A 57,671-nucleotide genomic window follows, 5' to 3' on the forward strand; every position below is an offset into this window, starting at 1 on the left:
ATGGTCGAGCCGATGTCGCCGCGCTTGGCGTCCATCACGACCAGCGCGCCGGCCGCCCGCGCCTGCTCGACCGACTTCTCCAGGACGGCGATCCCGCGCGACCCGAAGCGCTCGAAGAAGGCGCTCTGCGGCTTGAGGACGGCGACCCGGTCGGCCAGCGCCTCGACGACGGTGCGGCTGAAGCGCTCCAGGCCCGCGATGTCGTCGTTCAGGCCCCAGTCGGTGAGCAGAGAGGCGTGCGGGTCGATGCCCACGCACAGGGGGCCCCGCTCGTCCATTACGCGGCGAAGACGTGCGCCAAAGGGTTCCAGGCTCATGCGGACTTCCTCACGTCGGCGCCGACCGCGTCGGCGAGGGTGGCGTACGGGCTGCTGCGAAGGCGCGCGGCGAGCCCCTTGTGGATGGCGCGACCCCAGAAGGGGCCCTCGTAGATGAAGGCGCTGTAGCCCTGCACCAGCGTGGCGCCGGCCAGGATGCGCTGCCAGGCGTCCTCGGCGTTCTCGATGCCGCCGACGCCCACGAGGGTGATCCGGTCGCCCACGCGCGCGTAGAGGCGGCGCAGCACCTCCAGGGAGCGTGCTTTGAGCGGCGCGCCGGAGAGTCCGCCGGTCTCCTTGACCAGAGAGGGCTGGGACTTCAAACCGAGTCCCTCGCGCGCGATGGTGGTGTTCGTGGCGATGATCCCGTCCAGGCCGAGCTCGACAGCCAGGTCGGCGACCGCGTCGATGTCCTCGTCCGCGAGGTCGGGCGCGATCTTGACGAGGAGTGGCACCCGCCGGTCGGTCACGGCTCGGTCGGCGGCTTCACGGACGGCGCTCAGCAGCGGCCGCAGCGACTCCGTGGCCTGGAGATTGCGCAGACCGGGCGTGTTCGGGGAGCTGACGTTGACCACGAGGTAGTCGGCATGCGCGGCCAGCCGCTCGGTCGACTTCACGTAGTCGGCGGCCGCCTCGGCCTCCGGTACGACCTTGGTCTTGCCGATGTTGACGCCCACGACGGTCCTGAAGACCGGCGTACGGGCCGCCAGGCGGGCCGCCACGGCCCGGGAGCCCTCATTGTTGAACCCCATGCGGTTGATCAGCGCGCGGTCCGGCACAAGGCGGAACAGGCGCTTCTTGGGGTTGCCCGGCTGCGGCTCCCCCGTGACCGTGCCGATCTCGATGTGGTCGAAGCCGAGCATCGACATCCCGTCGATGGCGACGGCGTTCTTGTCGAAGCCCGCCGCGAGCCCGAACGGGCCGTGCATCCGCAGCCCGAACGCCTCGGTGCGCAGCTCCTTGTAGCGGGGCGCGAGCGCGGCGGCGACAAAGGTGCGCAGGACAGGGACGCGGACGGCGAGCCGGATCCACCGGAAGGCGAGGTGGTGCGCCTGCTCGGGGTCCATCCGCTTGAAGACGAGGTTGAAGAAGAGCTTGTACATGGTCATGTCCTCAAAAGAGCCTCACGAAGGGGCTCACGAAGAGGGGGACACCGTTTCCGATGTCCCCCTCAGGGCTGCTAGTCGCGGGCCGCGGTCAGATGCTCGGCGTGTTCCTGGAGTGAGCGCACGCCCACGTCACCGTGGTTGAGCGCGTCGATGCCCTGGACGGCGGCGGCGAGCGCCTGGACCGTCGTCAGGCACGGCACGGACCGGGCCACGGCGGCCGTACGGATGTCGTAGCCGTCGAGGCGGCCACCGGTGCCGTACGGCGTGTTGACGATGAGGTCGACGTGGCCGTCGTGGATGAGCTGGACGATGGTCTTCTCGCCGTTCGGGCCCTCGCCCTCGCTCTGCTTGCGCACGACCGTGGCGTTGATGCCGTTGCGCTTGAGCACTTCGGCCGTGCCGGACGTGGCGAGCAACTCGAACCCGTGGGCGACGAGTTCGCGCGCCGGGAAGATCATCGAGCGCTTGTCGCGGTTGGCGACCGAGATGAAGGCACGGCCCTTGGTCGGCAGCGGACCGTACGCGCCCGCCTGCGACTTGGCGTACGCCGTCCCGAACACCGAGTCGATGCCCATGACTTCACCGGTGGAGCGCATCTCCGGGCCGAGGACGGTGTCCACGCCACGCCCGTGGATGTCGCGGAAGCGCGACCACGGCATGACGGCCTCCTTGACGGAGATCGGCGCGTCCAGAGGCAGTTCGCCGCCGTCTCCGACCGCCGGCAGCAGCCTCTCGGCGCGCAGTTCGGCGATGGTCGCGCCGAGCGAGATCCGGGCGGCGGCCTTCGCCAGCGGCACCGCGGTCGCCTTCGAGGTGAAGGGGACCGTGCGCGAGGCACGCGGGTTGGCTTCGAGGACGTACAGGATGTCCCCGGCCATCGCGAACTGGATGTTGATCAGTCCGCGCACGCCCACTCCGCGAGCGATGGCCTCCGTGGACGCCCGCAGCCGCTTGATGTCGAACCCGCCGAGCGTGATCGGCGGCAGCGCGCACGCCGAGTCGCCGGAGTGGATGCCGGCCTCCTCGATGTGCTCCATGACGCCGCCGAGGTAGAGCTCCTCGCCGTCGTACAGGGCGTCGACGTCGATCTCGATCGCGTCGTCGAGGAACCGGTCGACCAGGACGGGCCGGGAGGGGCTGATCTCGGTCGACTCGGCGATGTACGAGGACAGCCGCGTCTCGTCGTACACGATCTCCATTCCGCGCCCGCCGAGCACGTACGAGGGCCGTACGAGGACGGGGTAGCCGATCTCGTCGGCGATGGCCTTGGCCTCGGCGAAGGTGGTGGCGGTGCCGTGCTTGGGGGCAGGGAGACCGGCCTCCGCGAGGACCCGCCCGAAGGCGCCGCGGTCCTCGGCGGCGTGGATCGCCTCGGGGGACGTACCGACGACCGGCACGCCGTTGTCCTTGAGCGCCTGCGCCAGGCCCAGCGGGGTCTGCCCGCCGAGCTGCACGATGACACCCGCGATCGGACCGGCCAGCGACTCCGCGTGGACGATCTCCAGCACGTCTTCGAGCGTCAGCGGCTCGAAGTACAGGCGGTCGGAGGTGTCGTAGTCGGTGGAGACGGTCTCGGGGTTGCAGTTGACCATCACGGTCTCGTAGCCCGCGTCGCTGAGCGCGAAGGAGGCGTGGACGCAGGAGTAGTCGAACTCGATGCCCTGGCCGATCCGGTTCGGGCCGGAGCCCAGGATGATGACCGCGGGCTTCTCGCGGGGCGCGACCTCCGTCTCCTCGTCGTAGGAGGAGTAGAAGTACGGCGTCTTGGCCGCGAACTCGGCGGCGCACGTGTCGACCGTCTTGTACACCGGGCGCACGCCCAGCGCGTGCCGCACCTCGCGCACGACGTCCTCGCGCAGCCCGCGGATCTCGGCGATCTGCACGTCGGAGAAGCCGTGCCGCTTGGCCTCGGCCAGCAGCTCGGGGTCGAGCTTGTCGGCGGCGGCCAGTTCGTCCGCGATCTCCTTGATCAGGAACAGCTGGTCGACGAACCACGGGTCGATCTTCGTCGCCTCGAAGACCTCCTCGGGCGTGGCGCCCGCGCGGATGGCCTGCATGACGGAGTTGATGCGCCCGTCGGTCGGCCGTACGGCCTCCTCGAGGAGAAGCTTCTTCTCGCCGGGCTCGCCCACGAACGTGAACTGCGAGCCCTTCTTCTCCAGTGACCGCAGCGCCTTCTGCAGCGCCTCGGTGAAGTTGCGGCCGATCGCCATGGCCTCGCCGACCGACTTCATGGTGGTCGTCAGGGTCGAATCCGCCGACGGGAACTTCTCGAAGGCGAACCGCGGCGCCTTGACGACGACGTAGTCGAGCGTCGGCTCGAAGGACGCCGGAGTCTGCTCGGTGATGTCGTTCGGGATCTCGTCCAGCGTGTAGCCCACGGCGAGCTTCGCGGCGATCTTGGCGATCGGGAAGCCGGTCGCCTTGGAGGCGAGGGCCGAGGAGCGGGACACGCGCGGGTTCATCTCGATGACGATCACGCGACCGTCCTCGGGGTTCACCGCGAACTGGATGTTGCAGCCACCCGTGTCCACGCCGACCTCGCGGATGACCGCGATGCCGATGTCGCGCAGGATCTGGTACTCGCGGTCGGTCAGCGTCATCGCCGGGGCGACGGTGATCGAGTCACCGGTGTGCACACCCATCGGGTCGAAGTTCTCGATGGAGCAGACGACCACGACGTTGTCGTGCTTGTCGCGCATCAGCTCCAGCTCGTACTCCTTCCAGCCGAGGATGGACTCCTCCAGGAGCACCTCGGTGGTCGGCGACAGCGTCAGGCCCTGCCCGGCGATGCGGCGCAGCTCCTCCTCGTCGTGCGCGAAGCCGGATCCGGCGCCGCCCATGGTGAAGGAGGGGCGGACGACGACCGGGTAGCCGCCGAGCGTCTCGACGCCCCCCAGCACGTCGTCCATCGAGTGGCAGATGACCGAGCGTGCCGACTCGCCGTGGCCGATCTTCCGGCGGACGGCCTCGACGACATCCTTGAAGAGGTCGCGGTCCTCGCCCTTGTTGATCGCCTCGACGTTGGCGCCGATCAGCTCGACGCCGTACTTCTCGAGGGTCCCGGCCTCGTGCAGTGAGATGGCGGTGTTGAGCGCCGTCTGGCCACCCAGGGTGGGCAGGAGCGCGTCCGGGCGCTCCTTGGCGATGATCTTCTCGACGAACTCCGGGGTGATCGGCTCGACGTACGTCGCGTCGGCGATCTCCGGGTCGGTCATGATCGTCGCCGGGTTGGAGTTGACCAGGATGACCCTCAGGCCCTCGGCGCGCAGGATGCGGCACGCCTGGGTGCCGGAGTAGTCGAACTCGGCGGCCTGGCCGATGACGATCGGGCCGGAGCCGATGACCAGGACGGACTGGATATCGGTGCGCTTAGGCACGCTGGCCCTCCATCAGGGATACGAAGCGGTCGAACAGGTAGGCGGCGTCGTGCGGGCCCGCTGCCGCTTCGGGGTGGTACTGGACGCTGAAGGCCGGCTGGTCGAGCAGCTGGAGGCCCTCCACCACGTTGTCGTTGAGGCAGACGTGGGAGACCTCGGCGCGGCCGTAGGGGGTGTCGGACACCTTGTCGAGCGGGGCGTCGACGGCGAAGCCGTGGTTGTGCGCGGTGACCTCGACCTTGCCGGTCGTGCGGTCCTGCACGGGCTGGTTGATGCCGCGGTGGCCGTACTTCAGCTTGTACGTGCCGAAGCCGAGCGCGCGGCCCAGGATCTGGTTGCCGAAGCAGATGCCGAAGAGCGGCGTCTTGCGGGCGAGCACTTCCTGCATGACGGCCACCGGACCGTCGGCGGTCGCCGGGTCACCGGGACCGTTGGAGAAGAAGACGCCGTCGGGGTTCACGGCGTACACGTCCTCGACCGTGGCCGTCGCGGGCAGCACGTGCACCTCGATGCCGCGCTCGGCCATGCGGTGCGGGGTCATGCCCTTGATGCCCAGGTCGACGGCGGCGACGGTGAAGCGCTTCTCGCCGATCGCGGGGACGACGTACGTCTCCTTGGTGGCGACCTCTGCGGCGAGGTTCGCGCCCTTCATCTCGGGGGCCTGGCGCACCTCGGCGAGCATCGTGCCCTCGTCGGGCAGCGCGTTGCCGGAGAAGATGCCGACGCGCATGGCGCCGCGCTCGCGCAGATGGCGGGTCAGCGCACGCGTGTCGATGCCGCTGATGCCGACGACGCCCTGGTGCCGCAGCTCATCGTCGAGCGAGCGCCGGGAGCGCCAGTTGGAGGGCACGCGCGCGGGGTCGCGTACGACGTAACCGGAGACCCAGATCCGCTGCGACTCGGGGTCCTCGTCGTTGACGCCGGTGTTGCCGACGTGCGGGGCGGTCATCACGACGACCTGGCGGTGGTACGACGGGTCGGTGAGGGTCTCCTGGTAGCCGGTCATGCCGGTGGAGAACACCGCTTCGCCGAAGGTCTCCCCCACGGCCCCGTAGGCACGGCCACGGAACATCCGGCCGTCCTCCAGGACGAGTACGGCGGGAACCTTGGCGGCTCCCCTGGTGGAGGTCGTCATCGTGCGCCTTCCGTGTCGATGCTCTTGTTGATCATGCTGTTCAGGGTGTCGACCCACTCGTTGTGCTCGGCCGCGCGATCCGAGCGGAAACCGGAGTCGAGCAGTTTGTCGCCGTGCGCCCAGGTGACGACGAGGAGTCCGCCCTCGGTGAGGACCTTGCCGGCGATGCCCTTGTCGAGCCGGGCCTCTCGCAGGGCCGCGAGAGGCACGAAGAAGTCGGTCGCTCCCGGACGTACGACATCCAGGCCCGCCTCCGTCAGGGTCAGCTCGACCCGGCTGCGGGTGCCCAGGCCGTGCGCCACGATGCGGTCGAGCCACTGCCCGGCGGTGGTGGAGCCGTGGTAGCGGCCGCTCATGCTCAGTTTCACCGGGCCGAGGGCTTCTGGCGCGGTAGGCAGCTCGGGCAGGTCACCCTGGAGGGTGGCGCGCCACTTCCAGCCCTCGCGCATCAGCCAGTAGATGAGCGCGACGAACAGGATGAGCCCGACGAGCCAGCCGATCCGGCCGGCCCAGTCGGTCACGGGCGCCGACTTCTGTTCGGCGGCCATCGAGATGAGAGGTGTCACGCGAGCTTCCCGTCGACGAGGGTGGCCTTGCCCCGCAGCCAGGTGTGCGTGACCCGGCCCGGCAGCTCACGGCCCTCGTAGGGGGTGTTGCGGCTGCGCGAGGCGAAGCCCGCGGGGTCCACGGCCCCACGGTATGCCGTGTCGACCAGGGTGAGGTTCGCGGGCTCACCTGCCGAGACGGGACGGCCGTGGCCCTTCGCCCGACCGATCTGCGCGGGCTTGACCGACATGCGGTCCGCGACTCCGGCCCAGTCCAGCAGCCCGGTCTCGACCATCGTCTGCTGCACGACGGACAGCGCGGTCTCGAGCCCCACCATGCCCATGGCGGCCGCGGCCCATTCGCAGTCCTTGTCCTCGTGCGGGTGCGGCGCGTGGTCGGTGGCGACGATGTCGATCGTGCCGTCGGCGAGCGCCTCGCGCAGCGCCATGACATCGCGCTCGGTGCGCAGCGGCGGGTTGACCTTGTAGACCGGGTTGTACGTGCGCACCAGCTCGTCGGTGAGGAGCAGGTGGTGCGGGGTGACCTCGGCGGTGACGTCGATGCCGCGGGACTTGGCCCAGCGCACGATCTCGACCGAACCCGCCGTCGACAGGTGGCAGATGTGGACGCGCGAGCCGACGTGCTCGGCGAGCAGGACGTCCCGGGCGATGATCGATTCCTCGGCCACCGCCGGCCATCCCCCGAGCCCCAGCTCGGCGGAGACGACACCCTCGTTCATCTGGGCGCCCTCGGTGAGGCGGGGCTCCTGCGCGTGCTGCGCGACCACACCGCCGAAGGCCTTCACGTACTCGAGGGCGCGGCGCATGATCACCGCGTCGTCCACGCACTTGCCGTCGTCCGAGAAGACCGTGACGCCGGCCGCCGACTCGTGCATCGCGCCCAGCTCGGCGAGCTTCTTGCCCTCCAGGCCGACCGTGACGGCGCCGATGGGCTGCACGTCGCAGTAGCCGTGCTCCTGGCCGAGCCGGTAGACCTGCTCGACCACACCGGCGGTGTCGGCGACCGGGAAGGTGTTGGCCATGGCGAACACGGCGGTGTAGCCACCGACGGCCGCCGCCCGCGTACCGGTCAGCACGGTCTCGGAGTCCTCACGGCCCGGCTCACGCAGATGCGTGTGCAGGTCGACGAGTCCCGGAAGGAGCACCTTGCCGTCGGCCTCGACGACTTCGGCGCCCTCGGCGCTGAGACCGACACCCACCTCCGCGATCGTCCGACCGTCGATCAGGACGTCCTGCGGCTCGCCCCCGAGCACCTTCGCACCACGGATAAGGATCTTGCTCATGGTTCTTACTTCTCCTCGGTACGGGTGTGGGTGACGGCCGGCTCGTTGCCGCCAAGGAGCAGATACAGGACGGCCATCCGGATCGAGACGCCGTTGGCGACCTGCTCGACGACGGTGCAGCGCTCGGAGTCGGCGACCTCGGCGGTGATCTCCATACCGCGGACCATCGGGCCGGGGTGCATCACGATGGCGTGCTCGGGCATCTTCGCCATGCGGTCGCCGTCGAGGCCGTAGCGCCGTGAGTACTCGCGCTCGGTCGGGAAGAACGCCGCGTTCATCCGCTCGCGCTGCACGCGCAGCATCATCACCGCGTCGGACTTGGAGAGCGTGCTGTCGAGGTCGTACGAGATCTCGCAGGGCCAGGTCCCGACGCCGACGGGCACCAGGGTCGGCGGGGCGACGAGGGTGACCTCGGCGCCGAGGGTGTGCAGCAGATCGACGTTCGAGCGGGCGACCCGGCTGTGCAGGACGTCGCCGACGATCGTGATGCGCTTGCCGGACAGGTCCTGCCCGATCCCGGCGTCCCGGCCGACCAGGCGGCGGCGCATGGTGAAGGCGTCGAGCAGGGCCTGCGTGGGGTGCTGGTGGGTGCCGTCACCGGCGTTGATGACGGCGGCGTCGATCCAGCCGGAGGTGGCGAGCCGGTACGGGGCCCCGGAGGCGCCGTGCCGGATGACGACGGCGTCGACGCCCATGGCTTCGAGGGTCTGGGCGGTGTCCTTCAGGGACTCGCCCTTGGACACGCTCGATCCCTTGGCGGTGAAGTTGATGACGTCCGCGGAGAGGCGCTTCTCGGCGGCCTCGAAGGAGATCCGGGTGCGGGTCGAGTCCTCGAAGAAGAGGTTGACGACGGTGCGGCCGCGCAGGGTCGGCAGCTTTTTGATCGGCCGGTCGGCGACCCGGGCCATCTCCTCGGCGGTGTCGAGGATCAGGACGGCGTCGTCGCGGGTGAGGTCGGCGGCCGAGATGAGATGACGCTGCATCTGTCAGGCTCCGTAAGGCAGTTCAGTTCGGGAGGATTCGGGCACGCAAGGCGCACTCAGGGGCGTACGACAGCGGCGTACGCCGGAGGGCTACTGCTGTGCGTCCGAGGAGGTCCGCTTCGCACCGAGCAGCACGGTGTCTCGACCGTCCTCCTCGGCGAGCTGGACCTTGACCGTCTCCCGCAACGACGTGGGGAGGTTCTTGCCGACGTAGTCGGCGCGGATGGGCAGTTCGCGGTGCCCGCGGTCGACGAGGACCGCGAGCTGCACGGCGCGCGGGCGGCCGATGTCGTTCAGCGCGTCGAGCGCCGCGCGAATGGTGCGGCCGGAGAAGAGCACGTCGTCGACGAGGACGACCAGGCGGCCGTCGATGCCGTCACCGGGAATCTCGGTGCGGGCCAGCGCACGGGGCGGATGCATGCGCAGGTCGTCGCGGTACATGGTGATGTCGAGGGAGCCGACCGGGATCTTGCGATCGGTGATCTCTTCGAGCTTGTCGGCCAGCCTGCGGGCCAGGAAGACGCCTCGGGTCGGAATACCGAGGAGCACCACGTCGTCCGCGCCCTTGGCACGCTCGACGATCTCGTGGGCGATGCGGGTCAGCACCCGCGCGATGTCGGGGGCTTCGAGAACGGGCCGCGCATCGGCTTCGTACTGCTGCTTGTCCTGCTCTGTGTCCATACGAAACGGACCTCCTTCTCCGCCTCACGGGACGGATCATTAAAGGACGTCGGAATTGCGCCACCCACGTTACCAGTCCGGCAACGCCCCTGATCACCACCCTTCAAGCCACCGCCGGTGACTCCCACGGAAGGGTCGGTCCGGACCATTCGGCTTGACGGGGAAGAGTAACGCTGCGTAACCTCACTGTGAGTCACAAGAGTCACCAGCCGCGCGGCGGAGCCGCACGTTGATACAGCGTCCGGGGAGCTATATGTCCAGCGAATACGCCAAACAGCTCGGGGCCAAGCTCCGCGCCATCCGCACCCAGCAGGGCCTTTCCCTCCACGGCGTCGAGGAGAAGTCCCAGGGACGCTGGAAGGCGGTCGTGGTCGGTTCGTACGAGCGCGGCGACCGCGCCGTCACCGTTCAGCGCCTCGCGGAGCTGGCGGACTTCTACGGGGTTCCGGTGCAGGAGCTGCTGCCGGGCACCACGCCGGGCGGGGCCGCCGAGCCGCCGCCGAAGCTGGTCCTGGACCTGGAGCGGCTGGCCCACGTGCCGGCCGAGAAGGCGGGTCCCCTGCAGCGTTACGCGGCGACGATCCAGTCCCAGCGCGGTGACTACAACGGCAAGGTGCTGTCGATCCGCCAGGACGACCTGCGCACCCTCGCCGTCATCTACGACCAGTCGCCCTCGGTCCTCACCGAGCAGCTGATCAGCTGGGGCGTCCTGGACGCGGACGCGCGCCGCGCCGTCTCCCACGACGAGGGCTGACCCCTTCGGGCAGCTCAGCAGAAACGTGCCGCCGGGGTGGCCGGAACTTCATGGTTCCGGCCACCCCGGCGGCTTTCTGCGGGCCTGGGGAGCCTCGTGGGTACGGGAACGCCGGAGGGCCCGCAGCGTGAGCTGCGGGCCCTCCGTGACGGCTTCTGGGGCGGAGCAGGCGGTTCCCCTGTTCGTACCCCGCCCTCCCGGCGGAGCGCCTACGCCTCGTCCCGGCGGAGCGACGGCTTCAGGTCCTTCAGCCGGCCCAGCAGGCCGTTCACGAACGAGGGCGACTCGTCCGTCGAGAACTCCTTCGCCAGCTGCACCGCCTCGTCGAGCACCACGGCGTCCGGGGTCTCGTCGACCCAGATCAGCTCGTAGGCACCGAGGCGCAGAATGTTGCGGTCGACGACCGGCATCCTGTCCAGCGTCCAGCCGACGGCGTACTGCGCGAGCAGCTCGTCGATCCGGGCCGCCTTCTTCGCGTAGCCCTCGACCAGCTGCATCGTGTACTCGCTCACCGGCGGCTGCCGTGTGTCGGTCCGGGAGTGCCGGATCCAGTCCGCGAGGACTGTCAGGACGTCCACGCCGCGCTGGTCGCCCTCGAAGAGGATCTGGAAGGCGCGCTTGCGGGCCGTGTTGCGGGCAGCCACGGTTAGCTGTTCACCCGGCCGAGGTAGTCGCTGGTGCGGGTGTCGACCTTGATCTTCTCACCGGTGGTGATGAAGAGCGGGACGTTGATCTGGTGACCGGTCTCCAGGATGGCGGGCTTGGTGCCACCGGTGGAGCGGTCGCCCTGAACGCCGGGCTCGGTCTCCTGGACGACCAGCTCGACGGCGGCCGGCAGCTCGACGAAGAGCACCTCGCCCTCGTGCTGCGCGACCGTGGCGGTGAAGCCCTCGATCAGGAAGTTGGCGGCGTCGCCGACGGCCTTGCGGTCGACCATCAGCTGGTCGTAGGTCTCCATGTCCATGAAGACGAAGTACTCGCCGTCCATGTACGAGAACTGCATGTCGCGCTTGTCGACAGTGGCCGTCTCGACCTTGACACCGGCGTTGAACGTCTTGTCGACGACCTTGCCGGAGAGCACGTTCTTGAGCTTGGTGCGCACGAAGGCAGGGCCCTTGCCGGGCTTGACGTGCTGGAACTCGACGACGGACCAGAGCTGGCCGCCTTCGAGCTTGAGCACCAGGCCGTTCTTGAGGTCGTTCGTGGAAGCCACGGTTGCGGAATCTCCTGGACTGACGTGGACGACCCCGGCGCACGCGCGTAGCTCGAAAAGCTAGAGCGCGAGCAGCTCCTTGGTCGTGATGGTGAGTAGCTCGGGTCCGCCGTCCGCCTCAGGGCGTACGACGAGCGTGTCATCGATCCGGACACCGCCCCGGCCCGGGAGGTGGACCCCCGGTTCGACGGTGACCGGCACGCAAGCGTCCAGTTTACCCATGGCCGCGGGGGCCAGCTGCGGGTCCTCGTCGATTTCGAGCCCCACACCGTGCCCGGTCAGCGGTGGAAGACCTTCCGCATAGCCCGCGGAGTCCAGTACCTGGCGGGCCGCGCGGTCCACGTCACGGTAGGCGGCGCCGGGCGCCAGCGACTCCCGTCCGGCCCGCTGGGCGGCGAAGACGAGGTCGTACAACTCGATCTGCCAGTCCGCGGGCGAGGTGCCGATCACGAAGGTTCGGCCGATCTCGCAGCGGTAGCCGCGATAGGTGGCGCCCAGGCAGACGGAGAGGAAGTCGCCCTCCTCGACCCGCCGGTCGGTGGGCCGGTGACCGCGCCGTCCGGAGTTCGGGCCGGTTCCGACCGAGGTCGCGAAGGCCGGCCCGTCGGCGCCGTGGTCGACGAGGCGGCGCTCCAGCTCCAGGGCGAGATGGCGTTCGGTTCGCCCCACCAGGATGGATTCGAGGAGTTCGCCCAGGGCCTGGTCGGCGATCTCGGCGCCGATCCGCAGACAGGAGATCTCCTCCTCGTCCTTGATCACCCGAAGCTGTTCCACCGCGCCGCCCAGGTCGCCGAGACGCAGCCGTGGCGCCACCGAGCCGATGGCGCGGTGCCGGGTCACGGTCAGGTGGTGTTCCTCGACCGCGAGGGACTCGGCGCCCTGGGCCGCGGCGACATCGGCGGCGGCGACGGCCGGATCACCGCCGGCGCGTGGCAGCACCTGCACGCGCAGCGCCTCGTCGGGGCGGCCTTCGTCGGCCTCGCCGCTCGGCGGACTGCCGCACAGCAGCAGATCCTCGCCCCTGCCCAGCAGGAGCACGGCACCGCGCGGGGCCGCACCGGCGAGATACCTCACGTTGGCGGGGCGGGTGACGAGCGCCGTCGCGCTGCCGCCCGCCGTACAGCGCTCTCGGACCCGCTCTCTGCGGGCCGCGTACACCTCTGGCATGAACCGAGCCTACGAGCGGTGGCCGGATGTCGCCGGTTCAGAGGGGCCGGACGTGTGGGCGGAGGTATCGGTGCCGGCCGTTCACCACTGCGGCGGGCTGGCGATCGACCGGGCGAGCACGTCGTCCAGGACACGGGCCGTGGCCGGAACGTCGAGCTGCGAGTTGTCGATGATGGGCAGCCCGGAGCCGTACCAGCCGGCCATCCGGCCGTGGATGCGGGCGACTTCCTCGTCGGTGAGGCGGCGGTTTCCGGAGCGCTCGGCGTTGCGCTCCAGGACTATCTCCAGGCCCGGGAGCAGGACGACCGGCAGCAGGCCGGGACCGACGTGGCGCTTCCAGCCGCCGAGGCCGACGACCGGGCGGTCCGGGAAGACGGCGTCGTCGAGGATGCAGGAGATGCCGTTGGCCAGGAAGTTCCGCGCGGCGAAGCCGCAGGTGCGGCGGGCCAGGCGGTACTGCGCCTCCGAATGATCGTTCCACCCCGACTGCGGGTCCGCGAAACCCGAGCGCACCCATTCGCGTACGTCGTCGAGACTGATGTGCGCGGTGGGGACTCGGCGGTGGTCCGCCCAGTACTTGGCGACGCTGGTCTTTCCGGCTCCCGCGGGACCGATGAGCAGCACCGCCAGCGTGGTGGCGGTGGGGTCGGAGGCGCCCGTGGCGGGCGGCGGCGACGGCATGGCGACGGGGCCGCCCGGGGGCAGCTGCACATGCCCGGTCGTGTCCGGCGTGGGAGGCACGGGAGCGTGGTGTGCGGGCTGCGCGGGGGCGTGATGCGCAGGCTGCTGCGGAGCATGGTGCTGGGGCACGTGATGCGGGACCTGCGTGGGAGGGACCCCGGGAGGCACGGGCGCTCCGGTGAAACCGGGAGCGGGCACGGGACCCGGGTGTCCCGGGTGCTGTCCGGTCGGCGACCAGCCGGCGGCCGTTCCATGCCCCGGCTGGTGGGGCGGCGGCAGCGGAGCCCCCACTGCGTGCTGCATCCGGTGCCACTCCGTCTCGTGTCTTTTGGCTCGTTCGCCTCCGGGACGCCTCAGTCGGTCTTGAGAGGGCGATCGTGCTCGGCCCTTCGGGCCTTCGCGCGCTCACGCTCTCGACACCGACGCGTCCCTTCGGCTCACTCGCGTCAGGCAACTGGCGCTGGCGAACGGGGCCTGGGTCCCGCTCGCTACCGAACGGTACCTTCCCCGGCCGCCGTTGTGTGAACGGCCGGGGAACGTGCGAAGTGCCCGTGAGCGAGGGGCAAAACGGACCAAGTGTGGGCCCGTGGGTGTTACCCGCCCAGCTCGCCGGTGGGGGTCGTCACTCCCCGACTTCGCCGTACGCGGCGAGGAGCACGGCCGGGTCCGGGCCCTCCAGGACCGTCGGCTTGGCGAGGCCGTCGAGGACGATGAAGCGCAACAGGTTGCCGCGGGACTTCTTGTCGACCTTCATGGTCTCCAGGAGCTTGGGCCACTGGTCGTAGCGGTAGCTCAGCGGGAGACCCACGGATTCGAGAATCGTGCGGTGGCGGTCGGCGGTCGCGTCGTCCAACCGGCCCGCCAGACGGCCGAGTTCGGCGGCGAAGTGCATGCCGACGGAGACGGCCGCGCCGTGCCGCCACTTGTAGCGCTCGTTCTTCTCGATGGCGTGCGCGAGGGTGTGCCCGTAATTGAGGATCTCGCGCAGCCCGGACTCCTTGAGGTCGCCGGAGACGACCTCGGCCTTCACCTTGATGGAGCGCTCGATGAGCTCGGCGGTGTGCTGTCCTGCCGGGGTGCGGGCGGCCTGCGGGTCTTCCTCGATCAGCTCCAGGATCACCGGGTCGGCGATGAAACCGGCCTTGATGATCTCCGCGAGCCCGGAGACGAAGTCATTGACCGGCAGCGAGTCGAGCGCGGCCAGGTCGCAGAGCACGCCCGCGGGCGGGTGGAAGGAGCCCACCAGGTTCTTGCCCTCGGCGGTGTTGATGCCGGTCTTGCCGCCGACCGCCGCGTCCACCATGGCGAGCACGGTGGTGGGGACGGCGATCCAGCGCACCCCGCGCAGCCAGGTCGCCGCGACGAAACCGGCCAGGTCGGTGGTGGCGCCGCCGCCGACCCCGACGATGACGTCGGTACGGGTGAAGCCGGACTGGCCGAGCGCCTTCCAGCAGTAGGCGGCGACCTCCGCGGTCTTGGCCTCCTCCGCGTTCGGCACCTGGATGGCGACGGCTTCGAAGCCCTGTCCGGCCAGATCGGCACGGAGCGCCTCGCCGGTCTCGGCGAGCGCCTCGGGATGGATCAACGCGACGCGCTTGGCCTTGTCGCCGATCAACCCGCCCAGCTCGCCGAGGAGTTGACGGCCGACCAGGACCTCGTAGGGGTCGGTGCCCGCGGTACCGCCGACCTGGATACGGGTCACTGCCTCGCTCATGCTTCCTTCAACTCCAGTGCGTCGAGGACCGCTTGAGCGACCTCTTCGGGGGTACGGCCGTCGGTGGCCACGACGGCGCGGGCGACTTCGGTGTACAGGTGGCGGCGCGCCTCCATCAGGTCGCGCCACTGCCGGCGCGGGTTGACGGCGAGCAGCGGCCGGGCGGCGTTGAGGCCGGTGCGCTTGACCGCCTCCTCGACGTCCATCGAGAGGTAGACGACCCGGTGTCCGGCGAGCAGCCCGCGGGTGTCCTCGTCGAGGATCGCGCCGCCGCCGAGCGCCAGCACGCCGTCGTGCTCGGCGAGCGCCTTGTGCACGGCCTGCTTCTCGATCGCGCGGAAGACCGGCTCGCCCTCGTCGACGAAGATGTCGGCGATGGTGCGGCCCTGCTCGGCCACGATGTCGTCGTCCGTGTCCCGGTAGGCGCAGCCGAGCCGCTCGGCGACCAGCGCGCCCACGGTGGACTTGCCGACCCCCATCGGGCCGACGAGGACGACGCTCGGAGCGGTCACCGCACGACCAGGTTGTCGAGGTACGACTGGACGTTGCGACGGGTCTCCGGGACGCTGTCGCCGCCGAACTTCTCGGCCACCGCGTCCGCCAGGACGAGGGCGACCATGGCCTCGGCGACGATGCCCGCGGCCGGGACCGCGCACACGTCGGAGCGCTGGTGGTGCGCCTTGGCGGCCTCGCCGGTGGCGACGTCGATGGTGGCGAGCGCGCGCGGCACGGTCGCGATCGGCTTCATCGCGGCGCGGACGCGCAGCAGCTCACCGGTGGTCAGCCCGCCCTCGGTGCCGCCGGAGCGGCCGGAGGTGCGCCGGATGCCCTCGTCGGTGTGGACGATCTCGTCGTGCGCCTTGGAGCCCGGCACCCGCGCCAGCTCGAAGCCGTCGCCGACCTCGACACCCTTGATGGCCTGGATGCCCATGAGCGCGGCCGCGAGCCGGGCGTCGAGGCGCCGGTCCCAGTGCACGTGCGAGCCGAGGCCCACCGGCACGCCGTACGCCAGCACCTCGACCACGCCGCCGAGGGTGTCGCCGTCCTTGTGGGCCTGGTCGATCTCCGCGACCATCGCCTTCGACGCGTCGGCGTCCAGGCAGCGCACCGGGTCCGCGTCGAGCTTCTCGACGTCCGAGGGCTTCGGGTAGACGCCGTACGGCGCCTTCGCCGCGGCCAGCTCGACGACGTGCGAGACGATCTCGATCCCGGCCGTCTCCTTCAGGTACGAGCGGGCCACCGCGCCCAGCGCCACGCGGGCGGCGGTCTCACGGGCGGAGGCGCGCTCCAGGATCGGCCGGGCCTCGTCGAAGCCGTACTTCTGCATGCCCGCGAGGTCGGCGTGGCCGGGCCGGGGCCGGGTCAGGGGGGCGTTGCGGGCCACGTCGGCGAGAATCTCCGGGGCGACCGGGTCGGCCGCCATGACCTGCTCCCACTTGGGCCACTCGGTGTTGCCGACCATGACGGCCACCGGCGAGCCGAGGGTGAGGCCGTGCCGCACGCCGCCGAGGAAGGTGACCTCGTCGCGCTCGAACTTCATCCGCGCACCGCGTCCATAGCCCAGGCGCCGCCGGGCGAGGTGGTCCGCCACCATCTCCGTGGTGATCGGCACGCCGGCGGGAAGGCCCTCCAGCGTCGCGACAAGTGCGGGACCGTGGGACTCCCCCGCGGTCAGCCAGCGCAACCTGCTCAACGGTGCTCCTCATGCTCGCGCCCTGGTACTGCTGCTGCGTACGCGCGTCCTCGCGTACGACGACGGCGCGACCGGGTGCGCGGCCCTGGCCCGCCACCTCCGATCCTCCCACGTCTCGGTCCGGGATCCGGTCGCAGGTCCATCAGGCGGACGGCAGCCTCCAGGTAGCAGGGGCCCGTGCAGGCCGCCGCGCATCACTCCATCCGTGCCGCCGCGCTCTTGATCGCCTCGCGGATGCGGAAGTACGTGCCGCAGCGGCAGACGTTCGCGATCTCGTCGATGTCGGCGTCCGTGGGGTTCTTCGTACGCTTCAGCAGGGCGACGGCCGCCATGATCTGACCGGGCTGGCAGTAGCCGCACTGGGCCACGTCCTGCTCCAGCCAGGCCTCCTGGACGGGGTGCAGCCGGTCGCCGTCCGCGAGCCCCTCGATGGTCGTGACGTCACGGCCCGCGGCCTCGGCGACCGGAACCACGCAGGGCCGCACGGCCTCGCCGTCGAGATGGCTGGTGCAGGCCTTGCAGACGTCGATGCCGCAGCCGTACTTGGGGCCGCGGACGCCGAGCAGATCGCGCAGTGCCCAGAGCAGGGGCAGGTCGTCGGGGGCGTCGACGGTGACGGTCTTCCCGTTGACGGTGAAGGTGTGGGAGGGCATGGAAGCTCGTGCTCCTCAGGGCGAAGGGACGGCAGGACGAAGGTCGATGGGACGGCAAGAAGACAGCGGGGGCAGCGCGGGAAGAGCGGGGGTCAGCGCGGGAAGGGGGTGAAGTCGACGTCGAAGTTCACGGGGAAGCTGCGCGGCCTGGTGCCGGTGGCCCGCGCGTAGGCGTTGGCGATGGCGCCCACGGCTGCCGGAACACCCAGCTCACCCGCGCCGCCCGGCTCGTGGTCCGTCGGCAGGACGAAGATCCGTACGTCCTTCGGGGAGTCCTTCTGACGTGCGTAGTGGAACTGCGAGTAGCTCGCCTCCAGGGGGAGCCCCTTGTCGATGTGGAGCCCCGCCCGCAGCGTGGTGGAGATCGCGTCCGTGAGTCCCCCGAGCAGCTGTGCCTCCAGTCCGCGCGGATTGATCGGCCGCCCCACGTCCGCCGCGATGACCGCCCTCGTCACCCGCGGCTTCTTGGGATCGGTGGCATCGATCTCGACGAGACAGGCGGTGCAGGACTTGTACTCGTCGTGGAATCCGACGCCCTGGGCCCAGCCGGCGGGCAGCGCCCGGCCCCAGTCGCCCTCGTCCGCGACCTTGTCGAGCACGGCGCGCTGCCGGTCCGTCTTGAGGAAGGAGCGGCGGAAGGCGACCGGATCCTGGCCGAGCTTCGCCGCCAGTTCGTCGACGACGATCTCCTCGGCGCCGCGTGTGTTGGCCGAGTACACCGAGCGCCACGATCCTGTGTGCATCTTCAACGGCACTTCGGTGAGCGCCCGGGTCGTGACACCGAAGTTGTAGGGGGACTTCACCGTGGTCAGGAACAGGGTCTGCGCGAAGGTCGCGTTGCCGAGGCCGGTGGGCAGGCCGGCCGCGGCGGCGGTGATCGCGTCCCCGAGACCGTGGCGGAAGTCGGTCTCCACGGCCGCCACCTGGTGGACGAAGGTGAGCACCTGCCCTGCCGCGTAGGTGGCACGGATCCTGTGGTGGGTCGCGGGCCGCATCCGGCCGTGCCGCATGTCGTCGATCCGCGACCACATGAGCCTGACCGGGCGGCCGGTCTTCTTGGACACCACGGCCGCCTCCAGGGCCGCGTCGTAGAACAGCCGGCGCCCGAAGGAGCCGCCCGACTGCACCACATGGACCTTGACCTTGCTCACCGGCAGTCCGACGGCCTGCGCGATGGCCGCCTGGGCGACGATCGGCGACTTCATGCCCGACCAGATCTCGGCCCCGTCCGCGCGTACGTCGGCCACGGCGGAGTTGGTCTCCATCGGCGCGTGACTCGCGAAGGCGAAGTCGAACTCGGCGTCCACCTTCTTGACCAGAAGCCCGAGCAGATCCAGTGACGGCGTGGCGGCCTTCAGCTTCGCGCGGATGTCGTCGTCCGAGAGCGCGTCGACCGTGCCGCCGCCCCAGGTGACGTCCAGGGCCTCCTTGGCGTCGAGTGCCTGACCGAAGGTCTCGGCGACCACGGCGACGCCGGTGTCGATGGTGACCACCTCGAGGACGCCGGGCATGGCGCGTACGACGGCCTCGTTGTTGACCGACTTCACCGTGCCGTTGATGCTCGGCGGCCGGCGCACCATGCAGGGCTTGGCGCCGGGGACGTCGAGGTCGAGCGTGTACGCGTGCTTGCCGGTGACCAGCGCGCGGGCGTCGATGCGGGAAGTGGGGGTGCCGACGAGAGTGTGCTCGGACTCCCTCTTGGGCGTGACGGTCAGCGCGCCCAGGTCGAGGGAGGCGGCACCTGCCGACAGCGTGCCGTAGGAAGCGGTGCGGCCGTCCGGTGCGGTCACCACTCCTTGACGGACCGTCAAGTCATGGGCGTTCAAGCCCCATTGCTGCGCGGCCGCGCCCACCATGCGGGCCCGCGCGGCCGCTGCCGTGTGCCGTACGGGGTCGTACAGCGAACGGATGGAGTTGGAGCTGCCGGTCAGCTGGTTGAACAGCAACTCGGGCCGGGCGTCCTCCAGTTGGACGCGTACGCGGTCGAGCGGTGTGTCCAGCTCCTCGGCCACCAGCATGGCGACCGCCGTGGTCAGGCCCTGCCCGACCTCCTCGCGCGGCAGCCGGAAGTGCACGATGCCGTCCTCGTCGACGCTGAGGACCAGCATGCCGGCGGTGGGCTTGCCCGCCAGGATGAGCAGATCGCCGAGGTCGACCAGATCGGCCGGCGCCGGCGGCGTGGGAATCGCCGCCTCCGCGGTGTCGGGGCCGATGACGTCCAGACCGATCCTGGTCGCAACGGCCAAGGCGGGCGCGGCCACCAGGTAGGTGAGGAAGCTGCGCCTGGCGTGTCCAGTCATGGGGGCTCCGTTCACGCGCCCGTCACCGTCGTCGGGCCGCCCGGAGATCTTTACCGGAGGTAAGCCCCGCACTCAAGAGCGCACACATGATCGGACCATCAGCCGCCAACCCCTCACAGGCCCCCCCCCGCCGAACCCCTACCGGGCGGCGAGCGCGTGCTCCCCCGCCTTCCGCATGGCGTCGATCGGAGCGGGCGAACGACCCGTCATCTGCTCCACCTGGAGCACCGCCTGGTGCACCAGCAGGTCGAGACCGCTGACCACGGCACCGCCGTACGCGGACCAGCGCGCCGCGAGGGCCGTGGGCCACGGGTCGTACAGCACGTCGAAGAGGGTCGCGGGCCGCTCCGGGACGGCGGCGGCGAGCGCGTCCGTGGCGCCGGCCGGGGTCGTGGCGATCACCAGCGGCGCCCGCAACGCCTGCTCCGCTTCCGCCCAGTCCTCGATCCGCACCTCGAGGTCGAGCCGCTCGCCCCACTGCCGCATTTCGGCGGCCCGCGCCTCGCTGCGGACGTACGCGACGACCTCGCCGGTGCAGACCCGGGCGAGCGCGGCCAGCGCGGAGGACGCGGTGGCGCCCGCGCCGAGGACGGCGGCGGAGTCCACCTCCTCGATCCCCCGCTCCCGCAGTGCGGCGACCATCCCGGGAATGTCCGTGTTGTCGCCGACGCGTCGGCCGTCCTCGGTGAACACCACCGTGTTGACCGCCTCGACCGAGGCCGCCGTGTCGGTGATCTCGTCGAGCAGCGGAATCACCGCGCGCTTGAGCGGCATGGTCAAGGACAACCCGGCCCACTCCGGCCCGAGCTCCCCGAAGAACCCGGGCAACGCGTCCTCGTCGACCTCGAAACGGTCGTACGACCAGTCGCCGAGCCCCAGCTCCTTGTACGCGGCGCGGTGCAGCACCGGGGAGAGGGAGTGGGCGATGGGAGAACCGAGTACGGCGGCCCGGCGGGCGTCAGTTGCCCGAGCTTTCATTGAATTTTTCCTTGAGCCTCTGGAATTCGGCGTACGTCTTGGCGAATTCGGTGTTGTTCTGACCGTCGGTCGCCACGAAGTAGATCCAGCCGTCGCTCGTCGGGTTGAGCGCCGCCCTCAATGCGTCATCACCCGGGTTGCCGATCGGTCCGGGCGGCAGACCCTTCTGCGTGTACGTGTTGTACGGGTCCTTGTTGCTGTTGATCTCGGACTCGCTGATGTGGATCTTACTCTGGCCCTTCAAGTAGTTGAAGGTCGAGTCGAACTGGAGCAGCCGGTTGGTCTCGGTGTTGGTGGACTTCAGGCGGTTGTAGACGACCTCGGCCATCTTCCGGAAGTCGTCATGGGTCTTTCCTTCGGCCTGGACGAGGCTCGCGACCGTGACGAGCTGCAGCGGGTTGTCCAGGTTGAGAGTCTTGGCCTTCGCGTCGAGGTCCAGCGCGTTGTACTTCGCCGTGGCCTGCGCCACCATTTTCTTCAGTACGTCCTCGGCCTTCATACCCTTCGCCGCGGGATATGTGGCCGGGTAGAGGAATCCTTCCAGCGGGTCCTTGATAGAGCGGTTGCTGTTCGCCCAGGACGGGAGTCCGAGACTCTTGTATTCCTTCTTGGCAACCTTCGCGGTGGTGCCCTTGGCGAGGTCGAGCCTCTTGTCGATGTCCGCATAGACAATGGCGTTACGCCGCCCCGGGGCGACGATCACGTTGGCCTGGCTCTTGGGATCGAGCATCAACTTGACGGCACTCGCTGCCGACATCTCCTTCTTCAGGAGATAGGCGCCCGCCTGGATCAGTTTCCCTTTGGGATTGTTCTGCTGAGCGGACACGAAGGCGTCGACGCTTTTGACGACGCCCTTTTCCTTCAGCGCCTTACCGATGTCGTAACCGCCTGCGCCCGAAGGAATCTCGACCGACACCTGCCCAGTGCCGTCACCCGCATAGTCGGGCGCCGGGCCGAAACGATTCTGGTAGAACTGATACCCGAAATATCCGACTCCGCCGAGCCCGCCGCCGAAGACCAGCACGACCACCAGGCAAGCGCAGCCGCTGCGGCGCTTCTTGCCCTTCGTGCCACCCTTGCCGCGCCGGTCCCCACGGCCGGCCTTCGGATCGTCGTCGTCGAAGTCGTCGTCATCGTCGCCACCACCGGCGAAGAAGGCGTGTTCGCCCTGGTCGGGACCCGGGTCCCAGTCCGTCTGCGGCTCGGGTTCGGCGCGCCGACGAGCGGGCGGCTCCGGCGGCGGGTAGGCGTCGGGGGTGCCGTAGTAGTCGGGCTGCTCACCGTTGTACTGGCTCGCGTAGGGGTCGGCCGGATCGGCGGGGTACGGGACGTGCGGGTGCGTCCCGGTGCCCCAGCCACCGTCGTCGTACTGCTGCTGCCGCTGACCGCCGTACTGCTGTTGCCCCTGGTCGACGTACTGCTGACCTTGGTACTGCTGCTGCCCTTGGCCGTTGTACTGGTGCTGTGCCTGGTCCGCGTACTGCTGGTGCCCCTGAGCGGGGAACTGCTGCTGACCCTGGTCCTGATACTGCTGCTGCCCCTGACCCTGGCTCTGGTCCTGATACTGGCCCTGGCCCTGATACTGCTGCTGGCCCTGGCTGTCATACTGCTGCTGGCCGTACGCGCCCTGCTGGCCCGTGCTCCAGTCGCCGTACTGCGCCTGCTGCTGCTGTTGCGGCTGCTGCGGATAGTGCTGCGGCTGGCCGCCGTAGGGGGACTGGCCGTCGGCGGCCTGTCCTCCCCATCCGCCGTCCCCGTACAACGGGTCCTCCGGATGCCACGGTTCGGAGCCTGGGCCCCGGCCATACTCAGTCATCGATCCCCTACGAGCCGCGAGGCGGTGGCTGCTGGCGCTTGTGGCACGGCTCCCGTCCGCCTCTTTGCTGTGCGGCGGCTGTTCGAACACCACCGCATCGCGCGGAACGTTACCGTATCGCGATCAGATGACCACTTCGACGCCCTCGCCGGGAGACTTACCTGACACCCGTTCGGATTCCAGAGCCTGCTGCAGAATGATGACGGCGGCGGCCTGGTCGATCACGGACCTGCCCTTCTTGGACTTCACGCCCGAGGCCCGCAGTCCCTGACTGGCCGTCACTGTGGTCATCCTCTCGTCCACGAGCCGCACCGGAACGGGGGCGATCCCCCGGGCGAGCTCCTGGGCGAAGGCGCGGACCTTGACCGCGGCCGGGCCCTCGCCGCCCTTGAGGGAGCGAGGGAGCCCGACGACGACCTCGATCGGCTCGTACTCCTCGACGAGTTGCCCCAGCCGGCGATGGGCGGCCGGGATGTCACGCCCCGGGACCGTCTCCACCGGTGTCGCGAGGATCCCGTCGGGATCGCACGAGGCGACCCCGATGCGGGCGTCCCCGACATCGATGGCGAGACGACGTCCTCTACGCATGTCCCTGGCCTTACTTGGCCGTCTCGGCGACCAGGCGCTCGACCGCGTCGACGGCCTCGCCGATGGCGGCCGGGTTCTGGCCGCCGCCCTGGGCGACGTCCGGCTTGCCGCCACCGCCGCCGCCGAGGGTCTTGGCGGCCGTGCGGACCAGGTCGCCGGCCTTGAGGCCGCGCTCGCGGGCGGCGTCGTTGGTGGCGATGACCGTCAGCGGCTTGCCGTTCGCCACGGTGAACAGGGCGACCACGGCGGCACGGCCGCCCTGGATGCGGCCGCGCACGTCGAGGACCAGCTTGCGCAGGTCGTCGGCGGTGGTGCCGTCCGGGACCCGGCCGGTGACCAGGGCGACGCCGTGCACGTCCTTGGCGGACTCGACGAGACCGGCGGCGGCCTGCAGGACCTTCTCCGCGCGGAACTTCTCGATCTCCTTCTCGGCGTCCTTCAGCTTGCCGAGCATGGCGGAGATCTTCTCCGGGAGCTCCTCCGGACGGCCCTTGACCAGCTCCTGGAGCTGGGCGACGACCGTGTGCTCGCGGGCCAGGAAGTTGTAGGCGTCGACGCCGACCAGGGCCTCGATGCGGCGGACGCCGGAGCCGATCGACGACTCGCCGAGCAGCTTCACCAGGCCGAGCTGGGCGGTGTTGTGGACGTGCGTGCCGCCGCACAGCTCCTTGGAGAAGTCGCCGATGGTGACGACGCGGACGCGCTCGCCGTACTTCTCGCCGAACTCGGCGATGGCGCCCTGCTTCTTGGCCTCGTCGATGCTCATGATCTCGGCCTGGACGTCCAGGTCGCGGGCGAGCACCTCGTTGATCTGCTGCTCGACGTCGGTCATCACGGCCGTCGGTACGGCGGACGGGGAGCCGAAGTCGAAGCGGAAGCGGCCGGGCTGGTTCTCCGAACCGGCCTGGGCGGCCGTCGGGCCGAGGGCGTCGCGAAGGGCCTGGTGCGTGAGGTGCGTGGCCGAGTGGGCGCGGGCGATGGCCTTGCGACGGCGTTCGTCGATGGAGGCCTGGGCCTTGGCGCCGACGGTCACCTCGCCGACCTGGACGACGCCCTTGTGGACGTACACACCCGGGACCGGCTTCTGGCAGTCGCGGATCTCGATGATGGCTCCGGTGTCCACCTTGATGCGGCCGGTGTCGCCGATCTGGCCGCCGCCCTCGGCGTAGAACGGGGTGCGGTCGAGGACGATCTCGACCTCGTCGCCCTCGGTGGCGGCGGGCGACGAGGCACCGTCGACCAGGATGCCGACGATCGTCGACTCGCCCTCGGTGCGGTCGTAGCCGATGAAGTCGGTCTCACCGGCGGCGTCGGCGATCTGGCGGTAGGCGCCGAGGTCGGCGTGGCCGGTCTTCTTGGCCCGGGCGTCGGCCTTGGCCTGGTCCCGCTGCTGCTTCATCAGGCGCCGGAAGCCGTCCTCGTCCACGGAAAGGCCCTGTTCGGCGGCCATTTCGAGGGTGAGGTCGATCGGGAAGCCCCAGGTGTCGTGGAGCAGGAAGGCCTTGTCACCGGGGAGTACCTTGCCGCCGGCGGCCTTGGTCTCCGTGACGGCGGTGTCGAGGATGTTCGTGCCGGCCTTCAGCGTCTTGACGAAGGCGGCCTCCTCGGCGAGGGCCACCGTCTCGATGCGCTGCCGGTCGGAGACGAGCTCCGGGTACTGCTGGCCCATCATCTCGATGACGACGTCGATGAGGTCCTTGACGACCGGACCGGTGGCGCCGAGCAGCCGCATGTTGCGGATGGCGCGGCGCATGATGCGGCGCAGCACGTAGCCGCGGCCCTCGTTGCCGGGGGTGACGCCGTCGCCGATGAGCATCACGGACGTCCGCATGTGGTCGGTGACCACGCGCAGCGAGACGTCGGAGTCATGGGCGGCGCCGTACTCGACGCCCGTCAGCTCGGTGGCCTTCTTGATGACGGCCATGGAGGTGTCGATCTCGTACATGTTCTGCACGCCCTGCAGAATCATGGCGAGGCGTTCCATGCCGAGGCCGGTGTCGATGTTCTTGCTGGGCAGCTCGCCGAGGATCTCGAAGTCCTCCTTCGAGGTGCCCTCGCCACGCTCGTACTGCATGAAGACCAGGTTCCAGATCTCCACGTACCGCTCGTCGTTGACGGCCGGGCCGCCCTCGACGCCGAACTCGGGGCCACGGTCGTAGTTGATCTCGGAACACGGGCCGCAGGGGCCCGGGACGCCCATGGACCAGTAGTTGTCCTTCTTGCCGAGGCGCTGGATGCGCTCGGCGGGGACACCGATCTTGTCGCGCCAGATGGCCTCGGCCTCGTCGTCCTCCAGGTAGACCGTGATCCACAGGCGCTCGGGGTCGAGCCCGTAACCACCCTTGTCCTGGGGCGAGGTGAGCAGCTCCCAGGCGTGGGTGATGGCGCCTTCCTTGAAGTAGTCACCGAAGGAGAAGTTGCCGCACATCTGGAAGAACGTGCCGTGCCGGGTGGTCTTGCCGACCTCTTCGATGTCGGGCGTGCGCACGCACTTCTGCACGCTGGTGGCGCGCGCGAAGGGCGGCTTGACCTCGCCGAGGAAGTACGGCTTGAAGGGGACCATGCCGGCCGGGACGAGGAGCAGAGTCGGGTCGTCCGCGATGAGCGACGCCGAAGGGACGACGGTGTGACCGCGCTCCTCGAAGAAGCTCAACCAGCGGCGGCGAATCTCGGCCGACTCCATCAGTGGTCCTCATTCCGGTTGTACGAGTACGTCGACCTCTCGACGTACGTCGGGTTCTTGCTGTACTTCGGGTTGTTGCTGTTCTCGATGGCCGTGACGCGCCGGGGGGCGGGGAGTTCGGGATGGGTGTCGAGCCCGAGCGCCTCGTCGAGTTCGGCCTCCCGCTGGGCCATGCCGTCGCGGACGTCGAGCGCGAAGTCCTTGAGCCGGTGGCCCGCCTCGATCGCCTTGTTCGCGGCCTGTGCCGCGAGGCTTTCGGGGGTCAGCTGCCTGAGCTTGCGGTTGACCTTGGTGGTGGCCCACACACCAGCGGCTGCGCCGGCGGTGAACCAGAACGTACGGCGGAACATCGCTGCGTCAGTCCTTCTTCCGCTTTCCCCGTCGCGCGGACGGGACGGTGCGGCCCACGATCACGGTACGTCGGGACGCCTTGTCGGGCACATTCTCACGACGGCCTCCGATGGCCCGGCGCACGCCGTAGCCGAACGCCGCGACCTTCACCAGGGGGCCGCCGAAGGTGGAGGCGACGGTGGACGACAGCGCCGACGCGTTCGACGTGACCTCCTGGACGTCCGACGCGATGGCGTCGACCCGCTCGATCTGCGTCTGTGCGGAGCGCACGGCCGCGGAGGCGTCTGCCAGGAGCGGGACGGCCTGGTCGGTCACGTCCGCGACGAGCTTGGTGGTCGCCCTGAGCGTCTGGGCCAGCCTCGCCAGCGCGACGGCGAGGAAGGAGACCAGGATCGCCCAGAAGACGGCCACCAGGATGCCGGCCACCTCTCCACCGGACACTGGCGCACCTGCTCCCTGATACGTGCATTGAACATCGGAACCAAAAAATCAGTCCCCCGAGCCTATCGCGCCGGGGCTGCCGCTCCGTACCGCATTAACGGCTGCCCGCGGCGGAGTTACGCGAAGCGATTGTACGGACCGCTTACGGGTCAGTACGCTCCGTGTCCCATGCGAGATTCTCAGCGCTCCGCCCCTGCGGCACCCGGCAATCTGCCCCTGGAACTCAACGCGTTCGTGGGACGCTCGGCCGAACTCACGCGGCTGACCGAGGCACTGGGGACGGCCCGCCTGGTGACCGTGACGGGCATGGGCGGCGTGGGCAAGTCGCGGCTGGCGGCGCACGCCGCGGCGCGGACGGACGTGCGCGACGGGGCCTGGCGTGTGGAACTGTCCGCGGTGCGCGATCCGGACCTCGTCGAGTACGCGGTCGTCGAGGCCCTCGGTCTGACGGATCAGACGTCGCGGCCGCCGCGCCGGGTGCTGCTCGACCATCTCGCCGAGCGTCAACTCCTCCTCGTCCTCGACGGGTTCGAGCATCTGGTGGACGCGTGCGCCTCGCTGGTGGGCGAGCTGCTGCGGCGCGTGCCCGGGCTTCGCGTGCTGGCCGTGGGGCGCAGACCGCTGGAGGTCGGTGGCGAGCGGCTGTTCCCGCTGGCGCCGCTGACCGAGCCGGAGGCGGCGGAGCTGTTCGCGCAGCGGGCGGCGGCCCGGGTCCCGCGGTTCGCCCTGCACGACGGCAACCGGTCCGATGTACGGGAGCTGTGCCGGCGCCTGGACGGGATCCCGCTCGCGCTCGAACTGGCGGCGGGGCGGCTGGCTGCCCTCTCCCCCACACAGCTGCTGTCCCGGCTCGAGGACCGGTTCCGGCTGCTGACCGGCGGCGCGCGTGACGCGCCGCCACGACACCAGACCTTACGTACGGCGATCGGCTGGAGCCATGAGCTGTGCACGCCCGAGGAGCGACTGCTGTGGGCGCGGCTCTCGGTGTTCGCCGGGCAGTTCGACCTGGAAGCCGCCGAGTACGTGTGCAGTGGAGACGGGCTGCACTCCGACGACGTCCTCGACGTGTTGGGCGAACTGCTCGCGCAGTCGGTGCTGTCCCGCGAGGAGACGGCGGCGGGCGTGCGCTATCGGATGCTGGACACGGTCCGGGCGTACGGCGCGGACTGGCTGGAGGCGACGGGCGACGCGGACCGGCTGCACCGCCGTCACCGCGACTGGTACATGGGGCTGGCCACCTGGTGCGAGCTGGACTGGTTCTCGCCGCGGCAGGGCGAGGTCGCCGCGCGCGTCGACACGGAGCTGCCGAATCTGCGCCGCGCCCTGGAGCACTGTCTGACCGAGCCGGGCGAGGTTCATCTGGGCCAGTACCTGGCGGGCAGCCTGTGGTTCTACTGGGTCGGCTGCGGCCGGCTGTCGGAGGGCCGGCACTGGCTGGAGCGCAGCCTTGACGCGGAGGACGGAACGCAGGAGCAGTCGCGGCTCAAGGCGCTGTGGGTGCTCGGCTATGTGGCGGTCCTCCAGGGCGACACCGTGCCCGCGCTGTCCGCGCTCATGGAGTGCCGTGAGGAGGCGGAGCGCAGGGGCAACGCGACCGCGGTGGCATACGCCGAGCACCGCACCGGCTGTCTGGCGCTGGTCACGGACGACATGGCGCGTGCCGAAACCTTGCTGCGCTCGGCGCTGGACCGCTATCACGAGATCGGCGAGCTCAACAGCAATGTGCTGATGGGCCAGGTCGAGCTGGCGATGACTCTGGCGTTCCAGGGCGATCTGCCGGGCGCGGTGAAGCTGTGCGCGGACGTCCGCCGGGTCTGCGAGGACCACGGGGAGCGCTGGGCGCTGGCGTACGCGCTGTACGTCCTGGCGTACGAGGCTTTGGCCGAGGGAGATACGGCGCGGGCCCGGGACCTCCTTCAGGAGTGCCTCGGCATCGCGCACACCTTCCACGATCTGCTCGGCACGGTCCTCTCGGTGGAGCTGCTCGCGCTGGTCACGGCGGTGGTGGGCGATCCGGCCGAGGCCGCGGTGCTGCAGGGGGCGGCGTCCCGGATGTGGCCGTCGGTGGGTCTGCCGCTGTTCGGCTCGGCGCACTACAACGCGCCGCACGAGCGGTGCGAGGCCATGGCCCGGGAGCGGCTGGGCGACGAGCGGTACGCGGAGTGCGTTCGGGTCGGCGCGCGGCTCGAACAGGAAGCGGCGGTGGCCCGGGCACTGGGGCCGGCCGACGGCGCCCGCACGCTCGGTGCGGTGCCCTCGCAGCGCAGGCTTCCCCCGGAAAATCGAGAACCCGCCGTCTCGCCCACTTCGAAGGGTGGGGAGACGACGGGCTGACGCGCAGGTGGTGCTACGTCCGCAGGAAGATCAGCGGGCGTAGTACTCGACGACGAGCTGCTCGTCGCAGATCACCGGGATCTCCTTGCGGTTCGGCTCACGGTCCAGGCGGAAGGCCAGGGCGCGGAGGTTCACCTGGAGGTAGCGCGGGGTCTCGCCGTCGGGGGCGAAGCCGCCCTCGCGGGAAACCTGGAACAGGGTCTTCTCGCGGCTGCGCTCGCGGACCATCACGACGTCGTCGGGCTTGACGCGGAAGGACGGCTTGTCGACCTTCTGGCCGTTGACCTCGATGTGGCCGTGAACGACCATCTGGCGGGCCTGGTAGATCGTGCGGGCGATGCCCGAACGCAGGACCAGCGCGTCGAGACGACGCTCCAGCTCGATGATCAGGGCCTCACCGGTCTTGCCCTGGACCTTGGAGGCACGCTCGTAGGCGCGGACGAGCTGGCGCTCGGACACGTCGTACTGCGCGCGCAGACGCTGCTTCTCGAGCAGACGGACCTTGTAGTCCGAGTTCTGCTTGCGGCCACGGCCGTGCTCACCCGGCGGGTAGGGGCGGGCCTCGAAGTACTTGACGGCCTTCGGGGTCAGCGCGATACCGAGGGCACGCGACTTCTTGACCTTGGGGCGGGACTGATTCGCCACTTTTTCTCTTTCCTTGATTTCGGCTCACCAGAGTTAAGGGAGGTCGCAATCCGCAGCCTGGGAAACCCTGCGGGTCCTTACGGACCTGCTGGGCAGCCGCTCCCTGGTCTGGGCACATACGTGCAGCACGCGAGTGGCCCACCGACCGCTCCGGAAGACCGGGTGGTGGTGGGCTGCCCGCGACACCTTCGACGGTGCGCGACGCTCCTGGAATCCCTCCGTGGAGGCAGGGGCTCCGGCTGGATGTCCCGTTCTGGTGGTGCCGACCGGAGCCGGACACGGGACGCAGCGCTTCAGGTCATCTTACAGGGCGGTCAGGAGCGCTTTCGACCAGAGGGCCGCAGCGCCCGTGCCCGGTGGCATCAGGGCTTTCCCCGGCCGAGATGCTTCCTGGTCCACTCCACCGCGTCCGCGTACCGCGCCTCGGCGCCGTGCCGGGTCGGCGTGTAGTACTCCCGGTCCTTGAGCTCCTCCGGGGCGTACTGCTGGGCGGCGATCCCTTCGGGCAGGTCGTGCGGATACACGTACCCCTGGGCGTGCCCCAGTTTGGCCGCGCCCTTGTAGTGCCCGTCGCGCAGGTGGAGCGGCACGGGCCCCGCGTGCCCCTTGCGTACGTCCTCCATGGCGGCGCCGATCGCCATCGTCGCGGCGTTGGACTTCGGGGCCAGGGCGAGGGCGATGGTGGCGTGGCTGAGGGTGAGCGCGGCCTCGGGGAAGCCGATCATCGCGACGGCCTGGGCGGCGGCCACGGCTATGGGCAGCGCGTTCGGATCGGCGAGGCCGATGTCCTCGCTGGCGGAGATCATCAGTCGGCGGGCGATGAAGCGGGGGTCCTCACCGGCCTCGATCATCCGGGCCAGGTAGTGCAGTGCCGCGTCCACGTCCGAGCCGCGGATGGACTTGATGAGCGCGCTCGCCACGTCGTAGTGCTGGTCGCCGTCGCGGTCGTACTTCACGGCGGCGCGGTCGACGGTCTCCTCCAGGGTCTGGAGGCTGATCTCCGTCTCGCCCTTGTCGAGCGCGGCGCCGGCCGCGGCCTCCAGGGCGGTCAGGGCGCGGCGGGCGTCCCCGCCGGCGATCCGCAGCAGGTGCTCCTCGGTGTCCTCGGGAAGCGTGACGGCGTCCTTGAGGCCGCGCTCGTCGGTCAGCGCGCGCTTGACGAGGCCGCGCAGGTCGTCGTCCGTCAGCGGTTCGAGGGTGAGGAGGAGGGAGCGGGAGAGGAGGGGGGAGATCACCGAGAAGTACGGGTTCTCGGTGGTCGCCGCGATCAAGGTCACCCAGCGGTTCTCGACCGCGGGCAGCAGGGAGTCCTGCTGGGCCTTGCTGAAGCGGTGGATCTCGTCGAGGAAGAGGACGGTCTCCTTGCCGAAGCCGCCGGTGGCACGGCGTGCTCCGTCGATGACCGCGCGTACTTCCTTGACGCCCGCGGTGATCGCCGACAGCTCCACGAAGCGCTTGTTGGTGGCCTTGGACACCACATAGGCGAGGGTCGTCTTGCCCGTGCCGGGCGGACCCCAGAGGATCACCGAGGACGGTCCGGCCGGGCCGCCGTTCCCCTCGCCGACGAGTCTGCGCAAGGGCGATCCCGGCTTCAGCAGATGCTGCTGGCCCACGACTTCGTCGAGGGTGCGCGGGCGCATCCGTACCGCCAGGGGACTGGCGGACGGGTCCTTCTCCTGGCGTTCTTCTGCTGCGGCGGTGAACAGGTCGGGCTCCACGTGCAAAACCCTATGTCACGCCACTGACAACGCCGCCGGGCCCGGGAGAACAGCGGGGCTCAGCTGGTCCAGAAGTCCCACCAGCGGGTCAGGATCAGCATCCCGATGATGCCGATGTGCAGCACCGGCAGGACCCAGGTGAACTCGCCGAAGAAGCTCTTCAGCCAGCGCGGGGCGGGCAGGAAGTCCTTGCGGATGTTGGACGAGGTCACGTACCAGAACATGATGATCGTCGCGACCCAGGCCAGGGAGCACCACAGGCACAGCGAGTTGATGCGGTACAGCGACTGGAACTGCAGCCAGGTGCAGAATCCCACCCCGAAGAGCGTGCCGAAGTTGAAGGTCAGCCAGTACCAGCGCGGGAAGGTGGCCCGGGCGAGCAGACTCATGCCGACGCAGATGACGATGCCGTAGGCGACGAGGCCGAGCATGGGGTTGGGGAAACCGAAGGCCGAGGCCTGGTCGCTCTTCATGATGTTGCCGCAGGAGACGACCGGGTTCAGGCTGCACCCGGGCACGAAGTTCGGGTTCTCCAGCAGCTTGAACTTGTCGATCGTGATGACCCACGCGGCGAGGAGACCGGCCGCACCGGTGATCACCAGCAGCAGGGCGAGGGCACGGCTGCCGCCGACCGTCCGGGGAGCGGCGACGCTTTCCTGGTCGGTCGGGACGTCCTTGACTGTCGTCTTGCTCATCACGCCGTTTCCGTAGCTTCGAAGGGGCCTGCGGGCAGGGACATTGTGCCGCACTCGCCCCCGTGTCCACCGTTCGATGGACATAAGGAAGTACGCACGGTCGTCCCGGAGCGTTCGGTTCGGCGGGAGGCTCGTCGGCATGACAGCACACGCGAACCAACTCGCGGTGGACGTACGGGGGCTGCGCAAGCAGTACGGCGACGTGACCGCCGTCGACGGCGTCGATCTCGGCATACGGCAGGGCGAGGTGTTCGGCCTGCTCGGACCCAACGGAGCGGGCAAGAGCACCACCGTGGAGATCCTCCAGGGCAACCGCGGCCGGGACGCGGGCGAGGTCTCGGTGCTCGGCGCGGATCCGGCGACGGGCACGCGCGCGTCGGCATCGTCTGGCAGGACGAATCCGCGCCCGCCGAGTTGACGGTGCGCGAGACCGTGCGGCACTTCGCCCGCTACTACCCGAGGCCCCGCGACCCCGAGGAAGTCATCGGCCTGGTCGGTCTGGAGGAGAAGGCGGGCAGCCGTATCAAGGCGCTCTCCGGCGGCCAGCGCAGGCGGCTGGACGTCGCGCTCGGTGTGATCGGCGGCCCCGAGCTGCTGCTCCTGGACGAACCGACGACCGGCTTCGATCCGGCCGCGCGGCGGCAGTTCTGGGAACTGATCCGCAAGCTTGCCGACGAGGGCACGACGATCCTGCTCACCACGCACTACCTGGAGGAGGCGGAGGCGCTCGCGCACCGCCTCGCGGTCATCGCGAAGGGCCGGGTGGTCGCCGAGGGCGAGCCGTCCGCACTGCGCGAGCGCTTCGGCACCGAGGCGACCGTCGAGTGGACGGAGTCCGACGGCACCCCGCGCGACGAGCGCACGGACACGCCCACGAGGACCATCGCCGAGCTCATGCACCGCTTCGACGGCGAGATCCCCGGGCTGCGGGTGAGCCGCCCCACCTTGGAGGACGTCTATCTGCGGCTGACCGGACAGGAGGACGCGCGATGACCACGACCGCCGTACGCGCGCACAGTGAGACCTTCGCGGGCAGGCTGCCCGGAGGCTGGGGGCTCGGTCTCCAGCGGGGCGCCCTGGAGATCAAACAGTTCTTCCGTCAGCGGGACCAGGTGGTGTTCACCTTCGCCTTCCCGGTCGTCTTCCTCTTCCTCTTCGCGTCGATCTTCAGCGACGACGTCCAGGGAGCGGGCATCACCGCCTCCCAGCTGTACGTCCCCGCCATGATGGCCGCGGGCATCATGTCCACCAGCTTCCAGTCCCTGGGCATCTCGATCGCGATCGAACGGGACGAGAAGGTGCTGCGCCGGCTGCGCGGCACACCGATGCCACCGGCCGCGTACTTCCTCGGCAAGATCTGGCTGGTCCTGGTGACCGGCGCCCTGGAGACCGCGATCCTGCTCCTCGTCGGCACGACGCTGTACGACGTGGACCTGCCCTCGGACCTCGGCAAGTGGGCGGACTTCGCCTGGATCTTCGTCCTGGGCCTCACGGCCTGCGCCCTTCTCGGCATCGCGATCAGCTCGGTCCCGAAGTCCGGCAAGAGCGCCACGTCGGTGGTCGTACTGCCCTTCCTGGTCCTCCAGTTCATCTCCGGTGTGTACATCGCCATCGACACCATCCCGGACTGGATGCTGAACATCGGCGCGCTGTTCCCGCTGAAATGGATGTGCCAGGGTCTGCGCGGGGTGTTCCTGCCCGAGTCGGCGAAGGTCCTCGAACAGGCGGGCGGCTGGGAGTTCGGGCGGATCGCCCTGGTACTCGGGGCGTGGTGCGTCGGAGGATTGCTGCTGTGTCTGCTGACCTTCCGGTGGAAGAACCGGCGCGAGGGATGAGCAATCCGGGCGAGCGTCTCGACTCGACGGCGAACGGAGCTCGCGAGTCGAACACCTGGGACCGCTCGTTCCGGCTGTGGGACTCGTACTTCGCGATCGTTTGGGTGGCCACCCTGGTGTTCGTGCTGGGCACGAGCCATCCGGGGTGGCACATCCGCGTCGCCGCCGGCGCACTGCTTCTGCTGCTGATTCCCTGGTATCTGGCGGTCGGGCGCCCCATCCTCACGGCCGAGAGCCCGGACGAGCGCCGCGCCCTCGGCTACATCGCGGGCGCGATCGTGCTGTTCCTGCCGCCCGGCATCCTGGTCGGCGAGACCCGCTTGATGACGTTCGCTCTGGTTCCGCAGTGCTTCATCGGCCTCCGCCTTCGCTGGGCGCTGACCACCGTGACCGTCATCAACATCGCGCCCGTGGTGGGCTGGGTGCTGCTGTGGTGGCCCAGCGACCAGGACGTCTTCTTCAACACCGTCTTCGCCGTGGTCACCCTCGTCTTCTCGGCCGCCCTCGGCAGCTGGATCATCCGCATCATCGAGCAGAGCCAGGAACGGGCCGAGCTGATCGCCGAGTTGGACGCCAGCCGCCACGAGATCTCCCGTCTCTCGGCCGCACACGGCGCCCTGGCCGAACGGGAGCGGCTCACCCGGGAGATCCACGACACCCTCGCGCAGGGCTTCACCAGCCTGCTGATGCTGGTCCAGGCCGTCGACGCCGAGCTGGACCACGACGTGCCACAGGCTCGCCGCCATCTGGCCCTGATGGCCGATACCGCTCGGCAGAACCTCGCCGAGGCGCGAGCCCTGGTCGCCGGCGGCACGCCCGCCGACCTCGACGGCGCCTCGCTGCCCGACGCGCTGCGCCGGCTCGCCGCGCGCCATGAAGCGACCGTCGACGTGACCGGCGCGGTGCGTGCGCTGCCCGCCGGGCCCGAGGTCGTCGTGCTGCGCTCCTGCCAGGAAGCGCTGGCGAACGCCCGTAAGCACGCGGGGAGTTCGGCTGCGGTCGCGGTCGTGTTGGCCTACGCCGACGATTCCCTGGCCGTCTCCGTGCGCGACGACGGCTGCGGCTTCGACCCCGCCGCGCCGGTCGACGGCTACGGTCTGGCGGGGTTGCGCGCGCGGGCCGCCGAGGTGGGCGGTACGGCTCAGGTACGCAGTACGCCCGGCACCGGCACGACCGTCACCGTGTGCCTGCCCGTCCCCAGGAGCGACTCGTGATCCGGATCATCCTCGCCGACGACCATCCCGTCGTACGCGAAGGGCTGCGCGCCATGCTCAGCGCCGAGCCCGACCTCGATGTGATCGCCGACGCGTCCAGCGGACCGCAGGCGGAGGCGCTGGCCGCCGAGCTCCGGCCCGACATCGTGCTCATGGACCTGCGGATGCCGGAGGGTGGCGGCGTCGACTCGATCGTCCGCATGACAGAGGCGGGGTTGTCGTGCCGGGTCGTCGTGCTGACGACGTACGAGACGGACCGGGACATTCTGCGGGCGGTGGAGGCGGGGGCGGCGGGGTATCTGCTGAAGGATCTGCCGCGGGCGGAACTCGCGGACGCGGTGCGGGCCGCTGCGCGGGGCGAGACCGTGTTGGCGCCGTCCGTCGCCGCGCGTCTCGTGGACCAGCTGCGTACGAAGCCGGAGCGGCCGCGGTTGTCGGAGCGTGAGACCGCGGTGCTTCGGCTGGTCGCCGAAGGGTGCACGAACGCCGAGATCGGGCGTCGGCTCTTCATCGGGGAGTCCACCGTGAAGACCCATCTGCTGCGGGTCTTCGGGAAGTTGGGGGTGGATGATCGGACGGCCGCGGTGACCAGTGCGATGCGGTTCGGGTTGCTGGAGTGAGGTTCTTTCGCCCCCTCCGCCCCTACCCGTCCCGCACCTGGGGGCTGCGCCCCCAGACCCCCATGAAAGACTGCGCAGTTCCCCGCGCCCCTAAAAGGGGCGGGGGGAACTGCGCAGTTGGGTAGGGGCGGAGAGGGCGAAACAAACCCACCCCAGCCGCCCCCACCCCTCAGCCCAGCCTCGACTCCAGATCCGCCACGATCCCGTCGACGGGCACCGGGGTCTGCTCGCCGGACTCCATGTCCTTGAGCTGCACGACGCCCTCGGCGAGATCCCGCTCACCGGCGACGATGGTGTACCGCGCACCCGACCGGTTCGCGTTCTTCATCGCGCCCTTGAGCCCCTTCGCACCGTAGGAGAAGTCCGCCGCGACCCCGGCCTTTCGCAGCGCCGTGACCACACCGAACAGCACCCGCCGCGCCTCCTCCCCGAGCGGCACCGCGAACACACTGGTGGACGCGGGCAGTTCGAGCGAGACGCCCTCGGCCTCCAGGGCGAGGACCGTACGGTCGACACCCAGCGCCCAGCCCACCGACGGCAGGGCGGGACCGCCGATCATCTCGGACAGGCCGTCGTAACGGCCGCCGCCGCCCACCGCGGACTGCGATCCCAGGCCGTCGTGGATGAACTCGAAGGTCGTCCGGGTGTAGTAGTCGAGCCCGCGCACCAGCTTCGGGTCGTCCTCGAAGGAGACACCCGCGGCGGTGATGAGCTCGCGCACTTCCTCGTGGTACGCCTTGCACGCGTCGCAGAGGTAATCCCGCAGGAGCGGGGCTCCCACCAGCTGCTTCTGGACGTCGTCACGCTTGTCGTCGAGGACGCGCAGAGGGTTGATCTCGGCGCGGCGAAGGGTGTCCTCGTCCAGATTCAGGCCGCGCAGGAAGTCCTGCAGGGCGGCCCGGTAGACGGGGCGGCACTCCTTGTCGCCCAGGGAGTTGAGCAGGATGCGGAAGTTGCTGAGCCCCAGCGAGCGGTACGCCTGGTCCGCCAGGATGATCAGCTCGGCGTCCAGCGCCGGGTCCTCGGCTCCGATCGCCTCGGCGCCCACCTGGGAGAAGTGCCGGTAACGGCCCTTCTGGGGACGCTCGTAGCGGTAGTACGAGCCCGAGTACCAGAGCTTGACGGGGAGGTTGCCCGCCTTGTGCAGGTTGGCCTCAAGGGCCGCGCGCAGGACGGAGGCCGTGCCCTCCGGACGCAGGGCCAGCTTGTCGCCGCCCTTGGTCTCGAAGGCGTACATCTCCTTGGTCACGATGTCGGTGGACTCACCGACCCCGCGCGCGAACAGCTCGACGTTCTCGAAGCCGGGCGTCTCGATGTAGCCGTAGCCGGAGTTCCGCAGTGGCGCGGCGATCGCCTCGCGCACCGCGAGGTACTTCGCGCTCTCCGGCGGAATCAGGTCGTACGTGCCCTTGGGGGCCTTGAAGGTGCTCACGGAAGTCTCTCGTCACATTCCTCGTCGAGGAGCGGAGGTCGGGTCCGCTCCCAGGCCGGCGGCCACCTGCCGCACGTACGGATTGGTGGCGCGCTCCTGGCCGATGGTCGTCTGGGGGCCGTGGCCGGACAGCACCACGGTCGAGTCGTCGAGCGGCAGGCACACACGGGCCAGCGAGTCGAGGATCTCGGCGTGGGAGCCGCCGGGCAGGTCGGTGCGTCCGATGGAGCCGGCGAACAGCAGGTCCCCGGAGAAGAACACGGACGGGATCTCCGCGGTCTCGGGCATCTGGAAGGTCACCGACCCCTTGGTATGGCCGGGCGCGTGGGCGACGGAGAGGTCGAGGCCCGCCAGCTTCAGCTGCGCGCCGTCGGTCAGCTCCTTCACGTCGTCCGGCTCCCCCACCGTCAGCTCGCCCATCAGCGGCATCCCGATGGACCGGCCGAGCGCCTTCTCCGGGTCGCTCATCATGTACCGGTCCTCGGGGTGGATCCACGCCGGTACGTCGTGCGCTCCGCACACCGGGACGACCGAGGCGACATGGTCGATGTGGCCGTGGGTGAGGATGACCGCGACGGGCTTGAGCCGATGCTTCTTGAGTGCGTCCTCGACTCCCTGGGCGGCCTGATGGCCCGGGTCGATGATCACGCACTCCTCACCCGCGGCGGGGGCGACCAGGTAACAGTTGGTCCCCCAGGCCCCGGCGGGGAACCCGGCAATGAGCACGATCGTCCTTCGTGGTGGCGTACGCGGTTGTCTCGTACGGGGTGGGCGGCTGTGGATCAGAGCCTACCGGCGCTGCCGATTCCTCAGCGAACCCATATACGGTACGGGTCACACGCAGGCGGTCGGCTCACAAGACGCACGCGTCCCACTTGACGTACGAGACGCACGAGGAGAAAACCCGGTGGTCAGCCAGGAGCAGCGGCGGCGTCAGCTCGCCCGGGAGAAGTTCTTGCGACAGCAGCAGCGGCGCACGGCCGCGCGACGCAAGACACACGCACGCAACGCGGTGGTCGCCTCGGTCCTCGGCGTCGTCGTGGTGGGCAGTGTCGTGTCGTACGCGACCGGGGTCTTCAAGAACGACGACAAGAAGGCCAACGCGGGCGCCGAGGTGACCCCGAGCGCAACGCCGACGAGCAAGGCGCCGGATCCGTGCGAGAAGGCCGCGGCGGGCAAGGTGAAGTCGCTGAGCTGGAAGAAGGAGCCGGCGATCACCATCGACAAGTCCGCGGACTACACGATGAAGATGGCGACGACGTGCGGTGACATAGACATCGCGCTGAAGGCGTCGGCGGCGCCGCACACCGTCAACTCTTTCAACTTCCTCGCCGGCAAGGGCTACTTCGACCACACCAAGTGCCACCGGCTGACCACCGACGGCATCTACGTGCTGCAGTGCGGGGACCCGACGGGCACCGGCACCGGCGGTCCCGGCTACACGATTCCGGACGAGAACCTGAAGGACAGCAGCCTGAAAGGCAACGTCTATCCGGCGGGCACGATCGCCATGGCCAACCAGTACAACTCACAGACGAAGAAGGGCCGCAACACCGGCGGCAGCCAGTTCTTCCTCGTCTACCAGGACAGTCAGCTTCCGCCCGACTACACACCGTTCGGCACGGTGTCCGAGGCGGGGATGAAGGTCCTCAAGAAGATCGCCGCCGCCGGGGCGCAGGCCGTCGACCCTCAAACGGGCAACACCGCACCGAACGCGACCGTGGTGATCAACAAGGCAACCGTCACTAAACCCTGACCCTCAACTGCGAAACTTCGGTCGCGCGGGATGCGGACAGCCGCCCCGCCGGTCGCCTATGTTGGCCGTGACGAAACTGTGGACGATGCCAGGGGGCAGTGACGCCCCTCACAGGCATCATGTGGAGGAGGCGCTGTGAGCAGCGACCCGTGGGGCCGCGTCGACGAGACGGGGACCGTGTACGTGCGTACGGCCGACGGCGAGCAGGTCGTCGGTTCCTGGCAGGCCGGCTCTCCTGATGAGGCGCTGGCCTACTTCGAGCGCAAGTACGAAGGCCTGGTTGTCGAGATCGGCCTCCTCGAAAAGCGAGTGAAGACCACCGACCTGTCGGCGAAGGACGCCCAGGCCGCCATCGACCACATCCGCGAGCAGGTGGACGCCCACCACGCGGTCGGTGATCTGGACGCGCTGCGGGGGCGGCTGGACAAGCTCGTGGAGACGGTCGACGCACGCCGTGAGGAGCGCAAGGCCCAGCGGGCCAAGCAGTCCGACGAGGCGCGGCACGCCAAGGAGGCGCTGGTCGTCGAGGCCGAGGAGCTGGCGCAGAGCGACCAGTGGCGGGCGGCCGGTGAGCGGCTGCGCTCCCTGGTGGACACGTGGAAGGGGCTGCCGCGACTCGACCGCAAGTCGGACGACGAGCTGTGGCACCGCTTCTCGCACGCCCGCTCGGCGTTCTCCAAGCGCCGCAAGGCGCACTTCGCCTCGCTGGACGCGCAGCGCGAGGAGGCCCGCAAGACCAAGGAGAAGCTGGTCGCCGAGGCCGAGTCGCTGTCCGGCTCGACCGACTGGGGTCCGACGGCGGCGCGCTACCGCGAGCTGATGGCCGACTGGAAGGCCGCGGGCCGCGCCCAGCGCGAGCACGAGGACGACCTGTGGAACCGCTTCCGCGGCGCCCAGGACGTGTTCTTCGCGGCGCGCAGCTCCGTCTTCGCCGAGCGCGACGCTGAGCAGTCGGAGAACCTCAAGCTCAAGGAGGAGCTGGCCGAGGAGGCCGAGAAGCTCGTCCCGGTGACGGACCTGAAGTCCGCCCGCGCCGCCTTCCGCTCCATCAACGAGCGCTGGGAGGCCATCGGCCATGTGCCGCGCGACGCCCGCCCGAAGGTCGAGGGCCGGATGCACGCGGTGGAGCGGGCTCTCCAGGAGTCCGAAGAGGCCGAGTGGCGCCGGACCAACCCGGAGGCACGCGCGCGTGCCGAGGGTCTGACCGGTCAGCTCCAGGCCGCCGTGGACAAGCTCCAGGGCCAGATCGAGGCGGCTCGCTCCGCGGGCAACACCTCCAAGGCCGACAAGCTCCAGAAGGAGCTCGATGGCCGCCAGGCGCTGCTCGACCAGGCTCTGAAGGGCCTGCAGGAGTTCGGCGGCTAGTTTTTCCGCTGCTACGTAGAGGGGCTCCCGTACGCGCCGTACGGGAGCCCCTCTACGTAGTGGCCGATTTACGGCCTGCGGGCCGACGTCACGCGGTACACGTCGTACACGCCCTCCACACCCCGCACCGCCTTCAGGACGTGCCCCAGGTGCTTGGGGTCGCCCATCTCGAAGGTGAAGCGGGAGGTGGCGACGCGGTCACGGGAAGTCTGGACGGCCGCCGACAGGATGTTGACGTGCTGGTCCGACAGGACGCGGGTGACGTCCGACAGGAGCCGCGAGCGGTCCAGGGCCTCGACCTGGATGGCGACCAGGAAGACCGAGGACTGGGTGGGCGCCCACTCGACCTCGAGGATGCGCTCGGGCTCGCGGGAGAGCGAATCGACGTTGACGCAGTCGCTGCGGTGAACCGATACGCCGCTGCCGCGGGTGACGAAGCCGATGATCGGGTCACCCGGTACGGGCGTACAACAGCGGGCGAGCTTGACCCAGACGTCGTCGACGCCCTTGACGACGACACCCGGGTCGGCGTTGGAGCGGCGCTTGCGGCCGCGGCCGCGCGCGGGCGGAACGCTCTCGTCGATCTCCTCGGTGGCCGCCTCCTCGCCGCCGAGGGCCTGCACCAGTTTCTGCACGACGCTCTGCGCGGCGACATGGCCCTCACCGATCGCCGCGTACAGGGACGAGATGTCGGGGTAGCGCATCTCGTGCGCGAGCGTGACCAGTGAGTCGCCGGTGAGGATGCGCTGGATCGGGAGGTTCTGTTTGCGCATCGCGCGGGCGATGGCGTCCTTGCCCTGCTCGATCGCCTCGTCGCGGCGCTCCTTGGAGAACCAGGCGCGGATCTTGTTGCGGGCGCGCGGGGACTTGACGAAGCCCAGCCAGTCGCGGGACGGGCCCGCGCCGGCCGCCTTGGAGGTGAAGACCTCCACCAAGTCGCCGTTGTCCAGGGTGGATTCGAGCGGGACGAGGCGTCCGTTGACCCGTGCGCCTATCGTGCGGTGGCCGACCTCCGTGTGGACGGCGTACGCGAAGTCCACCGGGGTCGCGCCCGCCGGGAGCGCTATGACGTCGCCCTTGGGCGTGAAGACGAAGACCTCGTTGCGGGACAGGTCGAAGCGCAGGGACTCCAGGAACTCCGAGGGGTCCTCGGTCTCCTTCTGCCAGTCGAGCAACTGGCGCAGCCACGCCATGTCGTTGACGGTGTCCTGGCCCGCGCTGCCCTTGGCCGCCCGGGGCACGTCCGTACGGATCTTGGAGGAACCGGCGACGGTCTCCTGCTTGTACTTCCAGTGCGCGGCGATGCCGTACTCGGCGCGGCGGTGCATGTCGAACGTACGGATCTGGAGTTCGACGGGCTTGCCGTTGGGCCCGATCACCGTCGTGTGCAGTGACTGGTACATGTTGAACTTGGGCATCGCGATGTAGTCCTTGAACCGGCCGGGGACCGGGTTCCATCGCGCGTGCACGGTGCCGAGGGCGGCGTAGCAGTCCCGCACGGTGTCGACGAGGACGCGGATGCCCACCAGGTCGTAGATCTCCGCGAAGTCGCGGCCGCGGACGATCATCTTCTGGTAGACGCTGTAGTAGTGCTTGGGGCGGCCGGTGACGGTCGCCTTGATGCGGGCGGCGCGCAGGTCGGACTGGACCTCGTCGGTCACTATCGCGAGGTACTCGTCGCGCTTGGGGGCGCGCTCGGCGACCAGGCGGACGATCTCGTCGTACATCTTGGGGTAGAGGATCGCGAAGGCGAGATCTTCCAGTTCCCACTTGATGGTGTTCATGCCCAGGCGGTGGGCGAGCGGCGCGTAGATCTCCAGGGTCTCGCGCGCCTTCTTCTCCTGCTTCTCGCGCTTGAGGTAGCGCATCGTGCGCATGTTGTGCAGGCGGTCGGCGAGCTTGATGACCAGGACGCGCGGGTCCTTGGCCATGGCGACGACCATCTTGCGCACGGTCTCGGCCTGCGCGGCCTCGCCGAACTTGACCTTGTCCAGCTTGGTGACGCCGTCGACGAGCAGGGCGACCTGGTCACCGAAGTCGCGGCGCAGGGTGTCGAGGCCGTACTCGGTGTCCTCGACGGTGTCGTGCAGCAGGCCCGCCATCAGGGTGGCCGGGTCCATGCCCAGCTCGGCGAGGATCGTCGTCACGGCGAGCGGGTGTGTGATGTACGGGTCGCCGCTCTTGCGCTTCTGGCCGCGGTGCCAGCGCTCGGCGACCTGGTAGGCCTTCTCGATCTGCCGGAGCGTCGCCGTCTCGATCTTCGGGTCGTTGCTGCGCACTATCCGCAGCAGCGGCTCCAGAACCGGGTTGTACGGGTTGGACCGCTGAACGCCGAGACGGGCGAGGCGGGCGCGTACGCGGTTGGAGGAGCCGCCGGTGCGGGAGGGCTGGCCCGCCGCCGGTCGGACCGCCGGGGTGCTCGCGGGGCGCTCGGCAGGGGCCGGCTTGGGGCGTGGCTGCTCGGCCGCCTTGTCGTCGGGCGCGGACTGGGCGTGCTCGACCGGCCCGCTCGTGGCGTTCTTGGCGGGCTTTTCCGCGGGGGCCGAGGCGGGCTCGGGCTTGGCGGCGGTGAGTGGCTGGGCCTCGTCTGGCAAGAGGGCTCCTCGTGCGCGTTCCGGGTCCCCCGGTCAGGCTCCGGAAACCCCATGGTAGCGATCCTGAGCGTCGGACTCGCTTTCGGCCGCTGGGACGGCCTCGTACAGGAGGAACGCAAGAGGCGGGCACCGGATTCCTCCGGGCCCGCCTCCGCGGTGTCCTACGGGTGTCTCAGGCCTTTCCCGAGGCTTTCCCCGGGCTTTCCCCAGGGTGCTCGGACGCGATCCTCAGACTTCGGTCCTCAGAGCTTGAGGAGCGCCTCCAGCGAAGCGCCCGCCAGGGCCGGCTCCAGACGGCTGCGGCCGCCCAGGAAGCCGAGCTCCATCAGCACGGCGACGCCCGCGACGTCGGCGCCCGCCCGGCGGATGAGCTGGAGCGAGGCCTCGGCGGTGCCGCCGGTGGCGAGGACGTCGTCGACGACCAGGACGCGATCGCCCGCGGCCAGGTCCTCGGCGTGCACCTCGATCTCGGCGGAGCCGTACTCCAGGTCGTACGCCTGCGACAGGGTCGCTCCGGGGAGCTTGCCCGCCTTGCGTACGGGAATGAAGCCGAGCCCGGCGCGGACGGCGACCGGGGCGCCGAGGATGAAGCCGCGGGCCTCCAGGCCGACGATCTTCGTGGCCTCGTTGCGGACGGCGATGTCCGCCAGCGCGTCGGTGAGCGCCGTGAACGCCCCCGGGTCCGCCAGGAGCGGGGTGATGTCCTTGAACATCACGCCCGGCTCCGGGTAGTCGGCCACGTCGCGGATACGGCTGAGCAGCAGCGCCTCTATGTCGGTCATCGGCGCTTCCCCGAGGGTCGACCGCGACCCCTGCTGCGGGACGCGGGCTGGTTGCGCGGGCCGACGACCGCGGGCGCGGCGTCCTCCGGCTCGTCGTCGTACGACTCCTCGGTGACCTGGGGCTCCAGGGACTCGCCCGTCGCGGCGGCCTGGGCGCGCTTGGCGAGCACGCGCTTGCGCAGGGCCTTCATCTGCGGCTCGCGCTCCTTGAGGTCGGCGACGAGCGGCGTGGCGATGAAGATCGAGGAGTACGCACCGGCCGCGAGGCCGACGAACAGCGACAGCGAGATGTCGTTGAGCATGCCCGCGCCGAGCACGCCGCCACCGATGAACAGCAGGCCCGCGACCGGCAGCAGCGCGACCACCGTGGTGTTGATGGAGCGGACCAGGGTGCCGTTGATCGAGCGGTCGGCGACCTCGCTGTAGGTGTAGCGGGTCTGCTTGGTGATGGCCTTCGTCTGCTCCTTGAGGCTGTCGAAGACGACGACCGTGTCGTAGAGCGAGTAACCCAGGATCGTGAGCAGACCGATCACGGTGCCCGGTGTGACCTCGAAGCCGACCAGGGCGTAGATGCCGACCGTGATGGTGATGTCGTGGATCAGCGCGACGAGCGCGGCCATGGCCATGCGCCACTCGAAGGCGATCGCCAGATAGATCACGACGAGGACCATGAAGATCGCCAGGCCCTCCCAGGCCTTGTTGGCGATCTGGTCACCCCAGCTGGGGCCGACCAGGTCGGCGTTGATCTTCTCCGAGTCGACCTTCAGATCCTTGGAGAGCGTCTCCTTGATCTGGTCGGACTTGTCGGTGTCGATGCCGGCGATCTGGATGCGCAGGCTGCCGTCGCCGAGCTTCTGGACGATCGCGTCGTGGCCGGAGGCGTCCTGCGCGTACGACTCGGCCTGGGTCACCGAGACACTCATGTGCTTCGGGGTGGTGAAGACGGCTCCACCCTGGAACTCGATGCCCATGTTCAGGCCGCGCACCGTCAGGCCGAGGATGGCCGTGATGGTGATCAGGATCGAGATGCCGTACCAGATCTTGCGCTTGCCGACGAAGTCGTAGCCGATCTCGCCGCGGTGCAGTCGGGCGCCGAGGGTGCCGAGTTTCGACATCTCACGCCTCCTTCGTGTCGACGGGGGCGGAGGGGCGACGGGTGCGGCGCAGCGGCGGCTTGGCGCCCAGTCGCTTCGGGTCGAGGCCGGACCAGCTGTGGCCGCTCGCGAAGAACTTCTTGCTGGCGAGGATCGTCATCAGCGGCTTGGTGAAGAGGAAGACGACGACCACGTCGAGCAGGGTGGTCAGGCCGAGCGTGAACGCAAAGCCCTGGACCTTTCCGACGGTGACGATGAAGAGCACCGCGGCGGCGAGGAACGACACGAAGTCGGAGACCAGGATGGTGCGCCGGGCACGCGGCCAGGCCCGCTCGACGGCGGGGCGCAGCGAGCGGCCCTCACGGATCTCGTCCCGGATGCGTTCGAAGAACACGATGAACGAGTCCGCTGTGATACCGATCGCGACGATCGCACCGCAGACGGCCGGCAGGTTCAGCGCGAAGCCGATGGTGGGGCCGAGCAGCGCCATGATCACGTAGGTGAGAACGGCGGAGACCATCAGCGAGGCGATGGCGATGAGCGACAGGCCCCGGTAGTAGACCACCAGGTAGATGACGACCAGGCCGAGGCCGATCGCGCCGGCGATCAGACCGGCGTGCAGCTGCTCGCCACCGAGGGCGGCGGTCACCGTGGTGACGCTCGACTCCTTGAAGGTGAGCGGCAGGGCGCCGTACTTCAGCATGTTGGCCAGGTCCTGGGCCTCGGTCTGGCTGAAGCTGCCGGAGATCTCCGCGTTGCCGCCGGTCAGCGCCTGGCTGACGTACGGGTCGGAGACGACCTCACCGTCGAGGACGATGGCGAACTGGTTCTGCGGGGTCTGGTTCTTCGCGAGCTCGCCGGTGATGCTGGCGAACTTCTTGGAGCCACCGGGCGTGAAGTCCATGGTGACCTTCCAGCCCGCGGCGCTCTGCGTGTCGAAGACCGCCGAAGCCTTCTTGATGTCCGTGCCGGACACCGCGGCCGGGCCCAGGATGTACTTCTGCCACTGGCCGGAGGAGTTCTGGCCGCAGGCCACGGTGGGGTCGGTGGGCCTGGCACCGTCACCGGCCTTGGCGCGGGCGGCCTTGTCGGTGCAGTCGAGCGCGGTGTACTCGGCCTCGAGCTTGGCGGTCGCGGGGTCCACGCTGCTGCTCGCGGACGGCGAGGCGCTGGAGGAGGCCGAGGAGCTCGCGGAGCTGCTCGCCGACGGCGTGGAGTCGGCCTTCAGGGCGTCGGTGACCGCGCGGCCCTGGGAGGTGGCGGTGGCCGACGGGGTCGTGGAGCTCGACGGCGACGAGGACGAGCTCGCCTTGTCGGTGGCCTTGCCGGAAGAGCTGCTGGAGGCGCTCGGTGAGGGGCTGGCCGACGCGTCGGTCCCGGAGACCTCGGTGGTCAGGACGGGACGGAAGTAGAGCTTGGCGGTGGTGCCGACCTGCTCCCGGGCCTGCTTGGAGTTCGTGCCCTTGGGGATGTTGACAATGATGTTGTCGGATCCCTGGGTCTGCACCTCGGCCTCGGAGACGCCGAGACCGTTGACACGGCGGTTCATGATGTCGACCGCGGTGTCCATGTTGGTCTTGTTGATCGCGTTGGGCTGGCCCGGCTCGTTCTTCGCCGTGAGCGTGATGCTCGTGCCGCCGGCGAGGTCGATGCCGAGGCGCGGAGTGGGGTGCCCGGAGACGAACATCCCCCCGGTGAGCGCCGCGATGGCGATCAGGATGAGGGCCAGTGAGCGCCCCGGCCTGCTCTGGGCGCTCGCGCTCCGGCCCTTCTTCGGTGCTGCCACCTTCTCGTACTCCCTCTCGGGCCGCCCTGCGCCGGGTGAGCGCGCGGGCGGCCATGACATGGTGTCGGGACTCCGTGCGAGAACAGCACGTCCCGGGAAGCACGGGGCGCGAGCGGGTCGCGCCGCGCTCCCGGGTCGTGACTACTTCGCGTCGGCCTCGCCGTCGGTCTTCTTCGGCTCTGCTTCGTCGACCTCGTCGGCCTTCGCCTCGGCGGGCTCGTCGGCCGGCTCGTCCGCCGCGTCCTTCTTGCCGAGGTCGATGGGCTTGTCGTCGGAGGCGTCGGAAGAGGCGTCGGCGGCGGGCTCGTCGGTCTCGGTGAGGGAGGAGGCGTCGTCCGGAACGACCGTGCCGTCGGACTTCAGGTCGTGCTCGATGCCGTGGACGATGCGGTTGTACTCGTCGTCCGTCAGGACGGCGCCGATCGCGTTCTTCGCGAAGAGCAGGTCCACGCCCGGGGCAGCGTCAAGGAGGACCGTCTCCTCATTGACCTCCTTCACCGTCGCGTACATGCCCCCGATCGTGCGGACGCCGGCGCCGGGCTGCATCTCATTACGCATCGACGCGGCCTGCTGCTGCTTGCGCTTGGCCGAGCGGGTCATCAGGAACATGGCCCCGATGAGCACGATGAACGGGAGGAGGGTCACGATATTCACGGGACGGAGTTTCCTTCGCACGACCGCGGGATGAGCGGCCTGGTGGATGGGGGTGGGTCGGCGCCGCCCACAAGGGCGGCATCGGCGGAGTCTAAGCGAGTCCGCACTGATGGAACAACGCTCAGCATGGCACCGGGGTTCCTGCCCCGGCACGTACCCGCGCCGTCACGCCCCGAACAGGTCCTGTTGTCCGTTTCCACCGGTTGACTGGCGGGGCGGGGTGAGGCCGAGATGCGCCCATGCCGCCGGTGTGGCCACCCGGCCACGGGGAGTACGCGCGAGCAGCCCCTCCCGTACGAGGAAGGGCTCGGCGACCTCCTCGACGGTCTCGCGCTCCTCCCCCACCGCGACGGCGAGCGTGGACAGGCCGACCGGGCCGCCGCCGAAGAGCTTGAGCAGGGCTTCCAGGACACCGCGGTCGAGGCGGTCGAGACCGCGGGCGTCGACCTCGTAGACCTTCAGCGCGGCCGCCGCGATCTCGCGGGTGATGATCCCGTCGGCCTTGACCTGCGCGTAGTCGCGTACGCGGCGCAGCAGGCGGTTGGCGATACGGGGGGTGCCGCGGGAGCGGCCCGCGATCTCGGCGGCGCCGTCGGATCCGATCTCGACGTCGAGCAGGTTGGCGGAACGGTGGATGACGCGCTCCAGCTCTGCGGGCTCGTAGAACTCCATGTGCGCGGTGAAGCCGAAGCGGTCGCGCAGCGGGGGCGGCAGCAGTCCCGCGCGCGTGGTGGCGCCGACCAGGGTGAACGGGGGCAGTTCGAGCGGGATGGCGGTGGCACCGGGGCCCTTGCCGACGATGACGTCGACGCGGAAGTCCTCCATCGCCATGTAGAGCATCTCCTCGGCGGGCCGGGACATCCGGTGGATCTCGTCGAGGAACAGCACCTCCCCCTCCTGGAGGGAGGAGAGGATCGCGGCGAGATCGCCGGCGTGCTGGATCGCGGGGCCGCTGGTGATGCGGATCGGGGCGCCCATCTCGGCGGCGATGATCATCGAGAGCGTCGTCTTGCCGAGTCCGGGGGCGCCCGAGAGGAGCACGTGGTCGGCGGTGGCGCCACGCGCGCGTGCGGCCCGCAGGACGAGGTCGAGCTGCTCGCGGACCTTCTCCTGGCCGATGAACTCGTCCAGGTCCTTGGGACGCAGGGCGGCTTCGACAGCCTGGTCCTCGCGGTCGGCGACAGAGTCCACCAGCCGCTCCGCGGCGGGGCCGACGAGGCGCTCGGCGGCGGTCTCGTCGGTCGTGTCGTCCCAGTTCATTACGTGTGCCTCGCGGTGTGGTGGATCGATCGGGGCTCAGGCCTGCCGGTGGTTCAGCGAGCTCTGTTGAGGGTCTGCAGGGCCGCTTTTAGGAGCTGGCCCACCTGGGGTGTGCCTTCAGCGGCCTCGGCCTGCGGAGCGACCGCGGAGACGGCCTCGTCGGCCTCACGTGTCGCGTACCCGAGGCCGATGAGCGCCGCGTGCAGCTGGTCGCGCCAGCCCGTGCTGACCGGGGCGCCGATGCCCGTGCTGGTCCCGAGGGGTTCGCCGAGGCGGTCCTTGAGCTCCAGGAGGAGCTTCTGGGCGCCCTTCTTGCCGATGCCGGGGACGGCGGTGAGCGCCTTCTCGTCACCCGTGGCCACCGCGCGGCGCAGGGCGTCGGGGGTGTGCACGGCGAGCATGGCCTGCGCGAGGCGCGGACCGACGCCGCTCGCGGTCTGCAGCAGCTCGAACGTCTGCCGCTCGTCGTCGTCCACGAAGCCGTACAGCGTCAGCGAGTCCTCGCGGACGACGAGGGACGTGGCGAGCTTGGCCTGCTGTCCCATGCGGAGCCCGGAGAGCGTGTTGGGCGTGCACTGGACGGCGATGCCGATGCCGCCGACCTCGACCACCGCGGAGTCGGGGGCGAGGGCGGCGACCGGGCCGCTGACGAAGGCGATCATGCGGTACGGCCTTTCGATGCGAGTTTCGATGCGTGCAGGGCGGCAGCCTGCTGGAGCCGGTTCTGCGCGACGGCCTGCTGGAGTCTGTTCTGGGCGGGGGCGCGCCAGATGTGGCAGATGGCCAGGGCGAGGGCGTCGGCGGCGTCGGCGGGCTTGGGCGGGGCGTCGAGCCGGAGCAGACGCGTGACCATGGCACCCACCTGGGCCTTGTCCGCACGTCCGTTGCCGGTGACGGCGGCCTTGACCTCGCTCGGGGTGTGCAGGGCGACGGGGATGCCGCGCCGGGCGGCGCAGAGCATGGCGACGGCGCTGGCCTGGGCGGTGCCCATCACCGTACGCACGTTGTGCTGGCTGAACACCCGCTCCACGGCGACGAATTCGGGCTCGTGCTCGTCGAGCCAGTGCTCGATGCCCTGCTCGATGGCGACGAGGCGCACCCCCAACTCGGCGTCCACCGGGGTCCGTACGACACCGACGCCGCGCATGGTCAGGGGCCGGCCGGCGACTCCTTCGACCACACCGACTCCGCACCGGGTCAAACCGGGGTCAACTCCCAGTACCCGCACGCATGCCCCCTTCTTCGATCTCCCCCGGCCACCGCTCGGAGGTGCCCCCAGTTCGTGCAGGCTATCGGGTGCCACCGACAAAGCGACGGGCCGACGGGGTGTGTCCCGTCGGCCCGTCGTGCTGTCAGTGCCCTCAGGCGTCGACCTTCGCCATCACATCGTCGCTCACATCGAAGTTGGCGAAGACGTTCTGCACGTCGTCGCTGTCCTCGAGGGCGTCGATCAGCCTGAAGATCTTCCGGGCGCCCTCCTCGTCCAGCTCGACCTGCATGGTCGGGACGAAGTTGGCGTCGGCGGAGTCGTAGTCGATTCCGGCCTCCTGGAGCGCGGTGCGCACCGCGACCAGGTCGGTGGCCTCGGAGATGACCTCGAAGGACTCACCGAGGTCGTTGACCTCCTCGGCACCCGCGTCGAGAACGGCGCCCAGGACGTCGTCCTCGGTCAGCTCGCCCTTGGGGACGATCACGACGCCCTTGCGGTTGAAGAGGTACGAGACGGAGCCCGGGTCGGCCATGTTGCCGCCGTTGCGCGTCATGGCGACGCGGACGTCCGAGGCGGCGCGATTGCGGTTGTCGGTGAGGCACTCGATGAGCACCGCGACACCGTTCGGGCCGTAACCCTCGTACATGATCGTCTCGTAGTCGGCGCCACCGGCCTCGAGACCGCCGCCACGCTTGATCGCGGAGTCGATGTTCTTGTTTGGAACCGACGACTTCTTCGCCTTCTGCACGGCGTCGTACAGCGTCGGATTTCCGTCGAGGTCCACGCCGCCCATGCGCGCCGCGACCTCGATGTTCTTGATCAGCTTCGCGAAGAGCTTGCCGCGCTTGGCATCGATCACGGCTTTCTTGTGCTTCGTCGTGGCCCATTTAGAGTGGCCGGACATCTGCCTGTCTCCTTCGCGTAACCCATCCAGATACGAATGCCAGAGATCCTACAAGGACTCCGCCGCCCGGTTCGCGCGCACCATGTCGACGAACAGGCCGTGCACGCGGTGGTCGCCGGTCAGTTCCGGGTGGAACGACGTGGCGAGCGCGTTGCCCTGGCGTACGGCGACGATGTGACCCTCGTGCTCGGCGAGCACCTCGGCCTCGGCACCCACGGACTCGACCCAGGGGGCGCGGATGAAGACGCCCTCTACAGGATCGCCCTCGACGCCCTGGACGTCGACCGCCGCTTCGAAGGATTCGTTCTGGCGTCCGAAGGCGTTGCGGCGCACGATCATGTCGATGCCGCCGATGGTCTCCTGGCCGGAGCGCGGGTCGAGGATCTTGTCGGCGAGCATGATCATGCCCGCACAGGTGCCGTAGACGGGCATACCGTCCCGCACGCGCGAGCGGAGGGGCTCCATCACTCCGAAGAGGACGGCCAGCTTGGAGATGGTGGTGGACTCGCCGCCGGGGATGACCAGACCATCCACCTCGGCGAGTTCCTCGGGGCGCCGCACCGGCCTGGCCACGGCATCAGCCGCGGCCAGGGCGATGAGGTGCTCCCGTACGTCGCCCTGGAGTGCCAGGACGCCTATGACAGGTGCTTCGGTCATGGGTGGTTACCAGCCGCGGTTGGCGTAGCGCTCGGCCTCGGGGAGGGTGTCGCAGTTGATGCCGACCATGGCCTCGCCCAGGTTGCGGGACGCGTCCGCGATGATCTTGGGGTCGTCGTAGAAGGTGGTCGCCTTCACGATGGCGGCGGCACGCTTGGCCGGATCGCCCGACTTGAAGATGCCGGAGCCGACGAAGACGCCCTCGGCGCCGAGCTGGCGCATGAGCGCGGCGTCGGCCGGGGTGGCGACGCCACCGGCGGAGAAGAGGACGACCGGGAGCTTGCCCAACTCGGCGACCTCCTTGACGATCTCGTACGGGGCGCGCAGCTCCTTGGCGGCGGCGTACAGCTCGTTGTTGTCGTAGCCGCGCAGGCGGGCGATCTCGTTCTTGATCTGGCGCAGGTGGCGGACGGCCTCGACGACGTTGCCGGTGCCGGCTTCGCCCTTGGAGCGGATCATGGCCGCGCCTTCGGCGATGCGGCGCAGGGCCTCACCGAGGTTGGTGGCACCACACACGAAGGGGGTCGTGAACGCCCACTTGTCGGAGTGGTTGACCTCGTCGGCGGGGGTGAGGACCTCGGACTCGTCGATGTAGTCGACGCCGAGGGACTGCAGGACCTGGGCCTCGACGAAGTGGCCGATGCGCGACTTGGCCATGACGGGGATGGAGACCGCGTCGATGATCTCCTCGATCATGTTCGGGTCCGACATACGGGCCACGCCGCCGTCCTTGCGGATGTCGGCGGGGACCCGCTCCAGGGCCATGACGGCCACGGCGCCGGCGTCCTCGGCGATCTTCGCCTGCTCGGCGTTGACCACGTCCATGATCACGCCGCCCTTGAGCTGCTCGGCCATGCCGCGCTTTACGCGGGCGGTGCCGATCTCGGGGGTCTGGGCGGAGTTGGAGAGCGTGCTGGACACGGGTTGACCTCACTCAGTGAAAGAGGGTTTGTGCTGCACCGAGGAAACGTGAGGGGAGCAGGCCACAGCAAGGGCCAATGGGGAGCCGGTGGATTTTTTTCGCCCCCGCCGCCCCTGCCCATTCCCGTACCTGGGGGCTCCGCCCCCAGACCCCCTGGGTCGTTTTTTGCTGCGGGCCGGTGGGGGCTTGTCGCGCAGTTCCCCGCGCCCCTAAAGGGGGGGCGCTGGGGAGCTGGGCCGTCTTTTAGCCGGGGTCAAACCCCTGCCTCAGCTCGTCGGGCGGTCTGCCAGAGCCGTCGGGGGCTCGTCGTCCATCTCGAAGGCCATGGGGAACGGGGCATGGCCGGCGAGGTGGAACCAGCGGACCTTGCGGTGGCGGCGGAGTGCGCGGGCCGCGCGCACGGCGTCGTTGTGGAAGCGCCGGGCCATCGGCACCCGCCGCACCGCCTGCGCCAGCTCGCCGGCAGCCTCCTCGCCCCCGGGAGCCTCCCGCACCGCCTCGACCTGGGCCACCTCCCCGAACACGGCCCGCAACGCCTGGCTCAGCTCGCTCTCGGCCACCTCCCGCTGCTCCTCCTCGGCCTGCCGAGCCGCGTGCGCCGCCTCGTACAGCACGATCGAGGCGGCCGGATCGAGGACCCCGGACGTGGCCAACTCCTGTGCCACGGAAGCCCGGCGCAGCAACTGCGCGTCGAGTGCGGCGCGGGCGGCGTCGATGCGGGCGTGCAGCCGGTCCAGTCGCCCGGCGGTCCAGCTCAGGTAGAGGCCGATCGCGACGAGGCCGACGAGGATCCAGATGAGGGTTGCGGTCACGGGCGGCAAGGCTACCCGGGTACGGTCACCGCTCTTCGCGGGTCCCAGGCGCAACGGAAACCGCCGTGCCCGGTCGAGGAGTCGGGCGTGTTCTTGGAACGGGCCGCGACCCGGTAGCGGTTGCAGTACGAGGCGTGGCACAGATAGGACCCGCCGCGGATCACGCGCGGTTCGGCGCCCACCACGGAGAACTGACCACCTGCGCCCACTGCGGACAACTTGTCTGCCTCCACCGCGGACAACCCGTCGGGACCCACCGCAGACAACTGGCCGGCGTCCATCGCGGACAACTCGTCGGCACCTATAGCAGATCCCCGGCTGGAGCCCACCGCGGACAACCGGCCGGCACCCGCCGCGGACAACCGATCGGCCTCCACCGCGGACAACTGGGCAGCATCCGCCGCGGAGAAGAGGTCCGCGCACCACTCCCACACGTTCCCCGACGTGTTGTAGAGCCCGAAGCCGTTGGGCTCGTACGCGTCGACGGGTACCGTCCCGGTCGTGCCGCCCGGCCGCGTGCTGACCCTGGGGAAGTCCCCCTGCCAGGTGTTCATCCGCTCGCGCCCGCCCGGCGCGAACTCGTCGCCCCAGGGATAGCGGGCCCCCTCGAGGCCGCCCCGCGCCGCGTACTCCCACTCGGCCTCGGTGGGCAGCCGCGCGCCCGCCCAGCAGCAGTACGCGAGCGCGTCGTGGTACGAGACGTGCACGACAGGGTGGTCCGTGCGGCCTTCGAGGTCCGAACCCGGTCCCTCCGGCGCACTCCAGCACGCGCCCTCGACACCGAGCCACCACGGTGCCGCGGCAACTGCCCCCGTCACGGCGTCCCGCGCACCGGGATGCAGCAACAGGTGGAACACGAACGAACTGCCGTACCGCTCCGCCTCCGTCCGGTACCCGGTCGCCCGCACGAAGTCGGCGAACCTGGCGTTGGTGACGGCGGTCGCGTCGATCCGGAACGGCTCCACGGTCACCGTACGGACGGGCCCCTCCGCATCGTCCGGATACCCCTCGCCGAAGGCGTCACCCATGCGGAACTCGCCACCCGGCAGTTCGATGGCGGTGATGTCGTGCCCCGGTCCGCGACCACTTCGCGGACTGGGCACGGCGGCCAGTTGGAGAAGTGAACCGACCTCCCCGCGCGCGGGCGCGCAGCACGACGCTCCCCCGCCCGACGTGTCCGGCACGTTCAGTCCCGCGCCAGCCCGAACCGCGCCCGGAACCCGGTCCGTTCGTCGGTGGCCACCGCCGCCGCTCCATCCGTGACCGTCTCGTACACGGACAGGATGTCCGCCGCGACCGTCGACCAGTCGAAGCGCCGGACGTGGGCGCTCCCCCGCTCGCGCAGTTCGGCCCGGCGCGCCGGGTCACCGAGGAGGCGCAGAGCGGAAGCGGCGAGCGCGTCGGCGTCCTCGTTGGCGAACAGCTCGCCCGCCGCGCCCTGGTCGAGGACCTGGGCGAACGCGTCGAGGTCGGAGGCGAGAACCGGTGCCCCCGCCGACATCGCCTCCACGAGGATTATCCCGAAGCTCTCGCCGCCGGTGTTGGGCGCCACGTACACGTCGACGCTGCGCAGGAAGCGGGCCTTGTCCTCGTCGCTGATCATGCCGAGGAACTCGACGCGCGAGCGCAACTCGGCGGGGAGGGACTCGACCGCCTCCTCCTCGTCGCCGCGTCCGGCGACCAGGAGCCTGGTCTGCGGGCGCTCGGCGAGGATCTTCGGCAGGGCCTTCATGAGGACCGGCAGGCCCTTGCGAGGCTCGTCGATGCGGCCGATGAAGCCGAGGGTGTCGCCCTGCCACTCGGCCTTGGGCTTGGCACGGGCGAAGAAGTCGACGTCGACACCGTTCGGGATGACGACGGCGTCGCCGCCCAGGTGTTCCACGAGGGTGCGGCGCGCGTACTCGCTCACCGCGATCCGCGCGCTGATCTTCTCCAGGGCCGCCTGGAGGATCGAGTACGCGGCGACCATCGCCCGGGAGCGCGGATTCGAGGTGTGGAAGGTGGCGACGATGGGACCCTGCGCGGCCCAGCAGGCCAGCAGGCCGAGTGACGGCGAGGTCGGTTCGTGGATGTGGATCACGTCGAAGGTGCCGTCGTGCAGCCAGCGCCGCACCCGGGCCGCTGAGAGGAAGCCGAAGTTCAGGCGCGCCACGGAGCCGTTGTAGGGCACCGGGACCGCGCGGCCCGCCGAGACGACGTACGGGGGCAGTGGTGTCTCGTCGTCCGCGGGGGCGAGGACGGACACCTCGTGGCCGAGGCGGATGAGGTGCTCGGCCAGGTCACGGATGTGGAACTGGACGCCGCCCGGCACGTCCCAGGAGTACGGGCAGACGATTCCGATCCTCACGGAGTCCCTTTCTCAGGGTCCTTCTCGGAGTTCTCAGGGTCCTTTCCGGTGTTGTCAGGATCCTTCCCCGGGTCGAGGTCCTTGAGCCACAAGCGCTGCAGCATGTGCCAGTCCTCCGGATGGTCGGCGATCCCCGTGGCGAAGGCGTCGGCCATCGCCTGTGTCATGACAGACGTCTTTTCGGCCCGGGTACCTGTCTCGGGCACCTCGACGGGGGGATGTACGCGGCCCTTCATCACGGGTGAGTCGTCGTACCAGAGCGTCACCGGAAGGAGCAGGGCGCCGGTCTGCTGGGCGAGCAGGGCCGGTCCCGCGGGCATCCTGGTCGCCTCGCCGAAGAACTCCACCTCGACACCGGACGAGGACAGGTCGCGCTCGGCGACCAGGCAGATCAGCCCGCCGTCGCGCAGCCGCCGGGCCAGCGTGCCGAACGCGGTGCCGCCGCTGTGCGGCAGGACCTCCATACCGAGGCCCTCGCGATAGGCGACGAAACGGTCGTACAGCGATTCGGGCTTGAGGCGCTCGGCGACCGTCGTGAACGGCGTCCGAAGCTTCGTGGTGACCCAGGCACCCGCGAGATCCCAATTGCCCATGTGCGGGAGAGCGAGGATGACACCCCGGTCGGAGGCGATGCCGTCCGTCAGGTAGTGCACGTCTTTGGCCTCGAAGCCCGTCTTCACGCGCTCCTCGCTCCAGGCGGGCAGCCGGAAGGACTCCATCCAGTAGCGCAGGTACGAGCGCATGCCGGCCCTGGAGAGCTCGGCGAGCCGCTCCGGCGTCGCGTCGGGCATCACGCGCGCGTAGTTGCTCTCCAGGCGCTGTACGCCCTTGCCGCGCTTCTTCCAGGCGAGGTCGGCGATGGTCCGGCCGAGCCGCACGGCGACCGGCTCGGGGAGCTTCTTGACGGTGCTCCAGCCGAGCGCGTACGCCCCGTCCACCAGCCGGTCCTGGAGGCTGGTCACGACGTGGCCCCGCTGTTCTGGGCCGCGGCCGCGGCGTCCGCCTCCGCGGACTCCCGGCGCACCGTGACGACGCGCTGGATCAGCGTCACGAGGCTGCCGACGGCGACGATCCACAGGGCGATGGGCAGCAGCACCTGGATGCCGGGCACGCCGAACGTGTGCAGGCCCGCGAGGCCGGCCGCGACCAGCGAGATCACCAGCCGCTCGGCGCGCTCCACCAGCCCGTTGACCGCGACCGGCAGGCCGATCGACTCGCCGCGGGCCTTGGTGTACGAGACCACCTGGCCGCTGGCCAGGCAGAAGATCGAGACGGCACACAGGACGTTGTTGTCGCCGTTGCCCGCGTACCAGAGCGCGAAGCCGCCGAAGATCGCGCCGTCGGCGACCCGGTCGAGCGTCGAGTCGAGGAAGGCGCCCCAGCGGCTGGAGCGGCCGAGCTGGCGCGCCATGTTGCCGTCGACGAGGTCCGAGAACACGAAGAGCGTGATGACGATCGTGCCCCAGAAGAACTCCCCCCGGGGGTAGAAGACCAGCGCGCCCGCCATGACTCCGGCCGTGCCCAGGAGGGTGACCGTGTCGGGGCTTACCCCCCGGCGGATGAGAAACGCGGCGAACGGTGTGAGGACACGCGTGAAGAATGCACGCGCGTACTTGTTCAGCATGGCCTTCCCGAGGGTCGGTGTCGCCGCGCGGCCCCTGCTGGCCACCGGCTGGCCCATCGTAGCCACGCGCGCGCATGTGCGACGGTCGGGCACCCGCACCCCGTGTCCTGACGGGATGCCGTCGGTGGCCGGGCGCGATCGCGTCCGCCGTATGGACGCACCGTGACGGGAGTGCAAAGCTCGAAGACACCGCGGGCGTCATCGGAGCCGCACCGCACGCGGATCCGTATGCCCGCGCCCACAGTGACCTCACCGTGCACGGGAGGCAAGGCCATGGGCGACAAGGCGAACGCACACCCCGGAGCCGCCGGCAGGGCTACGGCGGCCGACCACCCCGCGTCCGTACGGAATGTGGTGCTGGTCGGCCACAGCGGATCGGGCAAGACGACTCTGGTGGAAGCTCTCGCGCTCACCGCGGGAGCAGTGAACCGGGCGGGCCGCGTGGAGGACGGCGGCACCGTCTCCGACTACGACGAGATCGAGCACCGGCAGCAGCGCTCGGTGCAGCTCTCCCTGGTACCCGTCGACTGGGACGGATACAAGATCAACATTCTGGACACTCCCGGATACGCCGACTTCGTCGGGGAACTGCGGGCCGGTCTGCGAGCGGCGGACGCGGCCCTTTTCGTCGTCTCGGCCTCGGACGGCGTGGACGGCTCGACCCGGATGGTGTGGGAGGAGTGCGCGGCCGTCGGCATGCCGCGGGCCATTGTGATCACCCACCTCGAAGCCGCAAGAGCGGACTTCGAAGAGATGACGCGGGTCTGCGCGGAGGCCTTCGGCGCGGACGACCCCGATGCCGTACTGCCCCTGTATCTGCCGCTGCACGGCGAAGAAGGCCCCGACGGGCACGCGCCCGTGACGGGTCTGATCGGGCTGCTGTCCCAGCGGCTGTTCGACTACTCCTCCGGGGAGCGCAAGGAGG

General features: G+C 69.8%; 52 protein-coding genes and 1 pseudogene (2 of these 53 only partly in view). 9 read left to right on the forward strand and 44 right to left on the reverse strand.

Annotation, left to right across the window (positions count from 1 at the left end):
* From pyrF to pyrR, 8 genes are all read right to left on the reverse strand, one after another.
* On the reverse strand, positions 1–317 hold the 5' portion of the coding sequence (gene pyrF, locus AB5J53_RS09660) for an orotidine-5'-phosphate decarboxylase (RefSeq protein ID WP_369245212.1). The gene continues 526 nt to the left of window position 1, outside the view; only the first 317 of its 843 coding nucleotides appear in the window; its start codon is at positions 315–317; its stop codon lies off the left edge, out of view.
* On the reverse strand, positions 314–1,420 hold the full coding sequence (locus tag AB5J53_RS09665; RefSeq protein ID WP_369252132.1) for a quinone-dependent dihydroorotate dehydrogenase: 1,107 nt from the start codon (positions 1,418–1,420) through the stop codon (positions 314–316). The genes pyrF and AB5J53_RS09665 overlap by 4 nt, the downstream gene beginning before the upstream one ends.
* 77 nt (positions 1,421–1,497) lie before the next feature.
* Positions 1,498–4,806: a carbamoyl-phosphate synthase large subunit gene (gene carB / locus AB5J53_RS09670; protein ID WP_369245213.1), complete on the reverse strand. Its 3,309-nt coding sequence runs from the start codon at positions 4,804–4,806 to the stop codon at positions 1,498–1,500.
* Entirely contained in the window at positions 4,799–5,941 is a 1,143-nt protein-coding gene (gene carA / locus AB5J53_RS09675) for a glutamine-hydrolyzing carbamoyl-phosphate synthase small subunit (protein ID WP_369245214.1), read from the reverse strand. The genes carB and carA overlap by 8 nt, the downstream gene beginning before the upstream one ends.
* A complete protein-coding gene (locus AB5J53_RS09680; protein ID WP_369245215.1) occupies positions 5,938–6,507 on the reverse strand; it encodes a hypothetical protein in 570 nt (189 codons plus the stop codon). Before AB5J53_RS09680 ends, carA begins: the two co-directional genes overlap by 4 nt.
* Positions 6,504–7,790: a dihydroorotase gene (locus AB5J53_RS09685; protein ID WP_369245216.1), complete on the reverse strand. Its 1,287-nt coding sequence runs from the start codon at positions 7,788–7,790 to the stop codon at positions 6,504–6,506. The genes AB5J53_RS09680 and AB5J53_RS09685 overlap by 4 nt, the downstream gene beginning before the upstream one ends.
* A gap of 5 nt (positions 7,791–7,795) precedes the next feature.
* On the reverse strand, positions 7,796–8,773 hold the full coding sequence (locus tag AB5J53_RS09690) for an aspartate carbamoyltransferase catalytic subunit (protein WP_369245217.1): 978 nt from the start codon (positions 8,771–8,773) through the stop codon (positions 7,796–7,798).
* A gap of 90 nt (positions 8,774–8,863) precedes the next feature.
* Complete coding sequence (gene pyrR / locus AB5J53_RS09695; RefSeq protein ID WP_369245218.1) at positions 8,864–9,454, reverse strand: bifunctional pyr operon transcriptional regulator/uracil phosphoribosyltransferase PyrR; 591 nt, start codon at positions 9,452–9,454, stop codon at positions 8,864–8,866.
* A 253-nt stretch (positions 9,455–9,707) separates the two neighbouring features.
* Between pyrR and bldD the strand changes: the two genes are divergently transcribed.
* Entirely contained in the window at positions 9,708–10,208 is a 501-nt protein-coding gene (gene bldD / locus AB5J53_RS09700; protein WP_067366005.1) for a transcriptional regulator BldD, read from the forward strand.
* A gap of 209 nt (positions 10,209–10,417) precedes the next feature.
* Here the strand turns inward: bldD and nusB are convergent, their stop codons facing one another.
* From nusB to AB5J53_RS09775, 15 genes are all read right to left on the reverse strand, one after another.
* Complete coding sequence (nusB, locus tag AB5J53_RS09705; RefSeq protein WP_189188034.1) at positions 10,418–10,852, reverse strand: transcription antitermination factor NusB; 435 nt, start codon at positions 10,850–10,852, stop codon at positions 10,418–10,420.
* Positions 10,853–10,854: 2 nt separating this feature from the next.
* Positions 10,855–11,421: an elongation factor P gene (efp, locus tag AB5J53_RS09710; RefSeq protein WP_369245219.1), complete on the reverse strand. Its 567-nt coding sequence runs from the start codon at positions 11,419–11,421 to the stop codon at positions 10,855–10,857.
* A 60-nt stretch (positions 11,422–11,481) separates the two neighbouring features.
* Complete coding sequence (locus tag AB5J53_RS09715) at positions 11,482–12,588, reverse strand: M24 family metallopeptidase (RefSeq protein ID WP_369245220.1); 1,107 nt, start codon at positions 12,586–12,588, stop codon at positions 11,482–11,484.
* An 81-nt stretch (positions 12,589–12,669) separates the two neighbouring features.
* Positions 12,670–13,572: a Pro-rich N-terminal domain-containing protein gene (locus AB5J53_RS09720; protein ID WP_369245221.1), complete on the reverse strand. Its 903-nt coding sequence runs from the start codon at positions 13,570–13,572 to the stop codon at positions 12,670–12,672.
* A 319-nt stretch (positions 13,573–13,891) separates the two neighbouring features.
* The gene (gene aroB, locus AB5J53_RS09725; RefSeq protein WP_369245222.1) at positions 13,892–14,983 is read right to left on the reverse strand and encodes a 3-dehydroquinate synthase; all 1,092 of its coding nucleotides are present in this window, start codon (positions 14,981–14,983) and stop codon (positions 13,892–13,894) included.
* Complete coding sequence (locus AB5J53_RS09730) at positions 14,980–15,462, reverse strand: shikimate kinase (protein WP_369252134.1); 483 nt, start codon at positions 15,460–15,462, stop codon at positions 14,980–14,982. Before AB5J53_RS09730 ends, aroB begins: the two co-directional genes overlap by 4 nt.
* A gap of 29 nt (positions 15,463–15,491) precedes the next feature.
* Entirely contained in the window at positions 15,492–16,676 is a 1,185-nt protein-coding gene (gene aroC / locus AB5J53_RS09735; protein ID WP_369245223.1) for a chorismate synthase, read from the reverse strand.
* Between the two features lie 194 nt (positions 16,677–16,870).
* Positions 16,871–17,329, reverse strand: coding sequence for a (2Fe-2S)-binding protein (locus tag AB5J53_RS09740; RefSeq protein ID WP_369245224.1), 459 nt, complete (start codon positions 17,327–17,329; stop codon positions 16,871–16,873).
* 92 nt (positions 17,330–17,421) lie between these two features.
* Positions 17,422–19,629, reverse strand: coding sequence for a molybdopterin cofactor-binding domain-containing protein (locus AB5J53_RS09745; RefSeq protein WP_369245225.1), 2,208 nt, complete (start codon positions 19,627–19,629; stop codon positions 17,422–17,424).
* 138 nt (positions 19,630–19,767) lie between these two features.
* Positions 19,768–20,607, reverse strand: a complete 840-nt coding sequence (locus AB5J53_RS09750; protein WP_369245226.1) for a shikimate dehydrogenase — start codon at positions 20,605–20,607, stop codon at positions 19,768–19,770.
* Positions 20,588–22,423, reverse strand: coding sequence for an endolytic transglycosylase MltG (mltG, locus tag AB5J53_RS09755; RefSeq protein WP_369245227.1), 1,836 nt, complete (start codon positions 22,421–22,423; stop codon positions 20,588–20,590). The genes AB5J53_RS09750 and mltG overlap by 20 nt, the downstream gene beginning before the upstream one ends.
* Before the next feature lie 123 nt (positions 22,424–22,546).
* Positions 22,547–23,011, reverse strand: a complete 465-nt coding sequence (gene ruvX / locus AB5J53_RS09760; protein ID WP_369245228.1) for a Holliday junction resolvase RuvX — start codon at positions 23,009–23,011, stop codon at positions 22,547–22,549.
* A gap of 10 nt (positions 23,012–23,021) precedes the next feature.
* A complete protein-coding gene (gene alaS, locus AB5J53_RS09765) occupies positions 23,022–25,694 on the reverse strand; it encodes an alanine--tRNA ligase (RefSeq protein ID WP_369245229.1) in 2,673 nt (890 codons plus the stop codon).
* The gene (locus AB5J53_RS09770; protein ID WP_369245230.1) at positions 25,694–26,044 is read right to left on the reverse strand and encodes a DUF6167 family protein; all 351 of its coding nucleotides are present in this window, start codon (positions 26,042–26,044) and stop codon (positions 25,694–25,696) included. Before AB5J53_RS09770 ends, alaS begins: the two co-directional genes overlap by 1 nt.
* Before the next feature lie 7 nt (positions 26,045–26,051).
* Positions 26,052–26,486, reverse strand: a complete 435-nt coding sequence (locus AB5J53_RS09775; protein ID WP_189188020.1) for a DUF948 domain-containing protein — start codon at positions 26,484–26,486, stop codon at positions 26,052–26,054.
* A 168-nt stretch (positions 26,487–26,654) separates the two neighbouring features.
* Here AB5J53_RS09775 and AB5J53_RS09780 point away from each other — a divergent pair, with 168 nt between their 5' ends.
* A complete protein-coding gene (locus AB5J53_RS09780) occupies positions 26,655–28,820 on the forward strand; it encodes an AAA family ATPase (RefSeq protein ID WP_369245231.1) in 2,166 nt (721 codons plus the stop codon).
* Between the two features lie 30 nt (positions 28,821–28,850).
* Here the strand turns inward: AB5J53_RS09780 and rpsD are convergent, their stop codons facing one another.
* The 3 genes from rpsD to AB5J53_RS09795 all read right to left on the reverse strand — a co-directional run bounded on the left by rpsD (position 28,851) and on the right by AB5J53_RS09795 (position 31,878).
* Complete coding sequence (rpsD, locus tag AB5J53_RS09785) at positions 28,851–29,465, reverse strand: 30S ribosomal protein S4 (protein ID WP_369245232.1); 615 nt, start codon at positions 29,463–29,465, stop codon at positions 28,851–28,853.
* A 362-nt stretch (positions 29,466–29,827) separates the two neighbouring features.
* The gene (locus AB5J53_RS09790) at positions 29,828–31,183 is read right to left on the reverse strand and encodes a replication-associated recombination protein A (RefSeq protein WP_369245233.1); all 1,356 of its coding nucleotides are present in this window, start codon (positions 31,181–31,183) and stop codon (positions 29,828–29,830) included.
* Between the two features lie 59 nt (positions 31,184–31,242).
* Positions 31,243–31,878 carry a vitamin K epoxide reductase family protein gene (locus AB5J53_RS09795; RefSeq protein WP_369245234.1) on the reverse strand — a complete coding sequence of 212 codons (636 nt, stop codon included), beginning with the start codon at positions 31,876–31,878 and terminating at the stop codon, positions 31,243–31,245.
* A gap of 139 nt (positions 31,879–32,017) precedes the next feature.
* On the opposite strand from AB5J53_RS09795, the pseudogene AB5J53_RS09800 reads away from it, so the two are divergent.
* The 4 genes and pseudogenes from AB5J53_RS09800 (at position 32,018) to AB5J53_RS09815 (ending at position 35,547) form a co-directional block, all read left to right on the forward strand.
* A pseudogene (locus tag AB5J53_RS09800) lies at positions 32,018–32,871 on the forward strand (ABC transporter ATP-binding protein).
* Positions 32,868–33,713: an ABC transporter permease gene (locus AB5J53_RS09805; protein ID WP_369245235.1), complete on the forward strand. Its 846-nt coding sequence runs from the start codon at positions 32,868–32,870 to the stop codon at positions 33,711–33,713. Before AB5J53_RS09800 ends, AB5J53_RS09805 begins: the two are co-directional and overlap by 4 nt.
* Complete coding sequence (locus AB5J53_RS09810) at positions 33,710–34,927, forward strand: sensor histidine kinase (protein ID WP_369245236.1); 1,218 nt, start codon at positions 33,710–33,712, stop codon at positions 34,925–34,927. Before AB5J53_RS09805 ends, AB5J53_RS09810 begins: the two co-directional genes overlap by 4 nt.
* Positions 34,924–35,547 carry a response regulator gene (locus AB5J53_RS09815; RefSeq protein WP_369245237.1) on the forward strand — a complete coding sequence of 208 codons (624 nt, stop codon included), beginning with the start codon at positions 34,924–34,926 and terminating at the stop codon, positions 35,545–35,547. The genes AB5J53_RS09810 and AB5J53_RS09815 overlap by 4 nt, the downstream gene beginning before the upstream one ends.
* Positions 35,548–35,716: 169 nt before the next feature.
* Here AB5J53_RS09815 and hisS read toward each other — a convergent pair whose 3' ends face one another.
* Complete coding sequence (hisS, locus tag AB5J53_RS09820; RefSeq protein ID WP_369245238.1) at positions 35,717–36,979, reverse strand: histidine--tRNA ligase; 1,263 nt, start codon at positions 36,977–36,979, stop codon at positions 35,717–35,719.
* 12 nt (positions 36,980–36,991) lie between these two features.
* The gene (locus AB5J53_RS09825) at positions 36,992–37,705 is read right to left on the reverse strand and encodes an MBL fold metallo-hydrolase (protein ID WP_369245239.1); all 714 of its coding nucleotides are present in this window, start codon (positions 37,703–37,705) and stop codon (positions 36,992–36,994) included.
* A 181-nt stretch (positions 37,706–37,886) separates the two neighbouring features.
* Between AB5J53_RS09825 and AB5J53_RS09830 the strand changes: the two genes are divergently transcribed.
* Entirely contained in the window at positions 37,887–38,735 is an 849-nt protein-coding gene (locus AB5J53_RS09830) for a peptidylprolyl isomerase (RefSeq protein WP_369245240.1), read from the forward strand.
* A gap of 135 nt (positions 38,736–38,870) precedes the next feature.
* On the forward strand, positions 38,871–40,100 hold the full coding sequence (locus AB5J53_RS09835; protein ID WP_369245241.1) for a DUF349 domain-containing protein: 1,230 nt from the start codon (positions 38,871–38,873) through the stop codon (positions 40,098–40,100).
* A gap of 68 nt (positions 40,101–40,168) precedes the next feature.
* Here AB5J53_RS09835 and AB5J53_RS09840 read toward each other — a convergent pair whose 3' ends face one another.
* The 16 genes from AB5J53_RS09840 to pgsA all read right to left on the reverse strand — a co-directional run bounded on the left by AB5J53_RS09840 (position 40,169) and on the right by pgsA (position 56,803).
* Positions 40,169–42,694, reverse strand: a complete 2,526-nt coding sequence (locus AB5J53_RS09840) for a RelA/SpoT family protein (protein WP_369245242.1) — start codon at positions 42,692–42,694, stop codon at positions 40,169–40,171.
* A 242-nt stretch (positions 42,695–42,936) separates the two neighbouring features.
* Positions 42,937–43,476, reverse strand: a complete 540-nt coding sequence (locus AB5J53_RS09845) for an adenine phosphoribosyltransferase (protein ID WP_369245243.1) — start codon at positions 43,474–43,476, stop codon at positions 42,937–42,939.
* Complete coding sequence (gene secF, locus AB5J53_RS09850) at positions 43,473–44,591, reverse strand: protein translocase subunit SecF (protein WP_369245244.1); 1,119 nt, start codon at positions 44,589–44,591, stop codon at positions 43,473–43,475. Before secF ends, AB5J53_RS09845 begins: the two co-directional genes overlap by 4 nt.
* Before the next feature lies 1 nt (position 44,592).
* Complete coding sequence (gene secD / locus AB5J53_RS09855) at positions 44,593–46,356, reverse strand: protein translocase subunit SecD (protein WP_369245245.1); 1,764 nt, start codon at positions 46,354–46,356, stop codon at positions 44,593–44,595.
* A gap of 141 nt (positions 46,357–46,497) precedes the next feature.
* Positions 46,498–47,010 (reverse strand): preprotein translocase subunit YajC, encoded by a 513-nt coding sequence (yajC, locus tag AB5J53_RS09860; RefSeq protein ID WP_369245246.1) that lies wholly within the window; start codon positions 47,008–47,010, stop codon positions 46,498–46,500.
* Between the two features lie 165 nt (positions 47,011–47,175).
* Entirely contained in the window at positions 47,176–48,270 is a 1,095-nt protein-coding gene (gene ruvB, locus AB5J53_RS09865) for a Holliday junction branch migration DNA helicase RuvB (protein WP_369245247.1), read from the reverse strand.
* Positions 48,271–48,323: 53 nt separating this feature from the next.
* On the reverse strand, positions 48,324–48,932 hold the full coding sequence (gene ruvA / locus AB5J53_RS09870) for a Holliday junction branch migration protein RuvA (RefSeq protein ID WP_369245248.1): 609 nt from the start codon (positions 48,930–48,932) through the stop codon (positions 48,324–48,326).
* On the reverse strand, positions 48,929–49,498 hold the full coding sequence (gene ruvC / locus AB5J53_RS09875) for a crossover junction endodeoxyribonuclease RuvC (RefSeq protein ID WP_369245249.1): 570 nt from the start codon (positions 49,496–49,498) through the stop codon (positions 48,929–48,931). Before ruvC ends, ruvA begins: the two co-directional genes overlap by 4 nt.
* Before the next feature lie 133 nt (positions 49,499–49,631).
* A complete protein-coding gene (locus AB5J53_RS09880; RefSeq protein ID WP_369245250.1) occupies positions 49,632–50,384 on the reverse strand; it encodes a YebC/PmpR family DNA-binding transcriptional regulator in 753 nt (250 codons plus the stop codon).
* A gap of 48 nt (positions 50,385–50,432) precedes the next feature.
* Entirely contained in the window at positions 50,433–51,041 is a 609-nt protein-coding gene (gene pdxT / locus AB5J53_RS09885; RefSeq protein WP_369245251.1) for a pyridoxal 5'-phosphate synthase glutaminase subunit PdxT, read from the reverse strand.
* Between the two features lie 6 nt (positions 51,042–51,047).
* Positions 51,048–51,962, reverse strand: a complete 915-nt coding sequence (gene pdxS / locus AB5J53_RS09890) for a pyridoxal 5'-phosphate synthase lyase subunit PdxS (RefSeq protein WP_369245252.1) — start codon at positions 51,960–51,962, stop codon at positions 51,048–51,050.
* A 267-nt stretch (positions 51,963–52,229) separates the two neighbouring features.
* Complete coding sequence (locus AB5J53_RS09895; RefSeq protein WP_369245253.1) at positions 52,230–52,775, reverse strand: hypothetical protein; 546 nt, start codon at positions 52,773–52,775, stop codon at positions 52,230–52,232.
* Positions 52,776–52,786: 11 nt separating this feature from the next.
* Positions 52,787–53,878 carry a formylglycine-generating enzyme family protein gene (locus AB5J53_RS09900; RefSeq protein ID WP_369245254.1) on the reverse strand — a complete coding sequence of 364 codons (1,092 nt, stop codon included), beginning with the start codon at positions 53,876–53,878 and terminating at the stop codon, positions 52,787–52,789.
* An 83-nt stretch (positions 53,879–53,961) separates the two neighbouring features.
* The gene (locus AB5J53_RS09905; RefSeq protein ID WP_369245255.1) at positions 53,962–55,122 is read right to left on the reverse strand and encodes a glycosyltransferase family 4 protein; all 1,161 of its coding nucleotides are present in this window, start codon (positions 55,120–55,122) and stop codon (positions 53,962–53,964) included.
* Positions 55,119–56,084: a phosphatidylinositol mannoside acyltransferase gene (locus tag AB5J53_RS09910; RefSeq protein ID WP_369245256.1), complete on the reverse strand. Its 966-nt coding sequence runs from the start codon at positions 56,082–56,084 to the stop codon at positions 55,119–55,121. Before AB5J53_RS09910 ends, AB5J53_RS09905 begins: the two co-directional genes overlap by 4 nt.
* Positions 56,081–56,803, reverse strand: coding sequence for a phosphatidylinositol phosphate synthase (pgsA, locus tag AB5J53_RS09915; RefSeq protein ID WP_369252136.1), 723 nt, complete (start codon positions 56,801–56,803; stop codon positions 56,081–56,083). The genes AB5J53_RS09910 and pgsA overlap by 4 nt, the downstream gene beginning before the upstream one ends.
* Before the next feature lie 216 nt (positions 56,804–57,019).
* On the opposite strand from pgsA, the gene AB5J53_RS09920 reads away from it, so the two are divergent.
* Positions 57,020–57,671: the 5' end (the start) of an elongation factor G-like protein EF-G2 gene (locus AB5J53_RS09920; RefSeq protein ID WP_369245257.1), read on the forward strand. It continues 1,544 nt past the right edge of the window; 652 of the gene's 2,196 nt are visible here — the first part of the coding sequence; it begins with the start codon at positions 57,020–57,022; its stop codon lies beyond the right edge, outside the window.

The organism is Streptomyces sp. R41, assembly GCF_041053055.1.
Taxonomy (GTDB): Bacteria; Actinomycetota; Actinomycetes; order Streptomycetales; family Streptomycetaceae; genus Streptomyces.

What these genes read in the sequence shown, in the direction of transcription:
- AB5J53_RS09665 (WP_369252132.1), bottom strand. Translation starts at nt 1,420, where the DNA reads ATGTACAAGCTCTTCTTCAACCTCGTCTTCAAGCGGATGGACCCCGAG.
- carA (WP_369245214.1), bottom strand. Translation starts at nt 5,941, where the DNA reads ATGACGACCTCCACCAGGGGAGCCGCCAAGGTTCCCGCCGTACTCGTC.
- AB5J53_RS09685 (WP_369245216.1), bottom strand. Translation starts at nt 7,790, where the DNA reads ATGAGCAAGATCCTTATCCGTGGTGCGAAGGTGCTCGGGGGCGAGCCG.
- AB5J53_RS09690 (WP_369245217.1), bottom strand. Translation starts at nt 8,773, where the DNA reads ATGCAGCGTCATCTCATCTCGGCCGCCGACCTCACCCGCGACGACGCC.
- pyrR (WP_369245218.1), bottom strand. Translation starts at nt 9,454, where the DNA reads ATGGACACAGAGCAGGACAAGCAGCAGTACGAAGCCGATGCGCGGCCC.
- bldD (WP_067366005.1), top strand. Translation starts at nt 9,708, where the DNA reads ATGTCCAGCGAATACGCCAAACAGCTCGGGGCCAAGCTCCGCGCCATC.
- AB5J53_RS09715 (WP_369245220.1), bottom strand. Translation starts at nt 12,588, where the DNA reads ATGCCAGAGGTGTACGCGGCCCGCAGAGAGCGGGTCCGAGAGCGCTGT.
- AB5J53_RS09720 (WP_369245221.1), bottom strand. Translation starts at nt 13,572, where the DNA reads ATGCAGCACGCAGTGGGGGCTCCGCTGCCGCCGCCCCACCAGCCGGGG.
- aroB (WP_369245222.1), bottom strand. Translation starts at nt 14,983, where the DNA reads ATGAGCGAGGCAGTGACCCGTATCCAGGTCGGCGGTACCGCGGGCACC.
- AB5J53_RS09730 (WP_369252134.1), bottom strand. Translation starts at nt 15,462, where the DNA reads ATGGGGGTCGGCAAGTCCACCGTGGGCGCGCTGGTCGCCGAGCGGCTC.
- AB5J53_RS09740 (WP_369245224.1), bottom strand. Translation starts at nt 17,329, where the DNA reads ATGCCCTCCCACACCTTCACCGTCAACGGGAAGACCGTCACCGTCGAC.
- AB5J53_RS09745 (WP_369245225.1), bottom strand. Translation starts at nt 19,629, where the DNA reads ATGACTGGACACGCCAGGCGCAGCTTCCTCACCTACCTGGTGGCCGCG.
- AB5J53_RS09750 (WP_369245226.1), bottom strand. Translation starts at nt 20,607, where the DNA reads ATGAAAGCTCGGGCAACTGACGCCCGCCGGGCCGCCGTACTCGGTTCT.
- mltG (WP_369245227.1), bottom strand. Translation starts at nt 22,423, where the DNA reads ATGACTGAGTATGGCCGGGGCCCAGGCTCCGAACCGTGGCATCCGGAG.
- ruvX (WP_369245228.1), bottom strand. Translation starts at nt 23,011, where the DNA reads ATGCGTAGAGGACGTCGTCTCGCCATCGATGTCGGGGACGCCCGCATC.
- alaS (WP_369245229.1), bottom strand. Translation starts at nt 25,694, where the DNA reads ATGGAGTCGGCCGAGATTCGCCGCCGCTGGTTGAGCTTCTTCGAGGAG.
- AB5J53_RS09770 (WP_369245230.1), bottom strand. Translation starts at nt 26,044, where the DNA reads ATGTTCCGCCGTACGTTCTGGTTCACCGCCGGCGCAGCCGCTGGTGTG.
- AB5J53_RS09780 (WP_369245231.1), top strand. Translation starts at nt 26,655, where the DNA reads ATGCGAGATTCTCAGCGCTCCGCCCCTGCGGCACCCGGCAATCTGCCC.
- AB5J53_RS09795 (WP_369245234.1), bottom strand. Translation starts at nt 31,878, where the DNA reads ATGAGCAAGACGACAGTCAAGGACGTCCCGACCGACCAGGAAAGCGTC.
- AB5J53_RS09805 (WP_369245235.1), top strand. Translation starts at nt 32,868, where the DNA reads ATGACCACGACCGCCGTACGCGCGCACAGTGAGACCTTCGCGGGCAGG.
- AB5J53_RS09810 (WP_369245236.1), top strand. Translation starts at nt 33,710, where the DNA reads ATGAGCAATCCGGGCGAGCGTCTCGACTCGACGGCGAACGGAGCTCGC.
- AB5J53_RS09845 (WP_369245243.1), bottom strand. Translation starts at nt 43,476, where the DNA reads ATGACCGACATAGAGGCGCTGCTGCTCAGCCGTATCCGCGACGTGGCC.
- secF (WP_369245244.1), bottom strand. Translation starts at nt 44,591, where the DNA reads ATGTCGAAACTCGGCACCCTCGGCGCCCGACTGCACCGCGGCGAGATC.
- ruvB (WP_369245247.1), bottom strand. Translation starts at nt 48,270, where the DNA reads ATGAACTGGGACGACACGACCGACGAGACCGCCGCCGAGCGCCTCGTC.
- ruvA (WP_369245248.1), bottom strand. Translation starts at nt 48,932, where the DNA reads ATGATCGCCTTCGTCAGCGGCCCGGTCGCCGCCCTCGCCCCCGACTCC.
- AB5J53_RS09880 (WP_369245250.1), bottom strand. Translation starts at nt 50,384, where the DNA reads ATGTCCGGCCACTCTAAATGGGCCACGACGAAGCACAAGAAAGCCGTG.
- pdxT (WP_369245251.1), bottom strand. Translation starts at nt 51,041, where the DNA reads ATGACCGAAGCACCTGTCATAGGCGTCCTGGCACTCCAGGGCGACGTA.
- pgsA (WP_369252136.1), bottom strand. Translation starts at nt 56,803, where the DNA reads ATGGGCCAGCCGGTGGCCAGCAGGGGCCGCGCGGCGACACCGACCCTC.